The organism is Janthinobacterium sp. C22 (assembly GCF_057919405.1).
Genome location: NZ_CP193659.1, coordinates 2,583,931 through 2,639,686 on the forward strand (window position 1 = coordinate 2,583,931; position 55,756 = coordinate 2,639,686).

The following is a 55,756-nucleotide window of genomic DNA, read 5'->3' on the forward strand; positions in this document are numbered from 1 at the left end:
AGTAATTCTTTCTCGCTTTCCAGTTGGCTCACGACAGGATTGGACGCGAAATAGGCATGCAGCAGTTCCGGATGATGCTTGACGATATAAAAGCCCAGGACGTTGCCCCAGGAACTGCCCAGCAAGTATATTTTTTCCTGCTTGAGCTCTTTTTGTAGAAACGTGATGACCTGGTACGTGTCCTGTTCCATCTGCGCGACGGAAGGCTGGCTTGGCGATGGATTCAGTTTCAGGGTTTTTCCCGCATCGCGCTGGTCCCATTGCACAATCGTAAATCTCTTTTTCAGGATGGCGGTAAACGCATCCGCATTCTTCATCATCGAACTTCCCGGCCCGCCCGATAAAAAGAGAAGAGCAGGCTTGTTGGAGTCATCTGTTTTGATTTCCACAAACTGCTTTATCCCGCCAATATCGGGAGTCAGCAGCGCGTCGATGGCAAGCGGAACGGGTTGTGCTTTACATGCATAAAATGGGATCAAGGCGATGAATAACACGGCCAGTATGCTGTTTTTTGTCATGGGCTGGTATGGATGGTTGCTTGCAGGTATGGGGTGTCCATGTAGGATATTATCCGAATAAAATGTTGCAAATGAAAAATATCTGCAGCGCGTCCGCAGTGGCGCCATGGCGGGCCGCGGCCTGTGTCTTTTCCCGTTTTGCGCTATCCTGAATGCAACCCCATAGGAGAGTTGCCACCATGACCTGTTCCATTCCCCTGCGCCATATCGTCCTGTGTGATTTTCTTGAGGACATCACACCGGCCAAGCATGCCGAGCTGGTCTATGAATTTTCCCAGCTTAAAAACCGCATTCCCGGCGTGCTGCAATTCGAATGGGGGCCGAACGTCAGCCCGGAAGGCCTCGATGACGGCTTTACCGATTGCTTCAGCTTGAGTTTTGCCGATACGGGCGCGCGCGATGCGTATCTGACCCATGCCGCGCACCAGGCTTTTGTCGAGCTGCTTAAGCCATGGCTGGGCCGCGTACTCGTGTTCGACTATCATCCGCAGGAAAATCCGGGCTGAGAGGCGCCGCGCATAAATTTTTTCGCGTAAATCTGGACAACTGAAAATTTGCGCTATAGAATGCGGCCTCTTTTCCCTGATAGCTCAGTTGGTAGAGCGACGGACTGTTAATCCGCAGGTCCCTGGTTCGAGTCCAGGTCGGGGAGCCAGAACATGTAGTAGCAAAAAGCCCAGCCTTCACCGGTTGGGCTTTTTGCGTTTCAGGGTCTGCTCGGTTGTGCATGGCACATCATTTTGTGGTCATCCCCATCAGTTTCAATTTCCTGCTCGCCAGATCCCCGATGAGAGGGCAGCCTGATCTTGGCTAATTATTTGTTATTAACTTAAGAATATTATTGATTTTTTAATTTTTAGGTCTTAAGCTGATGTCTTCGAGAAAAATAAATTTCTTGAATAAAATAAAAGGGATATTGGATTATGCGTAAGTTGACTGCATTGGCCGGTGTGGCTGCACTGATTCTGGTTGCGCCTATGGCGCACGCTAACTTGTTGAGCAATGGCGGCTTCGAATCGAGCACGTTTAGCGGCCCCTTCACTCAGATAAACAGCGGTGCGCGTCTGGGTGCCTGGAACGTGGACAGTGGCAGCGTCGATATCGTCAATCAATACTGGAAGCATGCGGAGGGAAACTACAGCCTGGATTTGAATGGCAGTTCTGGCGGACGTATTTCCCAGTCCTTCGGCACCGTGGTCGGGCAGCAGTACAACGTCAGTTTCAGCCTTGCCGGCAATGCCGAAGGTGGCGGCAGTCTCAAGCTGGTGGATGTGGGCGTCACCGGCGTGCACAGCTTCACGTTTGACAGTACGGGGCGGTCGCCTGCGAACATGGGATGGGTTACCGAAGGCTTCAGCTTTATTGCTACTGCTGCCAACAGCACCCTGTATTTCCAAGGCAATAACAAAAACAGTGTGTGGGGTGCGGCACTCGATAACGTATCGGTCACGGCCGTGCCGGAACCATCGACCTATGCCATGCTGGCTGCCGGCCTGGGGCTGATGGGTTTGATGGCACGCCGCCGGCGCACGCAACGCGGTTAAGGAGTTTTTCTAGGCTGAGCCACTGCCGCTCAGTGCTGCGCAACAGCCGCCACACAAAAAGCCCGGTCCTTCCGCCGGGCTTTTTGTTTTTCACGGCGCGCGCTGATGGCACGCTGGTATAGCTTCAATTTCCTGTGCGCAGCGCTTCCAGCGCCTGATAGCCGGTTTGTATCTGCTCCGCCATGCCAGACAGGCTGCTTGCCGCATGCGGCGGTGCGTCACCCTGGAATACCGTGCCATATTTCGCATGCACGCCGCCGCGTTCGCGCATCGCTTGCAGCTGTCCTGCGGTGGTGGCGATGCGGAAGCGGGGAGTAGCTCGTCCAATACGATGCCAGGCAATTGACTGTAGTTAATGAGCTGCAGTTGGCCCGCGGCGGCGTACGGCAGCGCGGCATCGAACAGGCTGGCCAGCACCAGGCCCGTATAGCCATCGAGATCGCCCGGCGCCAGCTGGTGCGCGGGCAGCGGCAGCTGGGCCGGGCGCAGCATGCCGGGCACCATTTGCGGGCCGCGCTGGCGCTGGTGCGAGGCCAGCACGGCCAGCGGTTCGCGGTAGACGAACAGGCAGGGCGTGCCGGGAAACGCCTGCCGCAGCAGGTCCAGGCTGTGGATGTGCCAGCAATCGAACTTGATGAAGAAATGCGTCTCGTCGCCGGAGCGGCGCTGGCCCAGGGCCAGGATGGCCTGGCGCAGCAGGGCAAGGCTGGCGGCCGGGTCCGCACCGTCGTGATACAGGCGCAGCAGCGAGTCGACGACGGGCGGCTCGGACATGACTATGCATTGCGGCAAGCACGCCAGCAGCTGGCTCAGCAAGGTTGAGCCGCAGCGCGAGACGTGGAAGATGAAGGCATCGGGCGCCAGGCCATCGCGAAGCGCCGCCAGCGCCGCCAGCGGCGTGCGGCAGACGCGGCGCTCCTCAGGCGGCTGGCGCGCCAGCGTATTGACAAAAAAAGCGTCGCTGAAGACCGTTTCCCCCAAGTCGCGCCAGCATATGGCGGCATCCGCCGGCGCATCGCCGCGTTCCACGTACAGCGGATACCAGCCGCGCAAGTCCATGCCCTCGTGCCATGCCACCGCCTCGCCCCTGGCCAGCAGGCGTTCCTGCTGGGCCAGGCCCGCCACAGCGTTCACGGTGCGCTCCCGTCGGCCAGCGCGGCCAATTCCCTGGCCAGCGCCAGGCTGGCAGGCGAGGGCGACAATCGCAGCTGGGCGATGATGGCCCGCACATTGCCGTCGTGGATGCCGGGGTCGCCATATTTATGGATCGCCTTCGGCACGAAGCCGGCGGCGGCAAACAGCGCTTCCAGCCAGGCATTGGTGACGCAGTCGAGCACGAGGTGGATGCGCGGCGCGCTTCCTGGTTGTGCACGGCGTGCAGGCAGCTGGCATCCATGTACCAGGCGTGTCCGGCAGTAAAATGCACGGTCTCGCCATCGATGGTGAACAGCACTTGCGGTGAGGTGTGGATGGGGATGTGGATGCGGATCAAGCCATCGGCCAGCGACGTGCCGGCGTCGCGGTGCGCGCGGATGAGGGCGCCCGGCGCCAGCGCCAGCAGGCGCGCGGAGTTGATCTCGCAGGCAAAGCTGGCGAGCACCTCGCGCAGGCCGGGGCAGCGCGCCAGTTGCGGCGTGCCGGCATAGGCGGCACCATCGACGGGCATGATGTGGTCCGTTGCCCCGCCGGGCGAGCGCAGCGGCACGCAGCTCCAGCCGGTGTCGTAGGCGCCCGTATTGAAATGGCTGATCCACTCGCCGGCGGCGAACTGGTCGCTGTCGCGCCGCAGGCGCGCCACGTCGAAGTGCAGCGGCAGTTGCAGCCAGGTGCTGGGCGGCGTCGGCGCCGGCACTATGGCGCGCTCCATTCCAGTTGTTCCTGGACGTCGTTTTCCCCCGCAGGAGAAAGCCCAGCCGCTGGTACAGCGCGCGCGCAGCGGTATTGCTCTTGTTGACGGCAAGGTGGATCCGGCAGTGCTCCGCGCCCGCTTGCGCCTGCAGGCCGCGCAGCACGGCGCTGCCGGCGCCCTGGCCTTGCGCGGCGGGCAGGATGGCGATGTCGACCAGGTGCAGCACGTCGCCCTGGCGGTCCAGGATCAGGCGGCCGATGGGGGTGTCGCCGTGCTGCAGCACCAGATACGCTGCGCGCGGATACGCCTGGCGATAGCCGTGGCTTTGCATGCGCTGCTGCATGGCGATCAGCTGTTCGATGACGGCGGGCTCGGCCGGCATACGGCGCAAGTCGTCGCGCGTGGAACTGTACAGGGCGGCGGCAAAGCCATCGTCGTCATCGCGCTGGACGCGCAACTGGTAGGGCGGGGAAAGCGGCAAGGCGTGCATCGGTGCTCCGGTAGATCGTTGCGGATGGCGGAAAATGCGCAGGCGTGTATTTGTTTGCTATGCTGCCAATTTTTCCCCGTACTTGCAATCATTTCAAGGAAGCCGCCATGCATTTTGTCCGTCTCCTGCCTTGCCCGTGGCGTCGCGCGTGAATCCCGCGCGCGCGGAACTGGCCGCCATCGCGGCCGCCCTGTGCGATCCGCGGCGCTCGCTGGCCAGCCTGGTCGGCGACACGGTGCGGCTGCGCCAGCTGGTGGAACGCCACTCGCGCCTGTCCATGGACGGGCCGGACGGCTTGCGCGATGGCGAAAGTTTCCTGCCCAGCGGCTGGGCCATCTCGCCCGTGCAGGCGGGGCTGTGCGCGCGCGAGCCGTACCGCAGCGCCGCCTTCATCCAGGGCCTGGCGCTGGCCGTGCGCGAGCGCCTGGACGCGAGCGGCGGACGGCCCGTGCGCGTGCTGTATGCGGGCTGCGGCCCGTTTGCCTTGCTGGCCCTGCCCGTGATGGCCGTGCTGGATGCGGACTTGGTGCGGTTTGCCATCCTCGACGTGCATGCCGAGACCCTGGCGTATGCGCGCGAGCTGATTGCGGCCCTGGGTCTGGACGGCCATGTGACGGACTACCTTTGCGCCGACGCGGCCGCCTGGCGCATTCCTGCCGGCGCAATGCCGGACGTGATCGTCAGCGAAACCATGAATACGGCGCTGGGCAAGGAGCCGCAGGTGGCCATTCTGCGCAATCTGCACGCGCAGGCGCCCGCGGCGGCGCTGCTGCCGGCAGCCGTCACCGTGCACCTGGGCCTGGACCGGTGCGCGCCGGATGCGCCGTGCACGGACTGGGGCCGCATATTTGCCCTCGATGGTGACGCCTTGCGCGCCTGGCAGGGGGAACTGGGCGACAGCTTGCCGGCCGCCAGCATCCGCCTGCCCGAGGTGCTGGAGCAGGCACCGCGCTTGCTGACGCGCATCCGCGTGCATGGCGACATCGTCCTGGGCGACCATGATTGCAGCCTGAACCTCCCGCTGCCTTTGCCGGGCAAGCCGGCCCTGGCCGGCGGCAGCGTGCTCGATTTCCATTACCGGCTGGGGAGCCAGCCGGGACTGACATTTTGCCTGCGCGAAACGCCAGCATTGCACAAGGAAAATCCTCAGTAGTAATACTACATTGGCAGACAATTTACTTCTGTAGGATAATATGGAACCGGTTCCATGTGCGCAAATGCAATGTAACGCAATCATCGAAGTCAACAAAACAACAAGTCTTGCGGGAGTCTCATGAACTATCCAGGCAGCGAACCATCTGCAACATCCGTTTCATCCCTTCCCCGCATCAGCCGCCGCCACGCCCTGATCGGCCTGGCCGCCTTGCTGGCGCAGGCCGGTTTCTGGAGCAATCCCCTGTCGGCCGCCATGCAGGCGCCGGCCAGCGCTCCGGCGACCGGGCTGGCGCCCGCCACCATGCTGTTCTACAGCTTGTCGCAAACCATCACGGGCCACCGCGACCTGTCCGCCGCGACGGCGGCGCGCATCGAGCAAGCCATGCGCACGAACGTGCCCGGTTTCGCCGAGCGCTTGCCGCAGCTGGGCGCGCTGCTCGTCACGGGCCAGGAAGCCAAGGCGCTGCTGGCGGCCGCCAGCGCCGCCGATGCGGCTTTGCGCGAGCTGGCGCTGGCCATCGTCGCCGCCTGGTACACGGGCACCGTCGCCGGCCATGCTGAGCAGGGCACGAAGTCCATCGTCGTCGCGTATGCGGAAGCCTTGATGTACCGCACGGTGGCCGATGGCCAGGTCGTGCCGACCTATTGCAATTACGGCCCTCTCTGGTGGCTGAAGGCGCCGCCGGCCGTGCGCGTCTCCGCGCCCGTGGCGCCCAAACCCGTACCGGCCCCGGCCACCACCGGCACTCCCGAACCGAAAGGCAAGCAAGCAAAATGAAATCCCCCAATTCAAGAGTAATGGCGACGTCGTCGCCGATGTCGTCATCGTCGGCACGGGTGTCGTCGGTGCCATGATGGCCGACCAGCTGGCCGCGCAAGGCCATTCCGTGATCATGCTGGAAGCGGGCCTGCGCATCGAGCGGGGGCAAGCCGTGGAAAACTGGCGCAACATGCCGTTCGAGAACCGCGTCGGCTCCGACTTCCAGGGCCTGTATCCGCAGGCGGACAATGCGCCCGCGCCCCTGTATTTCCCGAAGAATAACTATGTGGAATTGTCCGGCCCCAGCGGCAGCAGTTTCCAGCAAGGCTATCTGCGCACGGTGGGCGGCACGACCTGGCACTGGGCTGCGTCGTGCTGGCGCCATTTGCCGTCCGACATGCGCATGAAAAGCGATTACGGCGTCGGGCGCGACTGGGCTATTTCCTACGAGGAACTGGAACCCTACTATTGCCGCGCCGAGCAGGAAATGGGCGTGGCCGGCCCCAACGATCCCGCCTTGCAGTCGCCCAGCGAGCGCAGCGCGCCGTACCCGATGGACATGGTGCCCTGGGGCTATGGCGACAAGCGCTTCGCCGAAGTGGTCAACCCGCACGGCTACCGCTCCGTGCCGATCCCGCAAGGGCGCTCGACGCGCCCGTGGCAGGGCCGTCCCACCTGCTGCGGCAACAATAATTGCCAGCCGATCTGCCCCATCGGCGCCATGTACAACGGCATCCACCACGTGGAGCGGGCCGAGCTGAAAGGCGCGGGCGTACTGGCCGAGGCCGTCGTCTACCGCATCGACACGGACCAGAACAACCGCGTGACGGCCGTGCACTGGTATGACGCCAAGAAACAGTCGCACATGGCGACGGGCAAGGCCTTCGTCATCGCCTGCAACGGCATCGAAACGCCCCGCTTGCTGCTCCTGGCGGCCAACCGGAACAACCCGAACGGCATCGCCAACAGTTCGGATCAAGTCGGCCGCAACATGATGGACCACTCCGGCTTCCACTGTACCTTCCTGGCCAATGAGCCGATCTGGACGGGCCGTGGCCCCGCGCAAAGCAGCTGCCTGGTGGGCCCGCGCGACGGCGCCTTCCGCGCGCAGTATTCGGCCAATAAGATGATCTTGAACAATATCACCCGGGTCGGACCTGCTACGCAGCAATCGCTGAAGCTGGGCCTGGTGGGCAAGGACCTCGACGACGAGATCCGCCGCCGCGCCGCGTTCGGCGTGGACCTGTCGATCAGCCTGGAACCCTTGCCCGAAGCGCACAACCGCTTGACCTTGAGCAAGACGCGCAAGGACCCGCTGGGCCTGGCCTGTCCCGACATCTACTATGACGTGGGCGATTACGTGCGCGATGGCGCGAAGGCCGCGCATGCGCAGCTCGAACACATCGGCAAGCTGTTCGGCGCCGTGGAATTCCATATCACCGAGAGCCTGAACGCGAACAACCACATCATGGGCGGCGTCATCATGGGCAGTAACCGTCTTGACTCCGTGGTCGACGGCAATTGCCGCGCGCACGACCACGCCAATTTGTGGCTGCCGGGCGGCGGCGCCATGCCGTCGGCCAGTGTCGTCAACACCACCCTCAGCATGGCAGCGCTCGGCTTGCGCGCGGCCGACGACATCGCCCGCACCCTGGCAAGGGAGGCGGCATGATGCGCCGTTTCTTGCTGGGTCTGACGTTGGCGGCCGGCTTGCCGCTGGCCGCACACGCCGTGCCGCCGGCGCCGCCCGTCACCCTGACGCCGGACCGTCCGGCCGCGCCGGCCGCAAGCACAGCCGCCAAGCCCGATGCCCGCCTGGAGCGGGGCCGCTACCTGGCCATCGCGGCCGATTGCATGGCCTGCCATACGGCAGCGGGCGGCAAGCCGTATGCGGGCGGCTACGCCATCGATTCGCCCTGGGCACGATTTATGCGACGAATATCACGCCATCGAAAAAGGGCGGCATCGGCCATTACACGGAGGCCGACTTTGCCCGCGCCCTGCGCGAAGGCGTGCGCGCCGACGGCAGCCATCTGTACCCGGCCATGCCCTATACCAGCTATGCGCAGCTGACGGACGCGGACGCGGGCGACCTGTATTACTACTTCATGCAGGCCGTCCAGCCCGTCGATGAAGCGGCGCGCCAGACGGCCCTGCCATTCCCGTTCAATGTGCGCCTGTCCATGCTGGGCTGGAATACCTTGTTCCTCGACAATAAACGCTTCGTGCCCGATCCGGCGAAGAGCGCGCAGATCAACCGCGGCGCCTACCTGGCCGAAGGCCTGGCGCACTGCAGCGCCTGCCATACGCCGCGCAACGCGCTGATGGCGGAAATCGGCAGCCAGACCCTGGCGGGCGCCTCGCTCGGTTCCTGGCATGCGCCCAACATCACGTCCGACAAGGTCAGCGGCATCGGCGCGTGGACGGATGCGGAACTCACGGCTTACCTGAAGACGGGGCACGTGGAAGGCAAGGGGCAGGCGGCGGGCGGCATGGCCGAAGCCATCCAGAACAGCCTGCAATTCTTGCGCGACGACGACGTGGCCGCCATCGTCGCGTGGCTGCGCACGGTGCCGCCCGTGCGTGCGCCGGGGCAGGCCAGGGCGGCCTTCAGCCACGGCAGCGCCGCCAGCGAGGAAGCGGTATTGCGCGGCATGGCCGCTGCCACCGAGCGCCATTCCTTGAATAGCGGCGCCGTGCTGTTTTCCGGCTATTGCGCCAGTTGCCATTCGGCCAGCGGCGCCGGCAGCACGGGGCAAAGTTATCCGGCCCTGTTCAACAACACGGCGACGGGCGGCAACACGCCGGCCAACCTGGTCTCGGCCATCCTGTTTGGCGTCGAGCGCAAGATCGAAGGGGAAGAGCACGAAGCGTTCATGCCCCGTTTCGACCAGCGCTCGTACGTGCAGCCGTTGACGGACGAGCAGATCGCCTCGATCGCCAATTACGTGCTGAAACAGTATGGCAACCCGGACGTGTCGGTGACGCCCGCGTATGTGGCGCAGGCGCGCAGCGGCGGCGAAAAACCGCTGCTGGCGCGCGTGCAGCCGTTCATGCTGCCGGGCGGCATCGTGGGTATATTGCTGCTGATCGCGCTGTTTGTATGGCTGCGCCGGCGCCGTCAAGGCAAGGAATAAGTGTCGAAACGGCGGCGAATATGAACGTTGGGCGCAACTTGCAGTAAAATGCAGGCTGAAAAATGGTTACGAGCAATCGTAGCCATTTTTTATTCTGGCCCGATCCTGGCGATTGTTTTCGCTTCATTTGAAAATTGACAATGTCCCATTCCCTGCATCACCAATTCTTGCGTTTCGCCGCCGTCGGCGCTTCCGGCACGGCCGTGCAATACAGCGTGCTGTGGGGCGGCGTGGAATGGGCCGGCATCAGCGCCGCCGCCGCGTCCGGCATCGGCTACATCCTCGGTTCCGTCGTCAACTACCTCCTCAATTACTTTTTCACGTTTAAGAGCGACAAGGGGCACGGCGAGGCGGCCAGCAAGTATTTCACCCTGCTGGGCATCGGCTGGTGCATCAATACGGGGCTGATGTGGCTGCTGGTGCACCAGCTGGGCTGGTATTACTGGCTGGCGCAGGTGCTGGCGACGGGCATCGGGCTGGTCTGGAATTTCGCGGGCAGCCGCTGGTGGGCCTTCAAGCCGACCGGTGCAGCGACCAAATAAATAGTTGCAAGAAAAGAGATGCGCATAGTCCAAGACCAGGCGCGCGGTTTTACCAAAACAAGGGATTAATCATGCAGTTCCTGGAACGCTATTTCAAACTGAAGGACAACGGGACCAATGTGCGCACGGAGCTGCTGGCCGGCCTGACCACGTTCCTGACGATGGCCTACATCATCTTCGTCAACCCGTCCATCCTTGGCGACGCGGGCATGCCGAAAGACTCCGTGTTTGTCGCCACCTGCCTGGCGGCCGCCATCGGCACCCTGATCATGGGCCTGTACGCGAACTACCCGATCGCGCTGGCGCCGGGCATGGGCCTGAATGCGTACTTCTCGTACACGGTGGTCAAGGGCATGGGCATGAGCTGGGAAGTGGCGCTGGGCGCCGTCTTCATTTCCGGCTGCCTGTTCATTCTGGTCAGCCTGTTCAAGGTGCGCGAAATGATCATCAACAGCATCCCGCCCGCGCTGCGCACGGCGATCACGGTGGGTATCGGCCTGTTCCTGGCCATCATTTCCCTGAAAAGCGCCGGCGTGGTGGTGTCGAACCCCGCCACCATCATCGCGCTGGGGGACTTGCACCAGGCGGCGCCCATTTTGGCCATCCTCGGTTTCTTCATCATCGTCGCGCTGGACCGCCTGAAAGTGCCGGGCGCCATCCTGATCGGCATCCTCACCATCACCGTCGCCAGCTTCTTCTTCGGCGGCAACCAGTTCAACGGCATCGTCTCGGCGCCGCCCGCCATCGAGCCGACCCTGTTCAAGCTCGACATCATGGGCGCGCTGTCGATCGGCATCGTCAACGTGGTGCTGGTATTTTTCCTGGTGGAATTGTTCGATGCGACGGGCACCCTGATGGGCGTGGCCAACCGTGCCGGCTTGTTGAAAGACGGCAAGATGGAGCGCATGAACAAGGCCTTGCTGGCCGACAGTACGGCGATCGCCGCCGGCGCCTGCCTGGGCACGTCCAGCACCACGGCCTTCGTGGAAAGCGCGGCCGGCGTGCAAGCGGGCGGTCGCACGGGCTTGACGGCCGTGGCCGTCGCGCTGCTGTTCCTGGGCAGCCTGTTCTTCGCCCCGCTGGCGCACACGGTGCCGCCGTACGCGACGGCGCCCGCGCTGCTGTACGTGGCCTGCCTGATGCTGCGCGAACTGACCTTCATCGACTGGGATGACAGCACGGAAAGCATCCCGGCCGCCATCACGGCGCTGATGATGCCGTTTACGTATTCGGTGGCCAGCGGCGTGGCCTTCGGTTTCATCACCTATGCGGTATTGAAACTGTTGACGGGCAAGGGCAAGCAGGTATCGGTGGTGGCCTACATCATCGCCGCCATCTTCCTCTTCAAGTTCATCTACCTGGGCGAATAGCGGGTTTGCCGGCAAGCAGTTGCCGTTGCAAAGACAAGGCCGCCCGCGCACCAGCAGGGCGGCCTTGTCTTTGGGCGCTGCCGTCGAAGCGCACGCCGCCGCCATCTGCCCGGCAATGTCCCACGAGCTGACGCCGCTGCCGGGCTGGTCCGCCGGGGATGCGCTTGATCCTGTCATGCCGGGCGAGCGCAGCCAGCCAGGGGCAAGGCGAGTCTTGCAAGCGCATGTCCGCGCGGCGGCGCACCCGTTGCCCCTATGCTTGCTGGCGTAAGGGCCTGTTTTGGCCGGTCATGCAGCAACAACTGGACATGGGAAATTTTGACGTATATAATGCGGCCTCCTTTCCCTGATAGCTCAGTTGGTAGAGCGACGGACTGTTAATCCGCAGGTCCCTGGTTCGAGTCCAGGTCGGGGAGCCAGAACAAGCAGTAGCAAAGGGCCGCGTGGCAACACGCGGCCCTTTTGTCATGCGCGCACGGTTTCCCATTCACGCTTTCCTTCCCGTCAGTGCATCAACGGCCTGCGCGATGCCGGCCCGCGGGTGGCGGGGGCAGGCGCGGCGAGCCCCTGATCAGGGATCGACAAACACGTCGAAACGCACCTTGAGCGGGCTGCCCCAGGAGATTTCCACCCAGGCCCGGAAGCCGCCGTTATATGGTGCGATGTTGTACACGGCCATGCGGGCGGCGCCAATGAAACGGTCCTGGGGATTCGCGCTATATTCGCTGATGTTGAGAAATACGCGCGAATTGGCGTGCACATTGGCGTTGACGAAGTTGACCGAAGGATGCACGCCATTGGCCGTCCACGTGTAGTAGGTGGTGAAGGCGGCGGGGCTCAGGTTCAAGTCCTGTGCGGCCGCGCCTTGGGCGCTTTGGCCTTCCTGTTCCATCGGCGCATCGGTTTCATCCAGTGCCAGGTTGCTGCCGGTGCGATGTTCTACTTTCATTTCCATGATGTACTCCTGATCGATAGTTTGGACGCCGCGCCTGTCGTCGTGCGGCAAGACGCCCTATCTGTTGCCGTGACGGCCAGTGTCACGTCCTGGCTGATAAGGTAGCCGCCTGCTCCATGCTGTTGGAGTAAGCCATTCTAGGCATACACGGGGGCGGAAAGTGCGCGGCGCCGGCGGAAAAACGGTGCGAACTTGTGCTGGCGCAAACACCTTGCAGGCAGGGGGCTAGATCTTTTCCGGCAGGCTATTTTTACGGGGGCGCCACGCATGGCGCGCAGGACAATGGCACAATAGGCCCAGCCGACCTGCCGATACGCAACCCCTTGCGAACCTAGCCCATGCCGATACTGAACCTGAGCGCCGAAACCGATATCTATTACGAGCTGATCGAGGGCGACCCCGCCAAGCCCTGCCTGGTATTCCTGCACGAGGGGCTCGGTTGCTGTGCAATGTGGAAAGATTTTCCCGCGCAGCTATGCCAGGCGACGGGCTGCCGCGGCTTGCTGTATGACCGTCACGGCTATGGGTTGTCGTCGCCGCTGGCGGCGCGCCGCCAGCTCCATTATTTGCACGATTACGCGCTGTGCGAGCTGCCGCAAGTGCTCGCGGCGCTGCTGCCGGGGCAGGACCATTTTCTCGTCGGCCACTCGGATGGCGGCAGCATCGCCCTGATCTATGCGGCGCAGCAGCCGCCGCGCTTGCGCGGCATCATCACCGAAGCGGCGCACGTGTTTGTCGAAGGCATCACGCTCGACGGCATCCGCGGGGCGGACGCGGCGTTTGGCGCGGGCAAGCTGCGCGCGCTGGCGAAATACCATGGCGACAAGACGGCAACCATCTTCAAGGCCTGGTCGGACACCTGGCTCAGCTATGGCTTCCAGTTCTGGAACATCGAGTATCTGCTGCCCTCCGTCGAATGCCCGGCGCTGGTGGTGCAGGGCAGCGAGGACCAGTACGGCAGCGCGGCCCAGGTCGATACGATCGTGGCGCAGGCGCTCAACGCCGTGCCCGCCATGGTCGAGCAGTGCGGGCATACGCCGCACCAGGAGCAGCCGCAGGCATTGCTGGCGCTGATGGAAGGCTTCTTGCAAGGCCGCATGGACGCGGCCGCTCACCCGAAAACTATATGATAGACCACCTGGATCACCTGGTATTGACCACCCGCGACAAGCCGGCCTGCATCGATTTCTATACGCGCGTGCTGGGCATGCAGCTGGAAACGTTTGGCGCCGGCCGCCATGCCTTCAAGTTTGGCGCGCAAAAGATCAATCTGCATGAAGCCGGCAAGGAATTCCTGCCCAAGGCGGACCTGCCCACGCCCGGCGCGCTGGACCTGTGCTTCATCGCCGCCGTGCCGCTGGACGTGTTCATCGCCCATCTGGCGGCGCTGGGCATTGCCATCGAGGAAGGACCAGTGTCCCGCACGGGCGCCAATTGGCCCATCCGCTCCGTGTATCTGCGCGACCCGGACCGCAACCTGATCGAAGTGTCCGAGCGCGCCTGAGGTTGCATACGGCGCCCAGGCGTTCAATGGCAGGCGGGATCGCTGTCCCAGCGGCCCGAGCAGATGCGTGAGCGGCACAGCATGCCTTCGATCAGGCCCAGCTGCTGACAGCGCCGCAACAGTTCCGCCGTTTCGTGTTCCTGTCCCTGCTCCTGCCTGCGCAGCACCACGTCGCGCACGGGCGGCGCCGTGCCTTCCTGCCGGTGCGCATGGGCCACCATCGCCGTCAGCAAGGCGACGTCGCTGTCGCCGGGCGCGGCAACCGGCCTCGTCCCCTGTGGGCGGGCGGCCGCCTGGCGCGCGGGCGGCGGCGTCTTGTGCGGCGCGCTGGCGTTCGCGGCGGCCGCAGCGGGCAAGGGCGGTCCCGCCGTATTGACGATGGTGGCCGCCTGCTCCGCGTGCGGCAGCGCCGTTGCTGCTGGCACGGGCGGAATCTCGGTCATGGCTGTGGCGGGCGCCGGCGGCAGGGGCGGCACCTCCGTGTCGTAGGCGAGCACGGCCGTTACCAGCAACGCCAGGCACAGCGCGCCGGCGGCGCCGTGCCGCCAGCCGGGGCGCCAGCGCAGGGCCGGCATGGCCGCGGGTGCGGCGACGCCGTGCTCGAGCTGCGACAGGATGCCCTTGCCTTCGATGCGCGCGCCAGCCGCGCCGGCCTTGCTCAGCAGGTCAGGACCGCGTGCCTGGCCATCCCCGGTTTTCAGTAAAGACAAAATATCACCTCCGCAGTGGATCAAATTCGACTGACCTTGATGTAAACCGCGCTCATGCGGGCCGCGGACGCCTACGATCTAGCGATACCGCCGAGCAATGACTTGCCCGGTCCCGCCGATTCCCTCACGGAGCGTCCCATGTTCGTCGCCCTGATCCTGATGTATTTCCTGCTCGCCTGTTTTGCCTGCTGGCTGCTGCTGTTTCCCGGCGGCCGCGCCATCGTGCTGCACACGCTCGTCAACCTGGGCTGGCGCATGCAGCGGCGCGCGCAGGGGCTGCAGCGGGGCGGCGGCGCGCAATGGCAGCGCGTGCAGCGGCACACGGGCTCGGGCATGTCGCGCGCATGGCGGCTGCTGTGGCGGCATCGCTGGCTGAGTTTGGCGGGGGGCGTGCTGGTCATCGTGCCGCCCCTGCTGGCCTGGCTGTCCAGCGACCGCATCGCCCTGCGCGGCTATGCCGATCAGCAACACGTGATCAATGACCAGGTCAGCGACTTGCTGAAAGGCGAGCAGCTGGTGCCGCCGCCAGCCTTGCCGCCGCTGCTGTTTTCCACGGCGGAGGTGACGCAGCTGCGTCCGCTGCTGGGCGGCGCCAGCCGCAACTGGCAATTGCTCGACCACGATTTCGCGCAGCGCCTGCTGCTGGTCTTCAAGATCATGAAGGACGTGCATGGCTACGACATGGTCTTGCTGGAAGGCTACCGCAGCCCGGCGCGCCAGGACCAGCTGGCGGCGGCCGGGCCGAACGTGACGAACGCCAGGGCGTTTCAAAGCTATCACCAGTACGGCCTGGCCGCCGATTGCGCATTCATGCATGAAGGAAAGCTCATCATTTCTGAAAAAGATGCCTGGGCCATGCGCGGCTACCGTTTATATGGCGTGACGGCCGAATCGGTGGGGCTGCGCTGGGGCGGGCGCTGGACCATGATGGATTTTGGCCACACGGAATTGCCGCAACCGCGCGTGCTGGGCAAGTAAGCCGCGCCAGCCATTCTAGCGCCGCGTACCGGCCCGCATTTCACCGCTGCAAGCTTGCTTGCGCAGCGTCAATGGCATGCCGGCGCCTGCCGCGCGCTGGCACCTGGAACTTGTCATATGTCAACAAAGGCGCGCCGCATTGCTGTCAGCATGGGCCGAATCCGCCTCGCTGCGCGGCGGCGTTCCTCCTGCTTTGCGACCTCACCCTGGGCTCATCATGCTGCGACGACTCTGGCATTTCCTCACCGATAGCCGCAATCTGACCATCTTCGGCTTCGTGGCGCTGGCCGTGTCCCTGTACCTGGGCGCCGAGGTGCTGGAAGTGGCGCTGGTCTGGGCGCTGGCCTTGCTGCTGCTGGCTTTTCTCACCTGGCTGGGCCTGTGGCTGTGGCGCAGGCGACGCGCGCGGCGCGATGCGCAGGCGCTGGGCCAGGCCATCCTCAACGAGGCCGAGATCGCCGCGGCGCAAGCGGCCTCGGCATCGACGGCCAACAACACCCAGCATGGCGAACTCGACGCGGTGCGCACGGGCATGCTGGCCGCCATCGATACCATCAAGACGTCCAAGCTGGGCCTCAAGTCGGGCGCCGCCGCCCTGTACGAATTGCCGTGGTATATGATCATCGGCAATCCGGCCGCCGGCAAGAGCAGCGCCATCCTGCATTCGGGCCTGCAATTTCCTTTCGCCGACGGCAAGATCGTGCAAGGCGTGGGGGGCACGCGCAACTGCGACTGGTTTTTCACCACGGACGGCATCGTGCTCGACACGGCAGGGCGCTACTCCGTCGTCGACGAGCACCGGGGCGAGTGGTTCGGCTTTCTCGACCTGCTGAAAAAATACCGGCGCAAGGCGCCCATCAACGGCATCCTCATCGCCGTCAGCATCGCCGAATTGAAGGGCGACCCCGACGTCGGCATGCAACTGGCGCGCAGCCTGCGCAAGCGCGTGCAGGACGTCATCGAGCGCCTGGAAGTGTTCGCGCCCCTGTACATCGTATTTACCAAGGCGGACCTGATTGCCGGCTTCACGGAGTTTTTCGCGGACGCCGAACGCAGCGAGCGCGAGCGCGTCTGGGGCGCCACCATGCCGTACCAGCGCCAGCTGCCCACGGCCGACTTGCTGAGTTTTTTCGACCAGAGTTTCGATGAATTGCACGATGGCTTGACGGAGCTGAGCCTGGCCAACATGGCGCACCGGCAACGCAACACGATGGCGCCGGGCGTGTTTACGTTCCCGCTGGAATTTGCCGCCGTCAAGCCGGCCTTGCGTGCCTTCATCGCCACCCTGTTCGAGGAAAATCCGTTCCAGTTCCAGCCCGTGTTCCGCGGCTTTTATTTCACCAGCGCGCTGCAGGAGGGCGAGCCCGTCAGTGCCTCCTCGCAGCAGGTGGCGCGCCGCTTCGACCTGGCCTTCGCGCCGGCCCCGGCCGCCGTGCCATCGGGCGCGCGCCAGCACGGCTATTTCCTGCTGGAGCTGTTCCGCAAGGTCATTTTTGCCGACAAGCACCTGGTGGCCAACTACGCCAACCGCGCCAGGCTGCGCTTCAAATATGCCGTGTTCTTTGCCGCCACCGTGTCGCTGGGCGCCTGCCTGGGCGGCTGGAGCTGGTCCTACCTGGGCAACCGGCAACTGGTGGCCAACGTCGAGGCTGATTTAAACAAGGTGGTGAAGCTGCAGGAGAAGCGCCTGGACTTGCAGTCGCGCCTGGAAGCGCTCGAGATATTACAGGACCGCATCGAGCAGCTGGAAGCGTACCGGGAGCAAAGGCCGTGGTCCTTGCGCCTGGGCCTGTACCAGGGCGATCTACTGGAGCGCAAACTGCGCGAGGAATATTTCGCCGGCGCGCGCCAGGTCATGCTGACCCCCGTGGCGGGCGCGCTGGAAGCCTTGCTGTTCGAAATGAACGCCAGCGCCGACCAGCTGCAGCCCACGGCGCGCACGCCGCAGACGCCGGCCGCCGCATCGCCCGCTGCAGCACCCGCCGCGCCGCGCAGCGTGCAGTACCAGGCGGCCAGCGCGACGAATGTGGAAGACGCCTACAACGCGCTGAAAACCTATCTGATGCTGGCCGACAAGACGCATGCGGAGAGCAGCCACCTGAACGACCAGATGACGCGTTTCTGGCGCGGCTGGCTGGAGGGCAACCGGGGCGCCATGCCGCGCGAGCAGATGATACGCAGCGCCGAACGGCTGCTGACGTTTTACCTGGCGCAGATCGGCGACCCGTCCTGGCCGCGCATCGAGCAGAAGCTGGCGCTGGTCGACCAGGCGCGCGAAAACCTGCGCCGCGTGGTGCGCGGCATGCCGGCGCGCGAACGCGTGTATGCCGACGTCAAGGCGCGCGCCTCGACGCGCTTTCCCGGCATGACGGTGGCGCGCATCGTCGGCGAACAGGATCAGGCCCTGCTGGCGGGCAGCTACGCCGTCTCCGGCGCCTTTACGCGCCAGGCCTGGGAAAAGTTCGTCGAAGGGGCATTTCGCGACGCCGCCAACCGCGAGCTGCAAAGCGCCGACTGGGTGCTGAAAAGCGCCTCCACCGACGACCTGACCCTGGAAGGCAGCCCGGAGCAGATCGAGAAAAACCTGGTGGCCATGTACAAGGCCGACTACGCGCGCGAGTGGCAGAAATTCGTGCAGGGCGTGGCCGTCGCCGACCTGAAAGGCTTCGACGGCGCCGTGCAGGCGATGAACCGCCTGGGCGACCCGCAGTCGTCGCCGGTCGCCAAGCTGCTGACGGCCATCTACGAGGAAACCTCGTGGGACAACCCGGCGCTGCAGAATGCCCAACTGCGCAAGGCCGAGCGGGGCATCATCGCGTGGTTCAAGGAAACCGTGCTGCGCCGCGCGCCATCGCAGCTGACGGCCAGTCCCGGCGTCAATGCGCAGCTCGATCCGGCGCGCCTGGACAAACCCATGGGGCCAGTGGGGCGCGAATTTGCCGGCGTGGGCAAGCTGGTGGCGGCCAGGGACAACAATGGCTCGCTGATGCGCGCCTACCTGGAAGCGCTGTCGAAACTGCGCAGCCGCTTGAACCTGCTGAAGAACCAGGGCGACGCTGGGCCGGGCGCGCGCCAGTTCATGCAGCAGACCCTGGAGGGCAGCGGTTCCGAGCTGTCCGACGCCCTGAAACTGGTCGACGAGCAGCTGCTCACGGGGATGAGCGACGCGCAAAAGCAGGCGATACGCCCCATCCTCGTGCGCCCGCTGATGCAGACCTTTGCCGTCATCGTCGCGCCGGCCGAACTCGATATCAACAAGACCTGGGCGGCGCAGGTGTATGAGCCGTTCCAGAAATCGCTGGCCAACAAATATCCGTTTGCGCCCACGGCGCGCATCGAGGCGAGCAACCTGGAGATCGGCCAGTTCTTCGGCCCGGAAGGCCTGGTGGCGAAATTCGTCACCACCTCCATGGGCCCGCTGGTGGTGCGGCGCGGCGACGTGCTGGCGCCGCGCACCTGGGCCGACATGGGCATCAGCCTGTCGCCGCAGGTGGTGGCGCGCTTTCCCGGCTGGATCGCGCCGCTGGGCGCGGGCGGCGTGGCGGCCACCTCGACGGCGGCGCAAACCGTGTTCCAGATCCAGCCGTCGCCCGCGCCCGGTACCCTGGAATACACGGTGGAGATCGACGGCCAGCAGCTGCGCTACCGCAACACGCCGGCGCAGTGGACGAACATGGTGCATCCGGGCCCGCAGGGCGCGTCGGGCATGCAGGGGCGCGCATCACGGCCGTCACCTTCGACGGACGCACGGTGGAGCTGTTCAACGAGCCGGGGCAGTTCGGCCTGAAGCGCATGATCGATGCGGCGGCCAAGAAGCGCAAGGACGGCGGTGTGTTCGAGTTGCGCTGGACGCGCGGCGAGGTGGCCGTGGCGGTCGACCTGAAAATCACCAGCAGTGCGGAAACGACGGGCGCCGGTGCCGCCACTGCGGTGCAGGAACAGGGCTTTCGCGGCATGCAGCTGCCCGAGACCATCGTGGGTGCTGCGCCTCCTGTGCCGGTCATCGCCGCGGCTGCGGGAGTGTCGCCATGATGCGCGCGCAACAGCAGGTGCGTCTCGGCTACTTCGGCAAGATCCCCGCGCGCGGCGATTTCATCAAGGCTTGCGACAACCACGCGCTGGTGCAGCTGCTCGACGACTGGCTGGCGCAGGTCATGACTGCGCTGACGGCGGAGCCGCGCTGGAAGCTCAATTACGACGCCTTGCCGCCGCTGCGCTTTGCCTTCGTCGGCACGCGCAGCCGGCGCGCCATCGCCGGGCGCCTGGAAGCGAGCAATGACCAGTCGCTGCGGCGCTTTCCCTTCATGGCCATGGGCGCGCTGGAAGTTGACGACGCCGAGGCCTTCGTCGGCTGCAGCCCGCTGGCGCTGGCACCGCTTTGGCAGCGCGTGGAGCAGCTGTCGCAGGGCATCGTGGCCAGCGCCGAGCCGGGACCGGCGCTGCTGGCGCTGGCCGGCAACGTGGTGGAAATCGAACCGGCCGCACCGTGCCATGCGGCGCGGCTGGCCGCCTTCCTGCAGGCGCAGACCGTGCATGGCTTGCAAACGATGCTCGCTTCGCCCGCGTTCCCCGTGACGGTGCGCGAACTGCTGCTGGGCCTGGGCCTGCTGCTGCAGCCGGTGCGCCGGAGCGGCTTGCCGCGCCTGGAGAAAAGCCTGGTGCTGCCGCTGCCGCAAGAGGCGCAGCTGCGCGAGCTGGTGGCCAGCTTCTGGCTGCACCTGATCGCGCCTTTCCTGCGCCAGGCCGATTTCGAACTGGCGCTGTTCTTTTCCCACCTCGACGAGGCGCCCGTACTGGTGATCGGCTTTTGCGGCGCCGACCCGCACGGCTTGCGCGCGCTGATCGATCCGCAGGCCGGCAGCGAAAGGCTGATCGTCTTCGACCGGCTCGACTGGGTCGAGGAGCAGCTGGGACGCGCTGCGGCGCTGCGCCGGTTTTCCGCCTGCCTGCAGCAGGAGCAGCTGTCGCTGCGCTCGGCCTGCGCCATGTTCACGGATACCTTTGCCTGAAGGATTGCGATGAAACCAACCGTTTTCTTCCTGCTGCTGGCCGCCGCCGTTCCCTGCACCGCCCAGGCGCAGGCGCAAGCGCCGCAGACCCCGATGCCGGGGCAGATCCTCGTCACGGGCACCCTGGCCGATGAGGCGGGCAAGGCGGCCGTGCTGGCCCGCCTGCGCGAACTGTACGGCGCCGAGCGCGTGGTCGACCAGATCGCCATCGGCAACGTGGCCGTGCCGGCCAACTGGAACGGCTACGTGCAAAAGCTGATCGCGCCGAACCTGAAGCTCATTTCACGGGGGCAGATCAGCATCGACGGCAACAACGTCAGCGTGCGCGGCGAAGTGGCGAACGAGGCGCAGCGCCAGCAGATCGCCAGCGACATCGCCACCAGTCTCAATCCCACCTACATCGTCAACAACGGCTTGCGGATCAAGGCGGCCGAGGCCGAGCAGGGCTTGCTCGATGCGGCGCTGGACAAGCGCATCATCGAATTCGACAGCGGCAAGGCTTCCATCACGCCGGCCGGCCTGGCCATCCTCGACGAGATGGCGGCCGCCATGCTCAGGCTGCGGGGCCGCAAGGTGGAGGTGATCGGCCACACGGACGACACGGGCCTGCGCGCCAGCAACGTGGCCCTGAGCCAGGCGCGCGCCGAAGCCGTGCGCGCCTACCTGGCCAGCAAGGGTATCGCGGCCGATACCGTGCTGGTGTCGGGTCAGGGGCCGGACCGCCCCGTGGCCAGCAACACGACGGCCGATGGCCGGGCGCGGAACCGGCGCATCGAGTTCCGCATCGCGCAATGATCCGCGCGCAATGATCAGGGCAGGGTGATCGTCAGGTGCGCAGGGCGCGGGGCCAGTTTGACCAGGTCCGCATACGCGGCCAGCGTCGTTTGCGTGCCGCGCGTCAGATGCGTTTTCAGGCCCAGGTAGGCGCTGATGGCCAGCAGGGCGAAAAAGCTCGACAGGGCCCACAGCGGCACGTCGCTGCCGCGTTTGTTGACCACCTGGTCGGGGCGTTCCGCGCGCGGCGCGAAACCGCGGCTCTTGCCCTTGATGTGGGCGATCTCGTCGCCCAGACGCGCCGTCAGGTAGCTGAGTTTATCGCCGCCGTCGATCGCATACTTGCCCTGGAATCCCAGCAATAAACACATGTGGAACACCTGCAGCGCCTGCACGCGCATGGCGCCCTTGCCGCGCAAGGCGTCGAGGCGGTCGAAGAAATGCTCGCCGGCCAGCTGGTCGCCGAAGATCAGCAGCTGCAGCGGGCGCCGTTCCCACTGCTTGCGCAGGGCGAACGGCGAGGCGAGGATGATTTCATCGACGGCCGCGCAGAACGCATACTTGGCCGCCTCGATATCGTCGCCATCGGCGCGGATCTTTTCGCTTCGCGTTCGAAGTCGCCGAGGAAGGCCGTGATGCGGTCCATGAAGCTTTGCTCGTCGCCGGGCGCCGAACCGTGCTTGAGCATGAACAGCATGTAAAAGCCTTCGTGCATCAGGTCCAGCAGGGCGCTGCCCGCATGCCGGCTGCCGCCTGCCGGGGCGGCGCCGCGTGATCCCAGCAGGGAGGGCGCCGCGCGCCGTTCTATGAGCTGGCTCATGCCGTCACCGCGATCAGTTCCAGCTGCAGGTCGCGTATGCCGGCCGGCACGTACACGGAAATCGACTGCGCCTTGAGCATTTGTTCATACAGGGCGCCGCGGTTTTCAATCGCAAAGTAATAGGTGTCGGGCCGCACGGGGATGGCCGCCGGCACTTGCGGCGCATGCGACAATTTGAGGCCGGGCATGGCCGTGAGCACGCATTTTTCCACGTCGTCGGGCGCGCCCACTTTCACGCGCACGGGCACCACCTCCACCAGTTCGATGGCGGGCATGGCGGCGCGTATCGCCAGGTACAGGGTGGTGTGCTGGTCGATCTTGCCCGAGTCGAGCTTGCCCAGATGATATGAGGGCTTGTCTTCCAGCAGGGCGATGGAAAAATACTTCGACGAGATGACGGTGTCGAGCAGTTCGCGGATGATCGCGTCGATGGCGTCGAAGCAGGCGCCCGGCTGTGCGTGGTCGTAGGCCGGCAGGCTGGCCAGGGTGTAATGCTTGGAGTAGCTGAGCAAGCCGCCCGCCAGGCCCAGCAGCGCCTCGTACAGGCGCTCCGGATGCAGGGCCGGATGGCGCACATAGTGCATCAGCGCGGCGGCGGCCGTGCTGACCGTGTGCAGCAGCCAGAACGAGGACACGTCGCCCGAGCGGAATTCGATCACGTTGCGGCTCGGTTCGCGGTGGTGGCCGTGCAGCGCGCTCACCTTCGCCTGCAAGGCGTCGAGCAGGTGTTCCAGCACGCCCTGCAGGCGCGGCGCGCCGGCGATCGCCAGGCTGGGCGCCATGAACGAGGGCACGGGCTCGAAGCCGCCCGATACCGTGCGCCGCAAGGCGATCAGCGGCAGGCAGTCGTAGGAGCCGCGCGCCTCGCTGTCGGGAATCAGGCGCACGGTTTTCTTCAGGTAGGCCACGTCGGCCACGGCGGACTCGGTAAACAGGTCGGGCGTGGCGCGCATGGCGTGCGCAAAGCGCGTGGCCGCCGGCGTGCCCGCCGCCTGCGCCGTGTAATTCATGCCCTCGCGGTTGAGGATGGGCAGCGCCGCGTAGTACGTCACTTCCTGCACCGCCGGCGGCAGCGTTTCCAGGTCGACCGGAGGGGGCAGGGTGTCGCTGCCGGGCGCGCCGTCGCCCAGCGCCTCGAACACTTCGCCGTCGCGGAAGATGGCCGACAGGGCGTGCAGGCGCAGGGTGCCCGTCTTCAGCGCGGCCAGGTCCCACTGCATCTGCGCCACGCCCCACAGGTAGGGATGCAGCGCGCTGGCCGTGTGATGCAGGCGCGCTTCGTGATACTGGTCCTGGCGCTGGAAATGCTGCGGCCGCAGGAACAGGCCTTCTCCCCACAAGACTTTCGCTGCCATGCCCATCTCGTTTCTCCTTGTATGTGTGGTGCGCCGCTGCGTTGTACTGGTTTGCTTTACTGGCAGCGCGCGGCCGGCGGCGTGGACGCGCCGCTGATGCTGAGCGCGCAGGCATGCAGGCCGATGGTGATGCCGCCGCGTGCCGCGTCGGCGGCCGCAAAGGTGGCGCGCCAGCGCTGTGCCGCAGGCGCGCGGAACAGGGCCACGACGCCGATGAAATACGCTTCCTTGCTGACTTTTTCCTGCACTTCGTAGCGCTGGCCCGGCACCAGCAGCACCTCTTTGACTTCCATCAGGTCGGCGCCCAGCGCCGCCTTTTCGCGCTGTGCGTCGAGGAAGCTGTCGTAGGGCGCCTGCTCGAAGGCGGCGTTCTGGCGTAGCTTGTAGATGCGCGCCACCAGCGCCAGCGGCCGGCCGTCGGCATCCGTGTTGAGGCGCTGCGCCGCGTGCAGGCGGATGCTGACGTTGCGCGGCGGCTGCTGCGCGTCGGGCAGTTCCGGCGGCGGCTTGGCCACGCCCGCCATCTGCAGCGCCGCGTTGGCCAGGGTGCCGATGGCGCCGCCCGCACAGCCGGCCAGCAGCAAGGCCAGCAGCGACACGTGCAGCAATAGTGCGGTGGCGCGGAGCGGGCGGCGGAACGGGGCGTCAGATGGCATAGGCTGGGCTAGCTTTGCAAGGTGAATGGAGGAAATAAAAGTGCTGCAGTCATTTAAACGCATGCAGTGGCGACCTGCTTGCGTTGGCGCAAGATCCGCCTGCGATCAACGCAGTTCCTGCGCCAGATCAGGATTCATGTCGCTGTACACGGCTGTGATGTGGAACTTCTTCTTTGCTGATTAATCTCAATCTGGCCAAAAAATTGGCGATCAATAATGGCCTCCACCAAGGCGCCGCCCATCTTTCCCAGCGGTAGCGTCCTCCACGTGAAGGAGTGCCCCCGATGAAGCCAGCCACCACGTTGCCCCGTATTGCCTGCCTCGCCAGCGCCTTGCTGCTGGCCGCCTGCGCCACGCCAGAGCAGGCGGCGCCCCTCAACCTGCCGCGCCGACGCTGGCGCAAGTCATGAGCGACGCCGATGCGGCCGCGCGCGCCGGCCAGTACGAGCGCGCCATGACCCTGCTTCAGCGCGGCGGCACGAGCTACCCGGCCGACAAGGCGCCGTGGCTGCAGATGGCGCAGATGAAGTTCGACCGCGGCCAGTACGGCGACGCCATCGGCCATGCGCTCGAAGCGCTGGAGCGCGACCCGGACGACAAGGTCGCCAACAGCATCGTCGCCGTGAGCGGCTTGCGCCTGTCCGGCAAGGCGCTGGCCGACCTGTCGCGGCAAAACAATCTGAATGGCTCGCTGCGCTCGGAGGCGCAGGAGCTGGCCAAGCTGCTGCGCGCGAGCATCGGCGAGGACGTGCTGCTGCCGCCGGCCAGGCGCCCGGCGGCCGGCAAGCGCGCCGCCGGTGCCGGCACGCCGGCGGCGAAGGGCGCGGCGGCGCCAGGCAGTGCGGCCGACCCGTTCAGCGGCCTGAAATAAGCTAGCATCCCCACCATCTCCTTGCAAAGGAAGCGATATGCCCAAGTCCGACAGCGTGCAAAAACGCCTGCAAAAGATACGCGCGCCGCGCGTGCAAATGACCTATGACGTCGAGATCGGCGACGCGATTGAAAACAAGGAGCTGCCCTTCGTGGTCGGCGTGCTGGGCGACTTTGGCGGCAATCCGGACAGCGAGAAAAACGCCTGAAGGAGCGCAAGTTCGTCGCCATCGACCGCGACAACTTCGACGAAGTGCTGGCCGGCGTGGAGCCGGTGGCGCGTTTCGCCGTGCCGAACCGCCTCAGCGAGGCGGGCGGCACGTTCGCCGTCGACCTGCATTTCCGCTCGATGGACGACTTCCGTCCGGAATCGGTGGTGCGCCAGGTCGAACCCTTGCGCAAGCTGCTCGAGGCACGCACCAAGCTGGCCGACTTGCGCAACAAGCTGGCCGGCAACGACAAGCTGGAAGACTTGCTGACGGAAGTGCTGAACAACACGGACAGCCTGGCCACCCTGAAACCGCAGTTCCCAGCGCAGGAGGATTGAGATGAACGCCCAGGCAGAAGCCCCAGAATCCCTCTCTGTATCCGCATCCGATGCGCCGGCCGCCACCGATTTGCTGGACCAGATCGTCGAGCAGAGCCGCGTCGCCAAGTCCGGCGCCGAACATGCGCGCGCGCGCGATTTGATCTCGGAACTGGTGGCGCAGGTGCTCGATGGCACGGTGCTGATGTCCAGCAGCCTGTCGGCCACCTTGGACGGGCGCGTGGCGGAAATCGACCGCCTGATCTCCGCCCAGCTCAGCGAAATCATGCACGCGGCGCCGTTCCAGCAGCTCGAGCAAAGCTGGACGGGGCTGCGCTACCTGGTCGGCAATTCCGACACGGGCACGCGGCTGCAGATCCGCATGTTCAACGCCACCAAGCGCGAACTGGTGAAGGATTTCCAGGCCGCGCTGGAGTTCGACCAGAGCAGCATGTTCAAGAAGGTGTATGAGGAGGAATTCGGCACCTTCGGCGGCGCGCCGTTCGCCGCGCTGCTGGGCGACTTCGCCATCTCGCGTCAGCCGGAAGACATGTATTTCGTCGAGCAGATGTCGCACATCGCCGCCGCCGCGCATGCGCCGTTCATCGCCTCGGCCGCGCCGGAACTGTTTGGTCTGGAAAGCTACGGCGACCTGGGCAAGCCGCGCGACCTGGCCAAGGTGTTCGACACCATCGAATACGCGAAATGGAAAGCCTTCCGCGAATCCGAGGATGCGCGTTACGTCGGCCTGACCTTGCCCCGCTTCCTGGGCCGGCTGCCGTTCAATCCCGTCGACGGCACCACCGTCGAGGGCTTCAATTTTGTCGAGGAAGTCGACGGCAGCGACCATCACAAATACCTGTGGTGTAACGCCGCGTATGCGTTCGGCTGCAAGCTGACAAGCGCCTTTGCCGACTACGGCTGGTGCGCCGCCATCCGCGGCGTGGAAGGCGGCGGTCTGGTGGACGACCTGCCGACCCACACCTTCAAGACGGACGAGGGCGACGTGGCCCTGAAATGCCCGGCCGAAGTGGCGATCACGGACCGCCGCGAAAAGGAATTGTCGGACCTGGGCTTCATCTCGCTGGTGCACTGCAAGAACACGGCGTATGCGGCGTTTTTCGGCGCGCAGTCGGCGCAGAAAAGCCGCAAGTACAACAGCGACGCGGCCAACGCCAACGCGGTGCTGTCGTCGCAGCTGCAGTACATCTTCGCCGTTTCGCGCATCGCCCACTACATGAAGGCCATGATGCGCGACAAGATCGGCAGCTTTGCCGCCGCCTCCAACGTGGAAGATTTTTGAACCGCTGGCTGATGCAGTACGTGCTGCTCGACGATAACGCCAGCCAGGAACAGAAGGCGCAGTTCCCGCTGCGCGAGGCGTCCGTGCAGGTGCATGAAGTGCCGGGCCGGCCCGGCGTGTACCGCGCCGTGTCCTTCCTGCGGCCGCACTTCCAGCTCGATGAATTATCCGTTTCGCTCCGACTGGTCGCGGAGTTGCCGAAGTCGACCAATTCCTGATTCACCCATCTTTCAACCAGAGGAGCACACCATGGCAATCGATGTATATCTGCAGATAGACGGCATCAAGGGCGAGTCCACCGATGACAAGCACAAGGACTGGATCGAGTGCAAATCGGTCAGCTGGAGCGTTGAGCAGCCGAAGTCCGCCACCGCCTCGACGGGCGGCGGCCACACGGCCGAACGCTGCGAGCACAAGGACATCGTCATCTCCAAGCTGGCCGACCTGGCCTCGCCGGTGCTGCTGCAGACCTGCTCGGCCGGCAAGACCATCCCCAAGGCGCGCTTCGAATTCATGCGCGCCGACGGCCAGGGCGAACGCGTTAAGTATTTTGAGATCGAAATCGAGAATGTGCTGATCGGCGCCGTCACGCCGAACGTGGAAGAGGGCGACATCCTCGGTGAACACGTCGGCTTCAAGTTCTCGAAAGTGAAGTGGAAATACACGCAGCAAAAGGTGACGGGCGGCGCCGGCGGCAATACCTCGGGCGGCTGGGACCTGGCCGCGAACCGCGTGGCTTGATCCATGGCGCGCGGCGCGCGGCGGCCACCTTCGCCCGCGCCGCGCCGACTTTTCAGGAGAGCGCATGGACAGTTATGTACCTGGCCTGTTCGACCGCCTGATGGGCGACGGCGGTGCGGCGGGCGGCGTGGCGGCGCGCCTGTCGCTCGATCAATTGAAGGATGCGGTGGCGCGCGACCTGGAGGAACTGCTCAACACGCGCGTGGCCCTGCCGCCCGGCGCGCTCGACGCCTATCCGGAATGCGCGGCGTCCATCGTCAACTATGGCCTGATCGATTTCGCCGGCATGTGCCTGTCCAGCAGCGATGACCGCGCCCGCATCTGCGCCGCGCTGAAGGGGGCCATCGAACGCCACGAGCCGCGCCTGCGCAACGTGCGCGCCCGCCTGGAGCGTGAAGCGGGCGCCATCAACCGCGTCGGCTTCGTCATCAGCGGCACCCTGGCCGTGATGGCCGGCGGCGAGACGGTCAATTTCGACGCCGTGCTGCAGCCATCGTCGCTGCGCTATTCGATCAACCGCAAGGGAGCCGCCGCATGAGCAATAACCTCAAAACCCTGATCGCCAAACTGAATGACACGTCACGCACGGCCGCCACCCGCGCCGCCGCCATCTGCGTGGGACTGGGCCAGTATGAAGTCGATATCGAACACCTGTTCCTGGCGCTGCTGGAACAGGAGCGCAGCGATTTCGTCACCATCGCGCGGCGCAGCGAAATCAGCCTGACGGCGCTGGAGGCGGACCTGCGCCGCGAAATCGGCGGCTTCCGCACGGGCAGCGCGCGCACGCCCGTGTTTTCACCGCACTTGCCGCTGCTGTTCGAACATGCCTGGCTGGTCGCCTCGCTCGATACGGCGCAGCCGGGGCCCATCCGCAGCCGCCATCTGCTGCTGGCGCTGCTGACGGAGCCGGAACTGTCGCAGCTCGCGTACCGCGGCTCGAAGCTGTTCGCCCGCTTCAGCGTCGAGCAATTGAAGCATCATCCGGATAAACTGACGGCCGGCTCCGGCGAGGAGGAAAGCGCGGCAGTGCCGCGGCTTTCCGACACCGGTGATGATCCTGTTGCTAGCCTGGCCAGCAAAACCCCGGCGCTGGACCAGTTCACCACCGACCTGACGCAGCTGGCGCGCGACGGCAAGCTCGATCCCGTGATCGGCCGCGAGGCGGAGATACGCCAGGCCGTCGACATCCTGCTGCGCCGCCGGCAGAACAATCCGATACTCACGGGCGAGGCGGGCGTGGGCAAGACGGCCGTGGTGGAAGGCCTGGCCCTGCGCATCGCCGCCGGCGACGTGCCCGAGGTGCTGCAGGGCGCGCACATCCACGCGCTCGACATGGGCTTGCTGCAGGCCGGCGCCAGCGTGAAGGGAGAATTCGAAAGCCGCCTGAAAAATGTCATCGACGAGGTGGCGAAAAGCCCGCACCCGGTCATCCTCTTCATCGACGAGGCGCACACGATGATCGGCGCCGGCGGCCAGGCGGGGCAGAACGATGCGGCCAATCTGCTGAAACCGGCGCTGGCGCGCGGCGCCCTGCGCACGATCGCCGCCACCACCTGGAGCGAGTACAAAAATATTTTGAAAAGGATGCGGCGCTGGCGCGGCGCTTCCAGGTGGTCAAGGTGGAAGAACCGGGCGAAGACATCGCCTGCGCCATGCTGCGCGCCATGGCGCCGCTGATGGAACGCCATTTCGGCATCCGCGTTCGCGACGCCGCCATCGTCGAGGCGGTGCGCCTGTCGCACCGCTACATCAGCGGGCGCCAGTTGCCGGACAAAGCCATCGGCGTGCTCGATACGGCGTGCGCCAAGGTGGCGCTGGGCCAGCGCGCCACGCCGGCACAGCTGGAAAACGCACACCGGCGGCAGGAGCGCATCGGCGCGGAAATCGCCGCCTTGAGCCGCGAGGCGGCCGATGGCGAAGCGCCCGGCAAGGCCGGCGCCGCGCGCCTGGCGCAGCTGCGGCGCGAACATGACGAAGGCCAGGCGGCGGTCGCGGCGCTGGCGCAGCGCTGGGAGCGTGAAAAAACGCTGGTGGCGCAGATCGGCGACTTGCGCGCGCAGCTGCGCGGCGAGCGGCCTGGCGAAGTGGGCGCGGCGCGCCTGCTGGCGCTGAAGGAAGAACTGGCGGCCCTGCAGGAGAAGCACCGTTGTCGCCGCTGGAAGTCGACGCCCAGGTGGTGGCCGGCATCGTCGCCGCCTGGACCGGCATCCCGCTGGGCAAAATGCTCAAGGACGAGATCCGCACGGTGCTGGCCCTGGATGGCGCGCTGCGCGAACGGGTGCTGGGACAGGACCACGTCATCGACGCGGTGGCGCAGCGCGTGCGCACGGCGCGCGCCAGCCTGGACGACCCGAACAAGCCGCAAGCCGTGTTTTTGTTTACGGGGCCGTCCGGCACGGGCAAGACGGAGACGGCGCTGGCGCTGGCCGATCTGCTGTATGGCGGCGAGCGCAAGCTCATTACCATCAACATGAGCGAATACCAGGAGGCGCACAGCGTGGCCGGCCTGAAAGGCTCGCCGCCCGGCTATGTCGGCTATGGCGAGGGCGGCGTGCTGACGGAAGCCGTAAGGCGCCAGCCCTACAGCGTGGTGCTGCTCGACGAGGCGGAAAAAGCCCATCCCGACGTGCTCGAACTGTTCTTCCAGGTCTTCGACAAGGGCGTGCTCGATGACGCGGAAGGACGCGAAGTCGATTTTCGCAACACCATCATCATCGCCACCTCGAACCTGGGGTCGGGCGCCATGATGGCCGCCTGCCTGAACCGCACAGCGCAAGATTTGCCCACGCCGGCCGCGCTGGAAGAACTGGTGCGCCCGCAGCTGGTGGCGCACTTCAAGCCGGCCCTGCTGGGCCGCCTGAAGGTGCTGCCGTTCTATCCCCTGAACGACGCCGTGCTGGCCGAGATCATCGCCCTGAAGCTGGCGAGGATAGGCGCGCGCATCGCGCGCAACCACCAGGCGCAATTCAGCCATGACGCGGGCCTGGTCGACGCCGTGCTTGCGCGCTGCACCGAGGTCGATTCGGGCGCGCGCAATGTCGATCAAATTCTGAACGGCAGCCTGCTGCCGGCCATCGCCGAAGCGGTGCTGGCGCGTATGGCCGCAGGCGAGCCGGTCGCGTCGATACGCGTCACTGCCAGCAAGCAGGGGCAATTCAAGTACACGATCCGATAATCCACCTTCCGGAGAGCGCCATGTTCAACCTGGAGCAGTTGCTGCACCCCGTCAGCGCCGTCAGCCCCTGCGGCGAAGACATCACCTTCAGCCAGGAGCTCGACGCCATCGCGCGCGCGCGCCAGTACGACGACCCGAGCCTGGACCAGGGCGAGTGGGTGACGGCGCTGAAGGAAGCCGACTGGCCTTTCGTGGCGACGCGCTGCGAACAGCTGATCGCCACGCACAGCAAGGATTTGCGCGTGGCCGTGTGGCTGGCCGAGGCGCACGCGAAAACGCGCCATTTCCGCGGCTTGGGCGACGGCTACGCGCTGCTGGCCGGCCTGTGCGAGCGCTATTGGGATGGCTTGTATCCGCCGGCGGAAGAGGGCGACCAGGAACAGCGCATCGGCAACGTCTTCTGGCTGCTCTCGCGCACGCCGCAGCTGCTGCGCGAGATCCCGCTGACCGAAGGCAGCGATGGCCTGTTCTCGCTGCAGGATTTCGATGCGGCGCGCCAGCGCGCGGCCGCCAGCCTGGCGCAGGGCGCAGCCGATCAGGGCTGGGGCGATGCGCGCCACGACGAAGGGGGACCCTGGCGCAGATGGAGGCGGCGCGGCAAAGGAACACGCGCGCCTTTTCCGACGCCTTGCTGGCCGATGCCCAATACTGCATGCAGTCGCTGCTGGCCTTCGAGCGCAGCGTCGATGCGCGCTTCGGCGTCGATGGCCCGAGTTTTCGCGCCGCGCGCGAAGCGCTGGAAAACGCCATTCATTTCATCGCGCCGCTGTCGCCTGGCGCGGACCTTGCCGGCGCGCCGGCCGCCGGTCAGGGCGCTGACGCAGGTGCAGGCGGGGGCGCCATCGTGCAGCGCCAGCAGGCGCTGGCCCAGCTGCGCCAGGTGGCCGATTTCTTCCGCCGCACGGAGCCGCACAGCCCCGTCGCCTACCTGGCCGACAAGGCCGCCAGCTGGGGCGAGCTGCCGCTGCACCTGTGGCTGCGCGCCGTCGTGAAGGATTCAAGCACCCTGGCGCAGCTCGACGAGATGTTGGGCACGAACGGCGCGAACGGATGATCGGTTTGCGCGCTTCCATGCTAATCTTCCGGCATGTCCAGAATGCTCATCCTGCCTGCCGCGCTATGCCTGTTCATCGCCGCCGGCGCGCGGGCCGAGGGTGCGACGCCGCTGGTGATCTATGGCGACGACGATTATCCGCCGTACTCCTACGTCGAGAACGGCCGGCTGAAGGGCATCTACACGGAGATCGTGCGCGAAGCCGTGCAATCGATGCCGCAATACGCGGTGCAGCTGCGCCCCGTGCCCTGGAAACGGGGCGTGCTGATGCTGCAGACGGGCGAGGCGTTTGCCCTGTATCCGCCGTATTCGTGGCGCAGTGAGCGGCCGTACGTGCGCTATTCCGTGCCGCTGCTGATGGAGCAGCTGGTGGTGCTGTGCAACCAGGACGTGCTGGCGAAACGCGCGCTGCGGCAGTGGCCCGCCGATTACGGCGGCCTGCACATCGGCGTGAACGCGGGTTTTTTGCTGGGCGATGCGAAGCAGACGGCAGCCCTGCAAGCGGCCAACATCGTGTTCGATACGGCCAAGGGCACGCGCACGAATCTGCTCAAGCTGATACGCGGGCGTATCGATTGCTATGTCAGCGACCGCCTGTCGGCGCAGTGGGAATTGCAGCGCATCCGGCGCGAGGGTGCGCCGGGCACGCCGGTGCAGGCGATCCAGGCGATACAGGAAACCGCGCAGCTGGCCAGCCAGCAGGGGCACCTGGGTGTGACGGAGCGCCGGCCCGCCGCCTACCCGTACCGCGATGATTTTATCGAACAATTCAATGCCGCCATTGTGCGCATGCAAGCCAGTGGCGCGATCCGCCGCATCGTCGACCGCGCGTTGCTGCCCTGACCTTGCTGCCCAGAGGCTGCTACCTTGATTTCATTCGTTGGAGAAGACCATGAAAAAACTGTTGTTCCTGTGTGTGCTCGTGCTGGCCGGCTGCGTGGGCCGGCCCGAGAATATTGTACCTGTCAGCAACTTCGACACGACCCGCTATCTGGGCAAATGGTACGAGATCGCGCGCCTCGACCATTCGTTCGAACGGGGCCTGAGCCATGTGACGGCCGACTACAGCCTGCGCCAGGATGGCGGCCTGAAAGTGCTCAACCGGGGCTACCAGGATGCGGACGCGAAGTGGAAGGAAGCGGAAGGCAAGGCGTATTTCGTCGACAAGAAAGACGTGGGTTACCTGAAGGTGTCGTTTTTCGGCCCCTTCTATGGTGCCTATATCGTGTTTGATTTGGACCAGCAAGAATACAGCTATTCCATGATCAGCGGCCCCGACAAGTCCTACTTCTGGTTGCTGTCGCGCACGCCCAGCATGGATCCTGCCTTGCAGCAGCGCCTGATCGAGAAAGCACGGGGGCTGGGTTTCGATACGTCAAAATTGATCTACGTGAAGCAAAACTGACCTTGCTTGCCTGCCGCCCGTTCGTGGCGGCAAAGCACCTTCTGGTTGTTGCTTTTCTGCATGTTATTTCTTGCAATACCATCCTGATTCACTCACAATCTGCTCCAAAGTGGTGCGCTGCGGCGTGCTGCCATTCTGGTGACGCGCCTACCGTTGCGTCGCCGCTCGTGATTGCCGCACGGCGGATGCCTGCTATAGTGATTTGTAGCAGTAAGTCGGTTTCGTGGCGTCTGTGCATTGTTTTCTTCAGATAGGAATCACGCAATGAAAAACCTCAAAATCGGCGTACGACTCGGTGGCGGTTTCGCTGCCGTCCTGCTCCTGTTGACGACCCTGACCGTGGTGGGCATCGTGCAGATGCAAAGCGCCAGCAAGGAAACCGATGCGCTCGTCAACGTCAAGGTGCGCAACGAGCGCCTGATCGGTGAATGGACCAAGGTCATCGAGGTGAACGCGGCGCGCACGGCGGCCGCCTGGAAAGTCAGCGATCCCGAACACCAGAAGCAGTTTGAAAAGGAAATGGCGGTCTCGTCATCGCGTGCCACGGAAATCCAGGACGCGATCGGCAAGAGCGAGCTGAACGCTGAAGAGCAATCGCTGTACCAGGAGGTGCTGAGCACGCGCAAGGCCTACACGGAAGTGCGCAAGAATGTGTTCAAGGCCAAGAATGCGGGCGACCTGGAACTGGGCAAGCGCCTGTACGAAGGCGACATGGCCGCCAAGCGCGACGTCTACCTGGCGGCGCTGAAGAAGCTGGAATTGCTGGAAGCCAAATTGCTCGATGAAACGGCCGCGCAAATCCGTTCGCGCTACGAAAACGGCCGCTTGCTGCTGATCTCGCTGGGCGTGGTTGCCATCTTGCTGGGCATCGCCTGCGCGTACTGGATCACGCGCTCGATCACGCGTCCCATCACGCGCGCCGTCGAGGTGGCGCAAGCCGTTTCCGCTGGCGACCTGACCAGCCATATCGTGGTGGAAAGCCGCGATGAGACGGGGCAGCTGATGCACGCGCTGAAAAATATGAACGATAAACTGGTCAGTATTGTCGGCCAGGTGCGCGCCGGCACTGAATCCATCAGCACGGCGTCGAGCGAAATTGCGGCCGGCAACCTGGATTTGTCGTCCCGCACGGAAGAGCAGGCCAGTTCGCTGGAAGAGACGGCGTCATCCATGGAAGAGCTCACTTCCACCGTGAAACTCAATGCCGACAATGCGCGCAGCGCCAACCAGCTGGCCATCGACGCCTCGCAGATCGCCAGCAAGGGCGGGGTGGTGGTATCGGAAGTAGTCAGTACCATGGGCTCGATCAACGATTCCTCGCGCAAGATCGTCGACATCATCAGCGTCATCGACGCCATCGCCTTCCAGACGAATATCCTGGCCCTGAACGCGGCCGTGGAAGCGGCCCGGGCCGGCGAGCAGGGCCGTGGTTTTGCAGTCGTGGCCTCCGAGGTGCGCAACCTGGCGCAGCGCTCGAGCGCCGCGGCCAAGGAGATCAAGGGCTTGATCGACGATTCCGTGCAAAAGGTCGAGGCCGGTTCGCAACTGGTGGACAAGGCGGGCCGCACCATGGATGAAATCGTGCAGAGCATCAGCCATGTGACGCAGATCATGAACCAGATCACCGACGCCAGCGATGAACAGCGCGCCGGCATCGAGCAAGTCAACCAGGCCATCGGCCAGATGGACCAGGTGACGCAGCAAAACGCGGCCCTGGTGGAAGAAGCGGCCGCCGCAGCCGAATCCATGCAGGAACAGGCGGCCAAGCTGGCCGACGTGGTGGGCGTGTTCAAGCTCGATGCCACGCAGCGCTATGTTTCCGCCAGTGCTGCTCCGTTTGTGACGGCGTCTGCGCCAATCACCGCCGCGACGCGGCCCGCCACGCGGCGGGCGCCGGCACCAGCCGTGGCCGCGCCCACGCCGGGCAAGGCCGTGCCAGCGGACGCTGTGCGCGCACGCACGCCGAAGGCGCCAGTGGCGTCCGGCGCCGACGAATGGGAAGAGTTTTAAGCGCAGAGTCCCCGTGGCATGGCGTGGGCGCTACAATCGCGGCTTGAAGACAGCCGCGAACGCGCTCCGCCATGACCACCCGCCGTACCTCCAGCCATACCTTTAGCCACCCCTCTGCATCGTCCACCCTGGCTGAACCGGCCAAACGCGCCCGCTGCCCGGTCTGCCAGCGCGCCGCAGCCAGCTGCATCTGCCGCTGGATCGCTCCCGTTGCCCACGCCGTGGAAGTGCTGATCCTCCAGCATCCGCTGGAAGTCCACAACGCCAAGGGCAGCGCCCGCTTGCTGCACCTGAGCTTGCCCAACAGCCGCCTGCTGACGGGCGAACAGTTTGACCCGGTAGACCTCGCTGAACTGCTGGCCGGCAAGCACAATGTGCTGCTGTATCCGGATACGCCCGGCGACCGTTCGCTGGGCATCGCGCCGCCGCCAGCGCTCGACCCCGCCATCTTGCTCGATCCCGCCCGGTTGGCGACCCAATTGCGGCTGGTGGTGCTCGATGCCACCTGGCGCAAGAGCCGCAAGATGCTGTACCTGAATCCTTCGTTGCAACAGCTGCCGCGCCTGCCGCTGCGCGATACGCCCGCCTCCCATTATCTGATCCGCAAGGCGCACGCGCCAGACCAGTTATCGACCCTGGAAGCGACGTGTTATGCCCTGATGCAGTTGGAGCAGGATGTCCCCCGCTTCGTTCCCCTGATCGCGGCATTCGACGGCTTTGTCGCGCAGCAGTTGAGTTATGTCATGCTGCATGGCGAAAAAGCTTGAAACGACAGCACGGCAGCCCTTGATCTTGGCCGCACAGCGGCATAGTATACTGTACGTATATACAGTTGATGGGGCCGTTCATGAAAGCAATCATTCCAGAGCACGATGACAGCTTCGCCGGGCAAGCCATGTTGCCGCCGCAATCGCTGAAAGCGCACAAGGGGCGCGGGGCCGTCTCGAACCTGCAGGGGCGCCACGAGACGCATGCGCGCGCCGGTTTCGACGATGGCTGGAGCGTGGGCGGCCTGGATGAGCCAGGCGGGGAGGAGAGCACGCCGACCTGGAAGACGCAGGTCAGCGACGAGCAGGCGCGCACCATCCTCACGCGCAACGCTTCGCCCGATTTGCCGTTCAACGTGTCGCTGAACCCGTACCGGGGTTGCGAACATGGCTGTATATATTGCTTTGCGCGTCCCACGCACAGCTACCTGGGCCTGTCGCCGGGCCTGGACTTCGAAAGCCGCATCTACGCCAAGGTGAACGCCCCCGAACTGTTGCGGCGTGAACTGGCCAAGCCGTCGTATGTGCCCGAACCGATCGCCCTGGGCGTCAATACGGATGCGTATCAGCCCTGCGAACGGGAACGGCAGTTGACGCGGCGCGTGCTGGAAGTGCTGCACGAGTGCGATCATCCCGTGGCGCTGATCACGAAATCGTCGCTGATCGAGCGCGATATCGACATCCTGGCGCCCATGGCGGCCAGGCGCCTGGCGGCCGTGGCCGTCACTGTCACGACGCTCGACCCGGCTATCGCGCGCACCCTGGAACCGCGCGCGGCCGCACCGGCGCGGCGATTGCGCACCATCCGCACCCTGACGGAGGCGGGCATTCCCGTGGGCGTGAGCATCGCGCCCATCATTCCTTTCGTGACGGAGCCGGAAATCGAGCAGCTGCTCGAAGCCGTGCGCGACGCGGGCGCCATCCACGCCCATTACGTGGTGCTGCGCCTGCCGTGGGAAGTGAGTCCATTGTTCCAGCAATGGCTGGAGGCGCACTTCCCGGAGCGGGCTCAGCGGGTGATGAACCGCGTGCGCGAAATGCGTGGCGGCAAGGACTACGACAGCGCGTTCGGCGCGCGCATGCGGGGCGAAGGCGTGTGGGCCGATCTCATCCGTCAGCGCTTTGAAAAGGCCGTGCATCGGCTGGGGCTGCATGGCAAGGGCGGGCGCTTCAAGCAGCTCGATTGCACGCAGTTCCGCCGCCCGCTGGTGGTGCCGCCGCTGGGCGCAAACGTAAAAAGGCAATGCGGGGCAGCTGGATCTGTTTTAAGTTAAACCAGCGTCAGTGCTGATGCCGCAGGGGTGTGCCGCGGCGCTGTCCTGGCTATGTGCCTGGAGCTGCGCCAGATGTTGCTCGATGGCAAAGACATGCGGATCGCTCTTGCCCAGTTCGCGCAGGGCGCTGGCCAGGTGCAGCAGGTATTCGCTGTTCGGACCGCTGGGACCGTTTGATCGGGCGATCTGGCGCGCGATATCCAGTTCCGATGCGGCACCGAGGAAGGCGGCGTTTTCCTCGTTGGCGATGTACACCAGGCCTTCGGCCTTGCTGCCATCGTCGAAGGTGATCTCGGTGGCCAGGCGCAGGTAGCCGTTCTTTTCGCGGTGGTCGAGGTGGGCGAAGACTTCGGGCGTGATCAGATACGCCATGCCGTCGCACACGGCGCCCGCCTGCGGCACGATGGTGGCGACCCGGCCCGGCGCCATCGGCGTGCCCCGGTGGTCGTGCGAACCTTGCCAGAAGCGCCGCGTCCAGCCTGCGATGCTGGCGGGACGCCGTTCGATATAGGGGAAATCGGCCTTGTAGATCAGCGAGCCATAGCCGAACAGCCAGACCTGCGCATGGCCGTCGAATTTGTTCATGCGCTGGTTGATGGCGATGGTGGCGGCGTCGGTGGGCGACAGGTCGTGCTGGTCAGGCTGGGTCATGGCGTTAGCGGCAAGGGGCGATGCGCCATTATAAAGGGGCGCCGGCCGGGCCGCCGGCCGGCAGCGTGTCGCGGGCTGCGGGCCCGCCCGCGCCCACATTCCACTCGTGCGTCTCGACGAAGCGGAACAGGAAGGCCATGAAGCTTTCGGCCGCCGGCGACAGCGAACGGCCCGTCTTCGTGTAGACGAAAAAGCGCCGCGTCAGTTCCGGCTCGTGCAGGGTGCGCATCTGCAATTTGTAGAGTTTGACCATCGGCTCCGCGTAGGGCAGGCAGACCGTGATGCCCAGATTGGCGCTGACCATGGCCAGCGCCGTCGTCATGAAGGTCACTTCATTGTAGGGGTTGAGCGACAGCTCGCGAAACGCGCCGTGCATGTCGCGCAGCAAACGCTCCGTGAACTGCCCCTGCAGCGAAATGAACGGGTAGTCGCCCACGTCGGCCCAGGTCACGCGCTCTTTCTGTTGCAGCGGATGCTGCTCGGGGAAGACCAGCACGAAGGGCATTTCGAACAGCACTTGCGCTGCGATTTCCGCCGTCGGATCGCGCTCGGGGCCGATGCCGAAATCGACTTCGCCGCTGAAGACGCGCGCCGACACGTTTTCCACGGGACAGTCGACCAGGCGCAATTGTACGTCCGGGTGCGCCTGGCGGTAGGCGGCGATCACTTCCGGCAGCAGGGTGCAGGCCATCATCTGCGGCGCGGCGATGCGCACCAGGCCGGTCTTCAGGGCCTTGCGCTGGGCGATGCCGGCCATGGCGCCGTCGAGGTCCTCGATCATCTTTTCAAACAGCGGATACAGTTCGCGGCCGATTTCCGACAGCTGCGTCTTGCGCGTGCTGCGCTCGACCACGCGCACGCCCAGCACGCTTTCCAGTTCCTTGATCAAGCCGCTCAAGGCCGATTGCGTCACGTGCAGGTATTCGGCGGCCAGGGTAAAACTGCCGGTCTTGGCCAGCGCCACGAAGGCGCGCATTTGCCGCAGGCTGGGACTCATAAGATAATCCGATAAATCAATGGTTAAAAATTGTTTGTATGATAGCTGTAACTCGATTCTAATGGTGAAAAGCTGAAAAACAGGCCAGCCATCGCGCCCCGGGCGCCATCCATTGGAGACAAGCACATGAAGATCAAGCAAATCCACCACGTTGCCTACCGCTGCATCGACGCGAAGAAAACCGTCGAGTGGTACGTCAAGCATTTGAACATGAATTTCGTCCTCGCCATCGCCGAGGATCTGGTGCCGTCGACCAAGGCGCCGGACCCGTACATGCACGTCTTCCTCGACGCGGGCCAGGGCAATGTGCTGGCCTTCTTCGAGCTGCCGACGCAGCCGCCGATGGACCGCGACCGCAATACCCCGGCCTGGGTGCAGCACCTGGCGCTGGAAGTGGGCAGCATGGAAGAACTGCTGGCCGCCAAGGAGCGCCTGGTGGCCGGCGGCATCGAGGTGCTGGGCCCCGTCAATCACGCCATCTTCCAGTCGATCTATTTCTTCGACCCGAACGGCCACCGCCTGGAACTGGCGGCCAACGTGGGCACGCCCGAGATGATGGCCAAACTGGACGCCGTCAAATGGGAAATGCTGGAAGAATGGTCGCAGACGCGCCGCGCACCGAAGCACGCCGCCTGGATGCATGCGCCAGCCGACGCCTGAGCGCCGCACACGGCATCCATCTGAACCCTACGCCTAACAAGGAATACCATGAAACTCGCAACCCTGAAAAACGGCAGCCGCGACGGCGCCCTGATCCTCGTCAGCCGCGACCTGCGCCAGTACCAGCGCGTGGCCGCCATCGCTCCCACCCTGCAGGCGGCGCTCGACAACTGGGACGCCGTGGCGCCGAAGCTGGAACAAGCCTACGCCGACCTGAACGCGGGCCGGGCGCCGGACGCGCAGCCGTTTGACGCCAATCTGTGCCACTCGCCGCTGCCGCGCGCCTACCAGTGGGCCGACGGTTCCGCCTACATCAACCACGTGGAACTGGTGCGCAAGGCGCGCAACGCGGAAGTGCCGGCCTCGTTCTACACGGACCCGCTGATGTACCAGGGCGGCTCCGACAGCTTCATCGGCCCGCGCGATCCCATCTTCGCCCTGTCGGAAGAGTGGGGCATCGACCTGGAAGCGGAAGTGGCCGTCATCACGGGCGACGTGGCCATGGGCGCCGGCGTGGACGACGCGGCGCGAGCGATCCGCCTGGTGATGCTGGTCAACGATGTCTCCTTGCGCAACCTGATCCCGGGCGAACTGGCCAAGGGCTTCGGTTTCTTCCAGTCGAAGGCGGCCAGCGCGTTTTCGCCCGTCGCCGTCACGCCCGATGAACTGGGGGCCGACTGGGCGGACAGCAAGCTGCACCTGCCGCTGCTGGTGGACCTGAACGACAAGCCGTTCGGTAAACCAAATGCGGGCGAAGACATGACCTTCAATTTTGCGCAGCTCGTCGCCCATGCGGCGAAGACGCGCGAACTGGGCGCCGGCAGTATCGTCGGCTCCGGCACCGTGTCGAACAAGCAGGGCAACCTGTTCGGTTCCAGCATCGAGAACGGCGGCGTGGGTTACTGCTGCCTGGCCGAAGTGCGCATGTATGAAACCATCGAACACGGCGCGCCAAAAACGGCGTACCTGAAGTTCGGCGACACGGTGCGCATCGAGATGCGCGACGCGGCCGGCGCCAGCATCTTCGGCAGCATCGAGCAGACGGTCGCGCTGTATGTTGGCAACAGCGCCGGCCGCGCCTGAGGGGGAGGCCGCGCCATGAAGCTGTACACCTATTTCCGCAGTTCGGCCGCCTACCGCGTGCGCATCGCCTTGAATTTGAAGGGCATCGATTACGACAGCATCCCGGTGCACCTGCTGCAGGACGGCGGCCAGCAGCTGCTGCCGGCCTACCGCGCCGTCAATCCGTCGGCGCTGGTGCCGGCGCTCGACGTCGAGGGCGCCATCCTGACGCAGTCGCTGGCCATGCTCGAATACCTCGATGAGACGCGGCCAGCCGTGCCGCTGCTGCCCGCGGACGCGCTGGGACGCGCCCGCGTGCGCGCGCTGGCGCTGGCGATCGCCTGCGACGCCCATCCGCTGACGAATCTGCGCGTGCTGAAATACCTGAAAAACACCCTGGGGCTGTCGGACGAGGCCAAGCAGGAATGGTACCGCCACTGGATGGCCGAGGGACTGGCGGCCGTGGAAGCGCTGCTGGCGCAGGGCGACCCGGCCGGAACGGGCCTGTTCTGCCATGGCGACAGCCCGACGATGGCCGACTGCTGCCTGGTGCCGCAGGTATTCAATGCGCAGCGCTTCGCCATCGACCTGGCGCCGTACCCGCGCGTGGCGCGCATCCATGCGCACTGCGTCGCCTTGCCGGCGTTTGCCGCCGCGCATCCCTCGCAGCAGCCTGACGCCGAATAGCTTTTATAAGGCGCGAGCCAGAACACCCCGCCGGGCAACAGGCGGGGTTTTTTTATGTGTGCTTGATTTGGGCAGTCAATACCCGCTTGCCGTTAGGCTACAATTTGCGTTTGCCCAAATATTTTACTGAGGCGCCATGACCGCAACAACCGTTCCTGCCAGCATCACCGATGCCCTGTCCCTGGCGCATGCTTCCTGGCGTCCCATCCTGCTGCGCGGCTTGCACGCCGTGATGGCGGCCGATCCCGCCTACCTGCCGGCGCTGGCCGCCGACGATTACCTGCCCACGCAGGGCCGGCTGTTCGCCGCCTTTGCCCTGCCGCTGGCGCAGGTGCGCTACGTGCTGGTGGGCGAGGGACCGTATCCGCGCGCCGACAGCGCCACGGGCGTGTGCTTCATGGATGGCGCCGTCGGCAGCCTGTGGTCGGCGACGGGCCTGTCGAAGCCCGTCAACCGCGCCACCTCCCTGCGCAACTTCATGAAGATGCTGCTGGTGGCCGATGGCCAACTGCTGGGCGGAGATACTTCCGGCGTGGCCATGGCGCCCGTGGCGGCGGCCGCGCAGCTGCCGGGCAGCGGCGTGATCCAGACCCTGCCCGACTTGCAGCGCAAGATGACGGAGCAGGGTTTCTTGTTGCTCAACGCGGCGCTGGTATTCCGTGCCCACGTGCCGCCCGTGCAGGATGCGCGCGGCTGGCTGCCCTTCCTGCAGGTGGTGCTGGAAGCGCTGGCGCAGCAGGGCGGGGCGGCCTTGCCGCAACTGGTCTTGTGGGGCAAGATTGCCGAGCTCATCAAACGCTTGCCGGTGGCCGCAGCCTTGCCGCAGGTGACGGCGGAACATCCGTATAATCTGTCCTTTATCGGCAACAGCGACATGCAGGCCCTGTTTGGCCCGATGCAGCTGTTGCGTGCTTGAGCTTGAATCATCGCCTGTCTGGCGGAAGTGCGGGGAATATGCAAATCAGTAACGTGGAAGAATTGAAGGCGTGGATCGCGGCGGGCGGCGAGCCCGACTATCTGTATTTCTGGGGCCACACGCCGGCGCAGCCGCAGGTGCCCGACAAAAGCTGCTTCAGCCAGTGGTTTCCGTCGCCGTTCAGCCTCGCTGGCGTGACGTACGCCACGGCCGAGCACTACATGATGGCGCAAAAGGCGGCCCTGTTTGGCGATACCGCCGTGCAGGCGCGCATCGTGGCGGCCGGGCGGCCGTCGGAAGTCAAGAAGCTGGGGCGCGAAGTGGCCAATTTTGACGCCAGGGTGTGGGAAGCGGCGCGCGCGGGCATCGTCTTCGATGGCAACTTCGCCAAGTTCTCGCAAAAAGCCGCGCTGCGCAAGTTCTTGCTGGGCACGGGCGAGCGCGTCATCGTCGAAGCCAGTCCCGTCGACCGCATCTGGGGCGTGGGCCTGGCGTCGGACAATCCGCGCATCGGCGATCCGGCCCGCTGGGACGGCTTGAACCTGCTGGGGTTTGAGTTAATGAAAGTACGTAGCGCTCTGCGTGCCTGAGCAGTATTGTTGTTTTCCTGATGCCGCCGCGCCTGGCGCGGCCGGCCATGCCCCTTCCAGCCCTGTGGTCATCGAGGGGCGCTCTGACAAACCCCGCCGAATTTGTTATACTTGACTAAATCATTCAACTACTCGGGGTTTGAGAAGTTGAAAACCCGCAATATTTTAAACCAGTTGACCAGAGGATGTATGCGTCTGACTACAAAAGGCCGTTTTGCCGTGACAGCGATGATCGATCTTGCCCTGCGCCAGGGCAAGGGACCGGTCACCTTGTCCGGCATCAGCCAGCGCCAGTCGATTTCCCTGTCCTACCTGGAGCAGCTGTTCGGCAAGCTGCGCCGCCATGAGATCGTCGAATCGATCCGCGGTCCCGGCGGCGGCTACAGCCTGGCGCGCCGTGCCGACAAGGTGACGGTGGCCGACATCATCATTGCCGTCGACGAGCCGCTCGATGCCACGCAGTGCGGCGGCAAGGAACATTGCCACGGCGCCGACGCGGCCACGGGGGCGCGCTGCATGACGCATGAATTGTGGTCCACGCTCAACGAAAAAATGGTCGATTATCTGGATTCTGTGTCCTTGCAGGACCTGGTCGACCAGCAGAGACAAAAGATTGCCGAACAAAGCGTGATGGTGATGCACCGTAACCACGCCGCCCTCGGTTGAACATAACAAAATACCAAGTTGCTGATTGCAGGAGTTATTGATGAACGCCCCAGAAAAAAACGTAGGCCAAGTGCACTTTGAAACCGCACCGCATTTCCCGATCTACATGGATTACTCGGCCACCACGCCGATCGATCCACGCGTCGCCGACAAGATGATTCCCTACCTGCGCGAGCAGTTCGGCAATCCGGCCTCGCGCAGCCACATGTACGGCTGGACGGCGGAAAAAGCCGTGGAAGAGGCACGCGGCCACGTGGCGGCCCTGGTGAACGCCGATCCGCGCGAAATCATCTGGACCTCCGGCGCGACGGAAAGCAACAACCTGGCCATCAAGGGCGCTGCGCAGTTCTACAAGACCAAGGGCAAGCACATCATCACCGTCAAGACCGAGCATAAATCGGTGCTCGATACGGTGCGCGAACTGGAACGCATCGGCTTCGAAGCGACGTACCTGGAACCGCAGGACAACGGCCTGATCACCGTCGAGCAGCTGGCCGCGGCCGTGCGCCCGGACACCATCCTCGTGTCTGTGATGCTGGTGAACAACGAAATCGGCGTGATCCAGCCGATCGACGAGATCGGCGTGTTCTGCCGCTCGAAAGGCATCATCTTCCATTGCGACGCCGCGCAAGCGACGGGCAAGGTCGTCATCGACCTGCAAAAGACCAAGGTCGATCTGATGACCTTCACGGCGCACAAAACCTACGGCCCGAAAGGCGTGGGCGCCCTGTACGTCTGCCGCAAGCCGCGCGTGCGCCTGGAAGCGCAGATGCACGGTGGCGGCCATGAGCGCGGCCTGCGCTCGGGCACCCTGCCGACGCACCAGATCGTGGGCATGGGCGAGAGCTTCCGCATCGCCAAGGAAGAAATGGACAGCGAAATCGGCCGCATCAAGGCTTTGCGCGACCGCCTGGCCAAGGGCCTGCAGGAGATCGAAGAAGTCTACATCAACGGCGACATGGATCACCGCGTGCCGCACAACCTGAACGTGAGCTTCAACTACGTCGAAGGCGAGTCGCTGATCATGGCGATCAAGGATATCGCCGTGTCGTCCGGTTCGGCCTGCACCTCGGCCAGCCTGGAACCATCGTACGTGCTGCGCGCCCTGGGCCGCAGCGACGAACTGGCGCACAGCTCGATCCGCTTCACCATCGGCCGCTTCTCGACCGAGGAAGACATCGACTTCGCCGTGAACCTGCTGAAATCGAAAGTACACAAGCTGCGCGAACTGTCGCCGCTGTGGGACATGTTCAAAGAGGGAATCGATATTAACTCCATCCAATGGGCAGCCCACTAACCAACACCGTGGCCCCTGTTGACGGGGCCGGCAAGAATATTAAAGGAGCATCAAAATGGCTTACTCGGACAAAGTACTCGATCACTACGAAAACCCGCGCAACGTGGGCGCTTTCGACAAGGGTGATGAAACCATCGGCACCGGCATGGTGGGCGCGCCTGCCTGCGGCGACGTGATGAAACTGCAGATCAAGGTCGGCGCCGACGGCCTGATCGAAGATGCGAAATTCAAGACCTACGGCTGCGGTTCGGCCATCGCATCGAGCTCGCTGGTGACCGAATGGGTCAAGGGCAAGACCCTGGACCAGGCGCTGGCCATCAAGAATACGCAGATCGCCGAAGAACTGGCCCTGCCGCCAGTGAAGATCCACTGCTCCATCCTGGCGGAAGACGCCATCAAGGCGGCAGTATTGGACTACCAGACCCGCCATCCGGCTGCGGCCTAAGTTTGCATCCTGCCCGGCGCCGCAAGGCGCGGGGCGGGCGCGGAGAAATACATGATCACACTGACCGAAAAAGCGGCGAAACACATCAACCGTTATATCGAACGGCGCGGCAAGGGCATGGGCCTGCGCTTCGGCGTGCGCACCACGGGCTGCTCGGGCCTGGCCTACAAGCTCGAATATGTCGATGAAGCGGCGGCCGAAGACAGCGTCTTCGAATCGCACGGCGTGAAAGTCTTCGTCGATCCGAAAAGCCTGCCTTACATCGACGGCACGGAACTCGATTTCGCGCGCGAAGGCTTGAACGAAGGCTTCAAGTTCCACAATCCGAACGAAAAAGACGCCTGCGGCTGCGGCGAGTCCTTCAGGATTTAAACAGCTGGCAAGACCCCGGTCGGTGCGCTGTACCCATCGATTGCGGTACAGCGACCACTGACAATTATGCAAAACCACTTCGAATTATTCCAGTTGCCGGCGCAGTTCGGGCTCGACATGAGCGCGCTCGACGCGGCCTACCGCGACGTGCAGGGCAAGGTCCACCCGGACCGTTTCATCAACGCCAGCAGCGCCGAGAAGCGCGTGGCGATGCAATGGGCCACGCGCGCCAATGAAGCCTATCAAACCCTGAAAAGCCCGCAAAAGCGCGCGCAATACCTGTGCGAACTGAATGGCGTCGATCTACAGACGGAATCGAACACGGCCATGCCCGTCAGCTTCCTGATGCAGCAGATGGAATGGCGCGAGGAACTGGGCGATGCGCGCGCGGGCAAGGATGCCGAGGCGCTCGACGCCCTGGACCGCCAGCTGCGCGGCGAACGCAAGGCCCTGCTGGCCCAGGTGGCGACCCAGCTCGATGGCGGCGACTATGTGAATGCCGCGCAAAGCGTGCGCGCCCTGATGTTCCTCGACAAATTCGGCGAGGAAGTCCGTTTTGCCTATGAGGCGATCGAGGTTTGATCGCCGGATAGCTTGACCGGCGTGCCAAGCGCCAGTCTGGCGCGCGTCTTATAATGCGCACCAGGCATCAGCTGCATCACGCAAAAAATTAATCGAGGCACGAATACAATGGCACTTCTGCAAATTTCCGAACCAGGCATGTCGACCGCGCCGCACCAGCACCGTCTGGCCGTCGGCATCGACCTTGGCACCACCAATTCCCTGGTCGCGACCGTGCGCAACAGCATTCCCGAGGTGCTCAACGACGAAGAAGGGCACTCCCTGCTGCCGTCCGTCGTGCGCTACCTGCCGAACGGCCACGCCAACATCGGCTACAAGGCCCTGGCCGCACAGACCACCGACCCGAAGAACACCATCGTCTCCGTCAAACGCTTCATGGGCCGCGGCCTGGCCGACATCGCCTACGCGGAAAACCTGCCCTACGACTTCCAGGATACGCCTGGCATGGTGCAGCTGAAAACCGTGGCCGGCGTGAAAAGCCCCGTCGAAGTGTCGGCGCAAATCCTCGCCACCCTGCGCCAGCGCGCGGAAGACTCGCTGGGCGACGACCTGGTGGGCGCCGTGATTACCGTCCCAGCGTATTTCGACGATGCGCAGCGCCAGGCGACGAAAGATGCGGCCCAGCTGGCCGGCATCAATGTCTTGCGCCTGCTGAGCGAGCCGACGGCCGCCGCCATCGCGTATGGCCTCGATAACGCGTCCGAAGGCGTGTACGCCGTGTATGACCTGGGCGGCGGCACCTTCGATATCTCGATCCTGAAGCTGAGCAAGGGCGTCTTCGAAGTGCTGTCCACGGGCGGCGACTCGGCCCTGGGCGGCGACGATTTCGACCGCCGCCTGTTCTGCTGGATCAGCGAACACGCCAAGCTGGCGCCGCTGTCGGACGAAGACACGGCCATCCTGATGGTAAAGGCGCGCGAGATCAAGGAATTGCTGTCGACCAAGCCGGAAACGACGATCGACGCCAAGCTGAACTCGGGCGAAGAAATCCACCTGCGCATCACGGCGGCCGACTTTGCCGCCATGACGCAGCATCTGGTGGCCAAGACCATGAACGCCATCAAGAAAGCCCTGCGCGACGCGAACGTGGATGCGGACGACGTCGACGGCGTGGTGATGGTGGGCGGCGCCACGCGCATGCCGCACGTGCAGCGCGCCGTGAGCGAATTCTTCCACACGACGCCGCACGCGAATATCGACCCCGATAAGGTGGTGGCGCTGGGCGCGGCCATCCAGGCGAACTTGCTGGCCGGCAACCGCGCCGCCGGCGACGACTGGCTGCTGCTGGACGTGATCCCGCTGTCGCTCGGCATCGAAACCATGGGCGGCCTGGTGGAAAAGATCATCCCCCGCAATTCGACGATACCGTGCGCGCGCGCCCAGGAATTTACGACTTTTAAAGATGGCCAGACGGCCCTGGCCGTGCACGTGCTGCAGGGCGAGCGCGAACTGGTGAGCGATTGCCGCTCGCTGGCGCGTTTTGAATTGCGCGGCATTCCGCCGATGGTGGCGGGCGCCGCGCGCATCCGCATCACCTACCAGGTCGATGCGGACGGCTTGCTGTCCGTCTCGGCGCGCGAACTGCGCTCGGGCGTGGAAGCGTCGATCAGCGTCAAGCCCGCCTACGGCCTGGGCGACGACGACATCGCCCGCATGCTGCAGGATTCGTACACCTCCGCCGACACCGACATGGTGGCGCGCGCGCTGCGCGAAGAGCAGGTGGAAGCGGAACGCATCCTGCTGGCCACGCAGTCGGCGCTGGACGAAGACGGCGGCTTGCTCGACGACGCCGAACGCGCAGCCGTGGATGGCCTGATGCAGAAGGTGCGCGACGCCATTGCGCAATCGCAAAGCGGCGCCATCGACCACCAGGCATTAAAACTGGCGATCGAGGCGCTGGCCGACGGCACCGAGGATTTCGCCTCGCGCCGCATGGACCGCAGCGTGCGCACGGCGCTGACCGGCAAAACGCTGGACCAGGTGGTTTAAAGATAATTGACATGCGCGCCGCAGGCACTCGCCGCGGCCGCGCCCCGAATGACAGACTGAAAGAAGAAACCATGCCACAAATCGTTATCCTGCCGCACGCCAAGCTTTGCCCGGACGGCGCCGTCATCGAAGCACCAAGCGGCAAGTCCATCTGCGACATCCTGCTGGAAAACGACATCGACATCGAGCACGCCTGCGAAAAATCGTGCGCCTGCACCACCTGCCACGTGCTGGTGCGCGAAGGCATCGAATCCCTGAACGAAGCGACGGAACTGGAAGAAGACATGCTGGACAAGGCCTGGGGCCTGGAAGCCGTGTCGCGCCTGTCGTGCCAGTCCATCGTGGCCGAGGCCGACCTCGTCGTCGAAATCCCGAAATACACGATCAACCAGGTCAGCGAAGGCAGTCACTAAGATGAAATGGTCCGACATACACGCGATCGCCGAGGCGTTGTTCGACGCGCATCCGGACATCGACCCGCTGACCGTGCGATTCACCGACCTGCACAACTGGGTGGTGGAACTGGACGGCTTCGACGATGACCACACGCGCGGCGGCGAAAAAGTGCTCGAAGCGATACAGATGGCGTGGATCGATGAAGCGCGCTAAGGGCGCGGCACCCGCCGCCACCGCAGCCGCTGCGCCGAAAGACGTTATCACGGCCGCCAGCAACATGCCCGAGATCAAGGATGGCCAGTCGGTCGCCTTGCTGCAGGAATTGCACATCCTGACGCGCGACGGCAAGATGAACCAGGACAGCCGCCGCAAGCTCAAGCAGGTCTACCACCTGACGCAATTCATCGAGCCGCTGCTGCGCGAGGTGCAACTCGACCATCCCGGCGTATCCTTGGTCGACCACGGCGCCGGCAAGTCCTACCTGGGCTTCATCCTGTACGACCTGTTCTTCAAGAACGGCAACGACGGTTCGCACATCTACGGCATCGAGACGCGCGAAGAGCTGGTGCAGCGTTCGCAAGAGCTGGCGAAGAAGTTCAAGTTCCCCGGCATGTCGTTTTTACCCCTGTCCGTGGCCGAATCGACGGAATCGAACTTGCTGCCGCAGCAGATCGACATCGTCACGGCCTTGCATGCGTGCAACACGGCGACGGACGACGCCATCCACTTCGCCCTGAAGAAAAAGGCGAAATTCATGGTGCTGGTGCCATGTTGCCAGGCGGAAGTCGCTTCCATCCTGAAGAAGAACAAGGGCAAGAGCCTGGGCAAGAACGTCTTGACGGAATTGTGGCGCCACCCGCTGCACACGCGCGAGTTCGGCAGCCAGATCACCAACGTGCTGCGCTGTCTGCAGCTGGAAGCGCACGGCTACCAGGTCAGCGTGACGGAGCTGGTGGGCTGGGAGCATTCGATGAAGAATGAACTGATCATCGCCAGCTACAAAAACCTGCCGCGCCAGCGTCCGACGGAACGCCTGCAGGAAGTGCTGCAGACCCTGGGCCTGGAAGAGATGGGCCACCGTTTCTTTGCCGAGGAATTGGCCAAGGCGCAAGCCTGATTGTTGGCTTACGCGGCTAGCCGCTAAGCCAACCTACAAAACCGCACATGGTCGGATAGGTCGGGTAGGTCGGATTAGCGCAGCGTAATCCGACAATCAGCAGCGCGCACCGCAAAAGAGGAGGAGCGGGTCGGTTACAATACCGGCTTTCTCCTCCTCTTGCTTTTGCGCCTCCCCATGACCACACCACACGAAATGCCCACCGTCCGCCTGGCCAAGCGCCTGTCCGAAGACGTGCCCTGCTCGCGCCGCGAGGCCGAGCTGTATATCGAGGGCGGCTGGGTCACGGTCGATGGCGTGCTGGTGGAGGAATCGGGCGCGCGCGTGGCGGATAATCAGGAAGTGGTGCTGTTGCCGAACGCCACCCTCGATGAAATGCCGCCCGTGACGATTCTGCTGCACAAGCCGGCCGGCATCCATGGCGGTATCGGCAGCGAGGGCAAACCCGCATTGAGCTGTTTGCGTCCCGAAGAGATTTTCACGCCGGAGAACGTGGCGCCCAGCTCCGTCACGCGCTTCCTCAAGCGCCATTTGATCGGCCTGACCATCACCAATCCGCTGGAAACCATGGCTTCCGGCTTGCTCGTGTTCACGCAGGATTTCCGCGTGGCCCGCAAGCTCGTCGATGAAGCGAAGACGGTGGAGCAGGAATTCATCGTGGAAGTGTCGGGTGATATCATGGAAAACGGCTTGGCGCTGCTGAATCACGGCCTGCCCTTCAATGGCAAGCCTTTGCCGCCGATCAAGGTGAGCTGGCAGAACGAGACGCGCCTGCGTTTCGCCCTGAAAAACGTGCAGCCGGGCCAGATCGCCCATATGTGCAAGATGGTGGGACTGGACGTCGTCGCCATGAAGCGCCTGCGCATCGGCCGCATCCCGATGGGCGCCATGCCCGTGGGACAATGGCGTTACTTGCAGGGTTACGAGCGATTCTAGGAACGCCTGAGCAAACCTACTGCGCGTCGCTATTTGCGGCCTGCGATGCTCACTGTACTAGAGTACAGTTGCGCTTCTTAGCCACAACTAGCTTCCGCTCGCTACGGTTTTCTCAGGCGTCGTGAGGCTGGCTGTTTGCTGCGGGCTGCATTTGTTCGCGTGGTTTTCCGCAAAGCTTTTCCATAGCCGTTCGGCAATATTCAAGGCGATGGTGTCGGCCTTTTCTTGCAAGGCTGCATTGCCCATGCTTTCGGTGGTGGCGAAGAACAGGGTCAGCCAGCGGCGGAACATGCATGGCGTCAGGTTTTCCATGTTCGCGTGCTGGGCCAGCGGCTTGCCGTGGTAGCGCATGGTGCCGCGCAGCAAGCCAGACCAGAAATCGACCAATGTTGCCAGATGGGCGTCCCAATCCTTGACCTCGGCGGCAAAGATGGGACCCAGCATGGCGTCTTCGCGCGCGGCCGCATAAAAGGTATGGACGAGGTGCTTGACTTCGTCTTCGCTGCAGACTTCCTCGCGGTAGGGAGCGAAACGTGTGTGGGGGAGGGGGCGGTATTATTCATGGCACGCCATGATCGCAGAGCCCCCGTGGCGCTTCAATGACGCAGGTCAAGCCGCATAAAAACTCAGGCGGCGACTTTCTTCGACTTTTTCGCGGGGGCCGGCAATTGCACGATCTGCGTGCCCGCCAGCTTGTCGTGCAGGAATTGTCCATTGCCCGTGAACAGGGCCGTGGCCGACCAGGCCAGGATGCCCGCGCCGATGGCGCCCAGCGCTGTCCAGTGCTGCAGGCCGAATGCATACGACACCAGCAGGGCCGGCAGCAGCCACATCCATGACAGCATGTAGCGGTAGGCGGCCACCCGCAGCGGCACGTGGGCGTGGCCCGGCAGCACGACTTTCAGGCGCCACGTCTTCATGGCCAGGGTTTGCCCTTCGCGGCTCCATTGATGGATGAAATACGCGCCCATGACGAGGAAGGCCAGGCATTGGCGCATGTGTTCCGTCATGGGCGTATGCGCGCCCTGCACGGCCAGTTCAAACAGCAGGAAGGGTAAAAAGAGCACGGCCAGGGCCAGCAGCGACTCGTACACCATGGAAATCAGGCGGCGCTTGATCGTGGGATGGGAGGTGATGCTGGCGGCAGGCGTGCTATTTGACATTGGTTGGTAGTGGGGCTGGCGTAACAGGTGGCGTGACGGGCACGGTGGCGGGGACCGCGGCAGGATCCGTGAGCGGCACGGCCGCCGCTGGCGTGGCGGCTGGCGGCAGGACGGGCGCGGCGGCGGCAGGCGCTGGCGGCGTGGCGGGGAGCAGGATGGGGGCCGGCTTGCTCGTATTCGAATTGATCGCCGGCACCTTGCCCAGCGGTTTTTTCGGCACGAGTTCCGTCGCCAGCTTTTTCTTTTGATCTTCCGGCAATTGCTGGTACTGCTCCCATTGCGCGGTTTTTTGACCCGGATCGATCTTCTTCGTGCGCGTATAGTTTTCGCGCACGAGGCGGCGCTGTTCCGGCGTCAGCTTGATCCATTCGCGCATGCGTTCGTGCACGCGGATTTGCTCGTCGGGCGACATGGAGGCGAAGCGGCTGGCGATATCGAGCCATTTCTGCTTGCGCAAGGCTTCCAGCTTGTTCCACTCGCCCGCCAGCGGCTGCAGGGCTTCCTGCTGCGCGCGCGACAACTTGTTCCACGAGGGATTCTCGCCAGCCTTCGGTGGCGTGCCGCCCTTGCCGGCCGTGCGGGGTGAGCCGGGCTTGGCGGCTGAGGCCGGGGCCGGCGCCACCACGGCGCGGCTGCTGCGGGAGGGGCGGCGGGAGCGGGATGTTGCTGCGCGCCTACCCAGGCGGCGCCGGCCAGGGCGCAGGCGCCCAGGCCGATGCCGCCGGCCAGCCAGCCTTTGCGTACGCTCGTGCGTGCCATTATTGCTCGCGTTTCGTCAGGTAGGCGTTGAAGCCATGGTCCATGTACGCGGAGAGCGGCAATTCGTCGGACAGCACGGCGGCGTCGATTTCTGCCAGTTCGGCAATATGTTGTTCCTGCTCAAACTGATAGATGCCCACCAGGCCGCCGACCAGCAGCAGCAGGGGGATGATGACGCTCATGCGGCCCAGCCACGACAGCGGCTCGACGAACAGGCTGCTGGCCACGCCGGCGAACACATTCTGGCGCACGGTGACGGCGGCGGGCGCGTCCGCCTTCTTGCGCGACAGGGCCAGCTTGCGTGCCGCTGCCAGGCGATCGGTGGCCGATGCGGGCAGCTCGTCGAGTTTTTCGTTCAGTGCATGGCGCACTTTGTAAGCGAAATTGAGATCGTCGGTGTTCATAATTTAATTCCCTTGGCTTTCAGCGATTCGGCGAGCGTGTGGGTAGCTCTAGAGCAATGTGTTTTCACGCTACCTTCGGAGCAACCCATCGCTTCCGCTGTTTCAGCCACATCCATGTCCTGCCAATAACGCATGAGGAAGGCTTCGCGTTGACGTGAGGGCAGTTTTTGTACCTCTGCATCAATCAAATCAAGGATTTGCGCGCGTTCGACCTGGTCGGCCGACGATTCGGCGGCGCTGGAGCCCTGTTCCGATTCATAGGTGTCAAGTATATCAAAATCCTCATGTTCGTCGCCCGAGGGCTTCATGCCGGAAAACAGGCTGACCCAGGTGTTGCGAACTTTTTCGCGGCGAAAATAATCAAGGATGGTGTTCTGCAAGATGCGCTGGAACAGCATCGGCAGCTCGGCGGCCGGCTTGTCGCCGTATTTCTCGGCCAGCTTGATCATGGCATCCTGCACGATGTCGAGTGCCGATTCTTCCTTGCGGACCGCGTAGGCGGCCTGCTTGAAAGCGCGCCGCTCGACATTTTCTAGAAAGTCGGATAATTCTTTGTCTGTTGCCATGCGGTATGGGGATCTTAGCGGCTGCGGGGTGCGGTGGGCGAATGGGGGCGGGTATGCTTTTTGCAACCCCGTGCATGCTAGCAAAAAATGTGCGTTTCCGCAGGGTTTTTGCACGTTGTGCGGGCAAAAATGCAGCGAGGCCGACATTTTCCTTGACCATCATGGTGCAACGCGATAACGTATGGGACGCTTTGAACACCCCAAAGCCCTATGGTCAGGTCGCGACCGGCACACAAGGCCATCCGCGACAAGACGCGCTTTCATTTGTAGGCAGTTTGTTCTAACCCGCGCCACAAGCGCGAGCGGTTCGTACAGGCGCCACAGAAACTCCAGCCAAACGAGTTGCGTTAAGCGTTGTTTTGTAAGGTATCTATGGGTGCCCAAAGAAATTGCGTGACCGCATGAAAAGGGAAGCAGGAGCACTGTTGCGTTAGGCGTACCTCGTCAGGAAAGAACATCCGATCAATCTCCAATGGACCTTGAAAGGAATGTTTCATGAATACCGAAGCAGCAGCAGGACCCATTACCGGCGCAGAAATAGTCGTGCGCTGTCTGGCTGAAGAGGGCGTCGAGCACGTCTTTGGATACCCGGGCGGAGCCGTACTCTACATCTACGACGCCATCTTCCAGCAAAACAAATTCCAGCATATCCTGGTACGCCACGAGCAGGCCGCGATCCACGCCGCCGATGCCTATTCGCGCAGCTCGAACAAGGTCGGTGTCGCCATCGTCACGTCCGGTCCGGGCGTCACGAATGCCGTCACGGGCCTGTCGACCGCCTACATGGACTCGATTCCCATGGTCGTGATCTCCGGCCAGGTGCCGAGCCACGCCATCGGGCAGGATGCGTTCCAGGAATGCGACACGGTCGGCATCACGCGCCCCGTCGTCAAACACAACTTCCTCGTCAAGGACGTCAAGGACCTGGCAGCGACGATCAAGAAAGCCTTCTTCATCGCCCGTACCGGCCGTCCGGGACCCGTGCTGGTCGATATCCCCAAGGATATCAGCATGCACAAATGCAACTTTGACTATCCGAAGGAAGTCGAGATGCGTTCCTACCGTCCCGTCGACAAGGGCCATTCGGGCCAGATCCGCAAGGCCGTGCAGCTGCTGCTGCAAGCCGAACGCCCGATGATCTACACGGGCGGCGGCGTCATCCTGGCAAATGCCTCGGCCGAGCTGAACAAGCTGGTCGACCGCCTGGGTTTCCCGTGCACCAACACCTTGATGGGTCTGGGCGGCTACCGCGCCTCGAGCGAGCAGTATGTCGGCATGCCCGGCATGCACGGCACCTATGAAGCGAACATGGCGATGCAGAACTGCGACGTCCTGATCGCCATCGGCGCCCGTTTCGATGACCGCGTGATCGGCAACCCGAAACATTTCGCCTCGCATCCGCGCAAGATCATCCACGTGGACATCGATCCATCGTCGATTTCCAAGCGCGTCAAGGTCGATATCCCCATTGTCGGCAACGTCAAGGATGTGCTGATCGAGTTCCTCGCGCAACTCGACGCGGCCGAAGCCAAGCCGAACGTCAATGCCTTGAGCAACTGGTGGAAGCAGATCGCCGAATGGCGTGGCCGCGAATGCCTGAAATATCCAACGTCCGACCTGGTCATCAAGCCGCAAGCGGTGGTCGAGAAAGTGTTCCAGATCACCAAGGGCGACGCTTTCATCACGTCCGACGTGGGTCAGCACCAGATGTGGGCCGCGCAATATTATGGTTTCGACAAGCCGCGCCGCTGGATCAATTCCGGCGGCCTGGGCACCATGGGTGTCGGCTTGCCGTACGCCATGGGCGTGCAGATGGCCAATCCGGACGCCACCGTCGCTTGTATTACCGGCGAAGGCTCGATCCAGATGTGCATCCAGGAGCTCGCCACGTGCAAGCAATACCACCTGACGCCAAAGATCATCATGCTCAACAACCGTTTCCTCGGCATGGTGCGCCAGTGGCAGGAAATCGATTACGGTTCGCGCTACTCCGAGTCGTACATGGATTCGCTGCCCGACTTCGAGAAGCTGGCGGAAGCATACGGCCACGTGGGCATGAAAATTGAAAAACCGGGCGACGTCGACGGCGCCCTGAAAGAGGCGTTTGGCATGAAAGACAGGCTGGTATTCATGAACTTCATTACCGACCAGTCTGAAAACGTGTGGCCAATGGTGAAAGCCGGCAAGGGCCTGTCCGAAATGATGCTCGGTTCGGAGGATCTCTAATATGCGCCATATTATTTCTGTCTT

At 64.2% G+C, this 55,756-nt stretch carries 52 protein-coding genes, 2 tRNA genes and 8 pseudogenes (2 of these 62 running past the window's edge); 46 read left to right on the forward strand and 16 right to left on the reverse strand.

The features are described from left to right. Positions 1–518: the 5' portion of an alpha/beta fold hydrolase gene (locus tag ACRHIG_RS11920; protein WP_489630272.1), read on the reverse strand. 445 nt of this gene lie to the left of the window's left edge; the window shows 518 of its 963 coding nt (coding positions 1–518); the start codon lies at positions 516–518; its stop codon lies beyond the left edge, outside the window. Positions 519–697: 179 nt separating this feature from the next. On the opposite strand from ACRHIG_RS11920, the gene ACRHIG_RS11925 reads away from it, so the two are divergent. The 3 genes from ACRHIG_RS11925 (at position 698) to ACRHIG_RS11935 (ending at position 2,062) form a co-directional block, all read left to right on the forward strand. Continuing rightward, on the forward strand, positions 698–1,024 hold the full coding sequence (locus tag ACRHIG_RS11925; RefSeq protein WP_475415444.1) for a Dabb family protein: 327 nt from the start codon (positions 698–700) through the stop codon (positions 1,022–1,024). Between the two features lie 73 nt (positions 1,025–1,097). After that, positions 1,098–1,173, forward strand: a tRNA-Asn gene (locus tag ACRHIG_RS11930). A 268-nt stretch (positions 1,174–1,441) separates the two neighbouring features. Continuing rightward, a complete protein-coding gene (locus ACRHIG_RS11935; protein ID WP_475415443.1) occupies positions 1,442–2,062 on the forward strand; it encodes a choice-of-anchor C family protein in 621 nt (206 codons plus the stop codon). A gap of 90 nt (positions 2,063–2,152) precedes the next feature. On the opposite strand, the gene ACRHIG_RS11940 is transcribed toward ACRHIG_RS11935, so the two are convergent. The 3 genes and pseudogenes from ACRHIG_RS11940 to ACRHIG_RS11950 all read right to left on the reverse strand — a co-directional run. Then, positions 2,153–3,196: a sulfotransferase gene (locus ACRHIG_RS11940; protein WP_489630273.1), complete on the reverse strand. Its 1,044-nt coding sequence runs from the start codon at positions 3,194–3,196 to the stop codon at positions 2,153–2,155. Between the two features lie 280 nt (positions 3,197–3,476). Continuing rightward, a pseudogene (locus ACRHIG_RS11945) lies at positions 3,477–3,929 on the reverse strand (aspartyl/asparaginyl beta-hydroxylase domain-containing protein); the annotation flags it as partial. A gap of 19 nt (positions 3,930–3,948) precedes the next feature. After that, a pseudogene (locus ACRHIG_RS11950) lies at positions 3,949–4,401 on the reverse strand (GNAT family N-acetyltransferase); the annotation flags it as partial. Positions 4,402–4,549: 148 nt separating this feature from the next. On the opposite strand from ACRHIG_RS11950, the gene ACRHIG_RS11955 reads away from it, so the two are divergent. From ACRHIG_RS11955 to ACRHIG_RS11985, 7 genes are all read left to right on the forward strand, one after another. Then, complete coding sequence (locus tag ACRHIG_RS11955) at positions 4,550–5,554, forward strand: SAM-dependent methyltransferase (RefSeq protein ID WP_489630274.1); 1,005 nt, start codon at positions 4,550–4,552, stop codon at positions 5,552–5,554. Between the two features lie 120 nt (positions 5,555–5,674). Next, entirely contained in the window at positions 5,675–6,334 is a 660-nt protein-coding gene (locus ACRHIG_RS11960; protein ID WP_489630275.1) for a sugar dehydrogenase complex small subunit, read from the forward strand. A gap of 73 nt (positions 6,335–6,407) precedes the next feature. Next, a complete protein-coding gene (locus ACRHIG_RS11965; protein WP_489630276.1) occupies positions 6,408–7,988 on the forward strand; it encodes a GMC family oxidoreductase in 1,581 nt (526 codons plus the stop codon). 178 nt (positions 7,989–8,166) lie between these two features. Next, a complete protein-coding gene (locus ACRHIG_RS11970) occupies positions 8,167–9,453 on the forward strand; it encodes a c-type cytochrome (protein ID WP_489630277.1) in 1,287 nt (428 codons plus the stop codon). Between the two features lie 140 nt (positions 9,454–9,593). Further along, positions 9,594–9,995: a GtrA family protein gene (locus ACRHIG_RS11975; protein WP_475415435.1), complete on the forward strand. Its 402-nt coding sequence runs from the start codon at positions 9,594–9,596 to the stop codon at positions 9,993–9,995. 71 nt (positions 9,996–10,066) lie between these two features. Next, positions 10,067–11,365, forward strand: a complete 1,299-nt coding sequence (locus tag ACRHIG_RS11980; protein WP_070282116.1) for an NCS2 family permease — start codon at positions 10,067–10,069, stop codon at positions 11,363–11,365. A gap of 343 nt (positions 11,366–11,708) precedes the next feature. Further along, a tRNA-Asn gene (locus tag ACRHIG_RS11985) sits at positions 11,709–11,784 on the forward strand. 152 nt (positions 11,785–11,936) lie between these two features. On the opposite strand, the gene ACRHIG_RS11990 is transcribed toward ACRHIG_RS11985, so the two are convergent. After that, positions 11,937–12,320 (reverse strand): hypothetical protein, encoded by a 384-nt coding sequence (locus ACRHIG_RS11990; RefSeq protein ID WP_475415434.1) that lies wholly within the window; start codon positions 12,318–12,320, stop codon positions 11,937–11,939. A 338-nt stretch (positions 12,321–12,658) separates the two neighbouring features. On the opposite strand from ACRHIG_RS11990, the gene ACRHIG_RS11995 reads away from it, so the two are divergent. Together ACRHIG_RS11995 and ACRHIG_RS12000 are read left to right on the forward strand one after the other, a co-directional pair. Then, the gene (locus ACRHIG_RS11995; RefSeq protein WP_489630278.1) at positions 12,659–13,450 is read left to right on the forward strand and encodes an alpha/beta fold hydrolase; all 792 of its coding nucleotides are present in this window, start codon (positions 12,659–12,661) and stop codon (positions 13,448–13,450) included. Continuing rightward, positions 13,447–13,824 (forward strand): VOC family protein, encoded by a 378-nt coding sequence (locus ACRHIG_RS12000; protein WP_099411623.1) that lies wholly within the window; start codon positions 13,447–13,449, stop codon positions 13,822–13,824. Before ACRHIG_RS11995 ends, ACRHIG_RS12000 begins: the two co-directional genes overlap by 4 nt. A gap of 23 nt (positions 13,825–13,847) precedes the next feature. Here the strand turns inward: ACRHIG_RS12000 and ACRHIG_RS12005 are convergent, their stop codons facing one another. Continuing rightward, complete coding sequence (locus ACRHIG_RS12005) at positions 13,848–14,534, reverse strand: hypothetical protein (RefSeq protein WP_489630279.1); 687 nt, start codon at positions 14,532–14,534, stop codon at positions 13,848–13,850. 138 nt (positions 14,535–14,672) lie between these two features. On the opposite strand from ACRHIG_RS12005, the gene ACRHIG_RS12010 reads away from it, so the two are divergent. The 4 genes and pseudogenes from ACRHIG_RS12010 to ACRHIG_RS12025 all read left to right on the forward strand — a co-directional run bounded on the left by ACRHIG_RS12010 (position 14,673) and on the right by ACRHIG_RS12025 (position 21,316). Then, on the forward strand, positions 14,673–15,512 hold the full coding sequence (locus ACRHIG_RS12010) for a M15 family metallopeptidase (RefSeq protein WP_489630280.1): 840 nt from the start codon (positions 14,673–14,675) through the stop codon (positions 15,510–15,512). Between the two features lie 217 nt (positions 15,513–15,729). Further along, positions 15,730–19,544 (forward strand): annotated as a pseudogene (tssM, locus tag ACRHIG_RS12015) (type VI secretion system membrane subunit TssM). After that, positions 19,541–20,521 (forward strand): type VI secretion system-associated protein TagF, encoded by a 981-nt coding sequence (gene tagF / locus ACRHIG_RS12020; RefSeq protein WP_475415429.1) that lies wholly within the window; start codon positions 19,541–19,543, stop codon positions 20,519–20,521. The pseudogene tssM and the gene tagF overlap by 4 nt, the downstream one beginning before the upstream one ends. Before the next feature lie 9 nt (positions 20,522–20,530). Then, positions 20,531–21,316 carry an OmpA family protein gene (locus ACRHIG_RS12025; RefSeq protein WP_489630281.1) on the forward strand — a complete coding sequence of 262 codons (786 nt, stop codon included), beginning with the start codon at positions 20,531–20,533 and terminating at the stop codon, positions 21,314–21,316. Positions 21,317–21,330: 14 nt separating this feature from the next. Here the strand turns inward: ACRHIG_RS12025 and icmH are convergent. From icmH to tssJ, 3 genes and pseudogenes are all read right to left on the reverse strand, one after another. After that, positions 21,331–22,115: pseudogene (icmH, locus tag ACRHIG_RS12030) on the reverse strand (type IVB secretion system protein IcmH/DotU). Beyond that, positions 22,112–23,476, reverse strand: a complete 1,365-nt coding sequence (gene tssK, locus ACRHIG_RS12035; RefSeq protein ID WP_489630282.1) for a type VI secretion system baseplate subunit TssK — start codon at positions 23,474–23,476, stop codon at positions 22,112–22,114. The pseudogene icmH and the gene tssK overlap by 4 nt, the downstream one beginning before the upstream one ends. Before the next feature lie 50 nt (positions 23,477–23,526). Next, positions 23,527–24,126, reverse strand: a complete 600-nt coding sequence (gene tssJ, locus ACRHIG_RS12040; protein WP_489630283.1) for a type VI secretion system lipoprotein TssJ — start codon at positions 24,124–24,126, stop codon at positions 23,527–23,529. 284 nt (positions 24,127–24,410) lie between these two features. Here tssJ and ACRHIG_RS12045 point away from each other — a divergent pair, with 284 nt between their 5' ends. The 13 genes and pseudogenes from ACRHIG_RS12045 to ACRHIG_RS12105 all read left to right on the forward strand — a co-directional run bounded on the left by ACRHIG_RS12045 (position 24,411) and on the right by ACRHIG_RS12105 (position 37,251). Continuing rightward, a complete protein-coding gene (locus ACRHIG_RS12045) occupies positions 24,411–24,536 on the forward strand; it encodes a hypothetical protein (RefSeq protein WP_489630284.1) in 126 nt (41 codons plus the stop codon). Beyond that, positions 24,533–24,997 carry a hypothetical protein gene (locus tag ACRHIG_RS12050; protein ID WP_489630285.1) on the forward strand — a complete coding sequence of 155 codons (465 nt, stop codon included), beginning with the start codon at positions 24,533–24,535 and terminating at the stop codon, positions 24,995–24,997. The genes ACRHIG_RS12045 and ACRHIG_RS12050 overlap by 4 nt, the downstream gene beginning before the upstream one ends. Before the next feature lie 37 nt (positions 24,998–25,034). Beyond that, positions 25,035–25,543 (forward strand): annotated as a pseudogene (gene tssB / locus ACRHIG_RS12055) (type VI secretion system contractile sheath small subunit). 1 nt (position 25,544) lies between these two features. Further along, a pseudogene (tssC, locus tag ACRHIG_RS12060) lies at positions 25,545–27,043 on the forward strand (type VI secretion system contractile sheath large subunit). A gap of 31 nt (positions 27,044–27,074) precedes the next feature. Then, positions 27,075–27,566 (forward strand): Hcp family type VI secretion system effector, encoded by a 492-nt coding sequence (locus tag ACRHIG_RS12065; protein ID WP_034750126.1) that lies wholly within the window; start codon positions 27,075–27,077, stop codon positions 27,564–27,566. Between the two features lie 64 nt (positions 27,567–27,630). Next, entirely contained in the window at positions 27,631–28,104 is a 474-nt protein-coding gene (tssE, locus tag ACRHIG_RS12070) for a type VI secretion system baseplate subunit TssE (RefSeq protein ID WP_475415421.1), read from the forward strand. After that, positions 28,101–30,741, forward strand: a pseudogene (tssH, locus tag ACRHIG_RS12075) (type VI secretion system ATPase TssH). The gene tssE and the pseudogene tssH overlap by 4 nt, the downstream one beginning before the upstream one ends. 20 nt (positions 30,742–30,761) lie before the next feature. Further along, entirely contained in the window at positions 30,762–31,733 is a 972-nt protein-coding gene (tssA, locus tag ACRHIG_RS12080) for a type VI secretion system protein TssA (protein WP_489630286.1), read from the forward strand. A gap of 95 nt (positions 31,734–31,828) precedes the next feature. Beyond that, positions 31,829–32,638 (forward strand): substrate-binding periplasmic protein, encoded by an 810-nt coding sequence (locus ACRHIG_RS12085; protein ID WP_475415418.1) that lies wholly within the window; start codon positions 31,829–31,831, stop codon positions 32,636–32,638. 49 nt (positions 32,639–32,687) lie between these two features. Next, positions 32,688–33,200 carry a lipocalin family protein gene (locus ACRHIG_RS12090; RefSeq protein WP_475415417.1) on the forward strand — a complete coding sequence of 171 codons (513 nt, stop codon included), beginning with the start codon at positions 32,688–32,690 and terminating at the stop codon, positions 33,198–33,200. A gap of 264 nt (positions 33,201–33,464) precedes the next feature. Beyond that, positions 33,465–35,210 carry a methyl-accepting chemotaxis protein gene (locus ACRHIG_RS12095; protein WP_489630287.1) on the forward strand — a complete coding sequence of 582 codons (1,746 nt, stop codon included), beginning with the start codon at positions 33,465–33,467 and terminating at the stop codon, positions 35,208–35,210. 71 nt (positions 35,211–35,281) lie between these two features. After that, entirely contained in the window at positions 35,282–35,977 is a 696-nt protein-coding gene (locus ACRHIG_RS12100; RefSeq protein ID WP_489630288.1) for a tRNA-uridine aminocarboxypropyltransferase, read from the forward strand. Between the two features lie 80 nt (positions 35,978–36,057). After that, the gene (locus ACRHIG_RS12105) at positions 36,058–37,251 is read left to right on the forward strand and encodes a PA0069 family radical SAM protein (RefSeq protein WP_489630289.1); all 1,194 of its coding nucleotides are present in this window, start codon (positions 36,058–36,060) and stop codon (positions 37,249–37,251) included. Here the strand turns inward: ACRHIG_RS12105 and ACRHIG_RS12110 are convergent. Further along, a complete protein-coding gene (locus tag ACRHIG_RS12110; RefSeq protein ID WP_489630290.1) occupies positions 37,243–37,902 on the reverse strand; it encodes a gamma-glutamylcyclotransferase in 660 nt (219 codons plus the stop codon). The two genes, ACRHIG_RS12105 and ACRHIG_RS12110, sit on opposite strands and share 9 nt — an antisense overlap. A gap of 28 nt (positions 37,903–37,930) precedes the next feature. Then, the gene (locus tag ACRHIG_RS12115; RefSeq protein ID WP_489630291.1) at positions 37,931–38,899 is read right to left on the reverse strand and encodes a LysR family transcriptional regulator; all 969 of its coding nucleotides are present in this window, start codon (positions 38,897–38,899) and stop codon (positions 37,931–37,933) included. Between the two features lie 126 nt (positions 38,900–39,025). Here ACRHIG_RS12115 and ACRHIG_RS12120 point away from each other — a divergent pair, with 126 nt between their 5' ends. From ACRHIG_RS12120 to ACRHIG_RS12190, 15 genes are all read left to right on the forward strand, one after another. After that, positions 39,026–39,559: a VOC family protein gene (locus tag ACRHIG_RS12120; protein ID WP_092710160.1), complete on the forward strand. Its 534-nt coding sequence runs from the start codon at positions 39,026–39,028 to the stop codon at positions 39,557–39,559. A 48-nt stretch (positions 39,560–39,607) separates the two neighbouring features. Continuing rightward, positions 39,608–40,642 (forward strand): fumarylacetoacetate hydrolase family protein, encoded by a 1,035-nt coding sequence (locus ACRHIG_RS12125; RefSeq protein WP_489630292.1) that lies wholly within the window; start codon positions 39,608–39,610, stop codon positions 40,640–40,642. A 15-nt stretch (positions 40,643–40,657) separates the two neighbouring features. Then, complete coding sequence (maiA, locus tag ACRHIG_RS12130) at positions 40,658–41,308, forward strand: maleylacetoacetate isomerase (protein ID WP_489630293.1); 651 nt, start codon at positions 40,658–40,660, stop codon at positions 41,306–41,308. 136 nt (positions 41,309–41,444) lie between these two features. After that, entirely contained in the window at positions 41,445–42,224 is a 780-nt protein-coding gene (locus ACRHIG_RS12135) for a uracil-DNA glycosylase family protein (protein ID WP_489630294.1), read from the forward strand. A gap of 38 nt (positions 42,225–42,262) precedes the next feature. After that, complete coding sequence (gene ybiA / locus ACRHIG_RS12140) at positions 42,263–42,814, forward strand: riboflavin biosynthesis intermediates N-glycosidase (RefSeq protein ID WP_489630295.1); 552 nt, start codon at positions 42,263–42,265, stop codon at positions 42,812–42,814. 189 nt (positions 42,815–43,003) lie between these two features. Continuing rightward, complete coding sequence (iscR, locus tag ACRHIG_RS12145; RefSeq protein WP_034779566.1) at positions 43,004–43,480, forward strand: Fe-S cluster assembly transcriptional regulator IscR; 477 nt, start codon at positions 43,004–43,006, stop codon at positions 43,478–43,480. A 40-nt stretch (positions 43,481–43,520) separates the two neighbouring features. Further along, positions 43,521–44,777, forward strand: coding sequence for an IscS subfamily cysteine desulfurase (locus ACRHIG_RS12150; protein ID WP_070288779.1), 1,257 nt, complete (start codon positions 43,521–43,523; stop codon positions 44,775–44,777). A gap of 55 nt (positions 44,778–44,832) precedes the next feature. Continuing rightward, on the forward strand, positions 44,833–45,222 hold the full coding sequence (iscU, locus tag ACRHIG_RS12155) for a Fe-S cluster assembly scaffold IscU (RefSeq protein WP_034779562.1): 390 nt from the start codon (positions 44,833–44,835) through the stop codon (positions 45,220–45,222). 51 nt (positions 45,223–45,273) lie between these two features. Continuing rightward, on the forward strand, positions 45,274–45,594 hold the full coding sequence (iscA, locus tag ACRHIG_RS12160) for an iron-sulfur cluster assembly protein IscA (protein WP_034750079.1): 321 nt from the start codon (positions 45,274–45,276) through the stop codon (positions 45,592–45,594). A gap of 66 nt (positions 45,595–45,660) precedes the next feature. Then, positions 45,661–46,176, forward strand: coding sequence for a Fe-S protein assembly co-chaperone HscB (hscB, locus tag ACRHIG_RS12165; protein WP_489630296.1), 516 nt, complete (start codon positions 45,661–45,663; stop codon positions 46,174–46,176). Positions 46,177–46,284: 108 nt separating this feature from the next. After that, positions 46,285–48,165 (forward strand): Fe-S protein assembly chaperone HscA, encoded by a 1,881-nt coding sequence (hscA, locus tag ACRHIG_RS12170; RefSeq protein ID WP_489630297.1) that lies wholly within the window; start codon positions 46,285–46,287, stop codon positions 48,163–48,165. A 71-nt stretch (positions 48,166–48,236) separates the two neighbouring features. Continuing rightward, on the forward strand, positions 48,237–48,578 hold the full coding sequence (fdx, locus tag ACRHIG_RS12175; RefSeq protein WP_070311300.1) for an ISC system 2Fe-2S type ferredoxin: 342 nt from the start codon (positions 48,237–48,239) through the stop codon (positions 48,576–48,578). 1 nt (position 48,579) lies between these two features. Next, entirely contained in the window at positions 48,580–48,774 is a 195-nt protein-coding gene (gene iscX / locus ACRHIG_RS12180; RefSeq protein ID WP_070288776.1) for a Fe-S cluster assembly protein IscX, read from the forward strand. Beyond that, complete coding sequence (locus tag ACRHIG_RS12185) at positions 48,761–49,678, forward strand: class I SAM-dependent methyltransferase (RefSeq protein WP_489630298.1); 918 nt, start codon at positions 48,761–48,763, stop codon at positions 49,676–49,678. Before iscX ends, ACRHIG_RS12185 begins: the two co-directional genes overlap by 14 nt. 177 nt (positions 49,679–49,855) lie before the next feature. Continuing rightward, a complete protein-coding gene (locus ACRHIG_RS12190; protein ID WP_475415405.1) occupies positions 49,856–50,614 on the forward strand; it encodes an rRNA pseudouridine synthase in 759 nt (252 codons plus the stop codon). A gap of 87 nt (positions 50,615–50,701) precedes the next feature. Here the strand turns inward: ACRHIG_RS12190 and ACRHIG_RS12195 are convergent. From ACRHIG_RS12195 to ACRHIG_RS12215, 5 genes and pseudogenes are all read right to left on the reverse strand, one after another. Then, a pseudogene (locus tag ACRHIG_RS12195) lies at positions 50,702–51,115 on the reverse strand (group III truncated hemoglobin); the annotation flags it as partial. 125 nt (positions 51,116–51,240) lie between these two features. Beyond that, positions 51,241–51,777 carry an RDD family protein gene (locus ACRHIG_RS12200; protein ID WP_489630299.1) on the reverse strand — a complete coding sequence of 179 codons (537 nt, stop codon included), beginning with the start codon at positions 51,775–51,777 and terminating at the stop codon, positions 51,241–51,243. Then, a complete protein-coding gene (locus ACRHIG_RS12205) occupies positions 51,767–52,402 on the reverse strand; it encodes a DUF3106 domain-containing protein (RefSeq protein WP_489630300.1) in 636 nt (211 codons plus the stop codon). The genes ACRHIG_RS12200 and ACRHIG_RS12205 overlap by 11 nt, the downstream gene beginning before the upstream one ends. Before the next feature lie 133 nt (positions 52,403–52,535). Next, positions 52,536–52,940 carry a DUF3619 family protein gene (locus ACRHIG_RS12210; protein ID WP_475415401.1) on the reverse strand — a complete coding sequence of 135 codons (405 nt, stop codon included), beginning with the start codon at positions 52,938–52,940 and terminating at the stop codon, positions 52,536–52,538. Then, a complete protein-coding gene (locus ACRHIG_RS12215) occupies positions 52,937–53,506 on the reverse strand; it encodes an RNA polymerase sigma factor (RefSeq protein WP_034779551.1) in 570 nt (189 codons plus the stop codon). The genes ACRHIG_RS12210 and ACRHIG_RS12215 overlap by 4 nt, the downstream gene beginning before the upstream one ends. A 495-nt stretch (positions 53,507–54,001) precedes the next feature. Here ACRHIG_RS12215 and ACRHIG_RS12220 point away from each other — a divergent pair, with 495 nt between their 5' ends. Together ACRHIG_RS12220 and ilvN are read left to right on the forward strand one after the other, a co-directional pair. Next, entirely contained in the window at positions 54,002–55,732 is a 1,731-nt protein-coding gene (locus ACRHIG_RS12220; protein ID WP_489630301.1) for an acetolactate synthase 3 catalytic subunit, read from the forward strand. 1 nt (position 55,733) lies between these two features. Further along, a protein-coding gene (gene ilvN / locus ACRHIG_RS12225; protein WP_010399754.1) for an acetolactate synthase small subunit crosses the window boundary here: on the forward strand, positions 55,734–55,756 show its 5' portion. The gene runs 469 nt beyond the window's last position; 23 of the gene's 492 nt are visible here — the first part of the coding sequence; the start codon lies at positions 55,734–55,736; the stop codon falls past the right edge of the window.

Excerpts from the sequence above, each read along its gene's own strand:
- ACRHIG_RS11925 (WP_475415444.1), top strand. The coding sequence starts at position 698 with ATGACCTGTTCCATTCCCCTGCGCCATATCGTCCTGTGTGATTTTCTT.
- ACRHIG_RS11935 (WP_475415443.1), top strand. The coding sequence starts at position 1,442 with ATGCGTAAGTTGACTGCATTGGCCGGTGTGGCTGCACTGATTCTGGTT.
- ACRHIG_RS11960 (WP_489630275.1), top strand. The coding sequence starts at position 5,675 with ATGAACTATCCAGGCAGCGAACCATCTGCAACATCCGTTTCATCCCTT.
- ACRHIG_RS11965 (WP_489630276.1), top strand. The coding sequence starts at position 6,408 with ATGATGGCCGACCAGCTGGCCGCGCAAGGCCATTCCGTGATCATGCTG.
- ACRHIG_RS11975 (WP_475415435.1), top strand. The coding sequence starts at position 9,594 with ATGTCCCATTCCCTGCATCACCAATTCTTGCGTTTCGCCGCCGTCGGC.
- ACRHIG_RS11980 (WP_070282116.1), top strand. The coding sequence starts at position 10,067 with ATGCAGTTCCTGGAACGCTATTTCAAACTGAAGGACAACGGGACCAAT.
- ACRHIG_RS11990 (WP_475415434.1), bottom strand. The coding sequence starts at position 12,320 with ATGGAAATGAAAGTAGAACATCGCACCGGCAGCAACCTGGCACTGGAT.
- ACRHIG_RS11995 (WP_489630278.1), top strand. The coding sequence starts at position 12,659 with ATGCCGATACTGAACCTGAGCGCCGAAACCGATATCTATTACGAGCTG.
- ACRHIG_RS12000 (WP_099411623.1), top strand. The coding sequence starts at position 13,447 with ATGATAGACCACCTGGATCACCTGGTATTGACCACCCGCGACAAGCCG.
- ACRHIG_RS12010 (WP_489630280.1), top strand. The coding sequence starts at position 14,673 with ATGTTCGTCGCCCTGATCCTGATGTATTTCCTGCTCGCCTGTTTTGCC.
- tagF (WP_475415429.1), top strand. The coding sequence starts at position 19,541 with ATGATGCGCGCGCAACAGCAGGTGCGTCTCGGCTACTTCGGCAAGATC.
- ACRHIG_RS12025 (WP_489630281.1), top strand. The coding sequence starts at position 20,531 with ATGAAACCAACCGTTTTCTTCCTGCTGCTGGCCGCCGCCGTTCCCTGC.
- tssK (WP_489630282.1), bottom strand. The coding sequence starts at position 23,476 with ATGGGCATGGCAGCGAAAGTCTTGTGGGGAGAAGGCCTGTTCCTGCGG.
- tssJ (WP_489630283.1), bottom strand. The coding sequence starts at position 24,126 with ATGCCATCTGACGCCCCGTTCCGCCGCCCGCTCCGCGCCACCGCACTA.
- ACRHIG_RS12045 (WP_489630284.1), top strand. The coding sequence starts at position 24,411 with ATGAAGCCAGCCACCACGTTGCCCCGTATTGCCTGCCTCGCCAGCGCC.
- ACRHIG_RS12050 (WP_489630285.1), top strand. The coding sequence starts at position 24,533 with ATGAGCGACGCCGATGCGGCCGCGCGCGCCGGCCAGTACGAGCGCGCC.
- ACRHIG_RS12065 (WP_034750126.1), top strand. The coding sequence starts at position 27,075 with ATGGCAATCGATGTATATCTGCAGATAGACGGCATCAAGGGCGAGTCC.
- tssE (WP_475415421.1), top strand. The coding sequence starts at position 27,631 with ATGGACAGTTATGTACCTGGCCTGTTCGACCGCCTGATGGGCGACGGC.
- tssA (WP_489630286.1), top strand. The coding sequence starts at position 30,762 with ATGTTCAACCTGGAGCAGTTGCTGCACCCCGTCAGCGCCGTCAGCCCC.
- ACRHIG_RS12085 (WP_475415418.1), top strand. The coding sequence starts at position 31,829 with ATGTCCAGAATGCTCATCCTGCCTGCCGCGCTATGCCTGTTCATCGCC.
- ACRHIG_RS12090 (WP_475415417.1), top strand. The coding sequence starts at position 32,688 with ATGAAAAAACTGTTGTTCCTGTGTGTGCTCGTGCTGGCCGGCTGCGTG.
- ACRHIG_RS12095 (WP_489630287.1), top strand. The coding sequence starts at position 33,465 with ATGAAAAACCTCAAAATCGGCGTACGACTCGGTGGCGGTTTCGCTGCC.
- ACRHIG_RS12100 (WP_489630288.1), top strand. The coding sequence starts at position 35,282 with ATGACCACCCGCCGTACCTCCAGCCATACCTTTAGCCACCCCTCTGCA.
- ACRHIG_RS12105 (WP_489630289.1), top strand. The coding sequence starts at position 36,058 with ATGAAAGCAATCATTCCAGAGCACGATGACAGCTTCGCCGGGCAAGCC.
- ACRHIG_RS12110 (WP_489630290.1), bottom strand. The coding sequence starts at position 37,902 with ATGACCCAGCCTGACCAGCACGACCTGTCGCCCACCGACGCCGCCACC.
- ACRHIG_RS12115 (WP_489630291.1), bottom strand. The coding sequence starts at position 38,899 with ATGAGTCCCAGCCTGCGGCAAATGCGCGCCTTCGTGGCGCTGGCCAAG.
- ACRHIG_RS12120 (WP_092710160.1), top strand. The coding sequence starts at position 39,026 with ATGAAGATCAAGCAAATCCACCACGTTGCCTACCGCTGCATCGACGCG.
- ACRHIG_RS12125 (WP_489630292.1), top strand. The coding sequence starts at position 39,608 with ATGAAACTCGCAACCCTGAAAAACGGCAGCCGCGACGGCGCCCTGATC.
- maiA (WP_489630293.1), top strand. The coding sequence starts at position 40,658 with ATGAAGCTGTACACCTATTTCCGCAGTTCGGCCGCCTACCGCGTGCGC.
- ACRHIG_RS12135 (WP_489630294.1), top strand. The coding sequence starts at position 41,445 with ATGACCGCAACAACCGTTCCTGCCAGCATCACCGATGCCCTGTCCCTG.
- ybiA (WP_489630295.1), top strand. The coding sequence starts at position 42,263 with ATGCAAATCAGTAACGTGGAAGAATTGAAGGCGTGGATCGCGGCGGGC.
- iscR (WP_034779566.1), top strand. The coding sequence starts at position 43,004 with ATGCGTCTGACTACAAAAGGCCGTTTTGCCGTGACAGCGATGATCGAT.
- ACRHIG_RS12150 (WP_070288779.1), top strand. The coding sequence starts at position 43,521 with ATGAACGCCCCAGAAAAAAACGTAGGCCAAGTGCACTTTGAAACCGCA.
- iscU (WP_034779562.1), top strand. The coding sequence starts at position 44,833 with ATGGCTTACTCGGACAAAGTACTCGATCACTACGAAAACCCGCGCAAC.
- iscA (WP_034750079.1), top strand. The coding sequence starts at position 45,274 with ATGATCACACTGACCGAAAAAGCGGCGAAACACATCAACCGTTATATC.
- hscB (WP_489630296.1), top strand. The coding sequence starts at position 45,661 with ATGCAAAACCACTTCGAATTATTCCAGTTGCCGGCGCAGTTCGGGCTC.
- hscA (WP_489630297.1), top strand. The coding sequence starts at position 46,285 with ATGGCACTTCTGCAAATTTCCGAACCAGGCATGTCGACCGCGCCGCAC.
- fdx (WP_070311300.1), top strand. The coding sequence starts at position 48,237 with ATGCCACAAATCGTTATCCTGCCGCACGCCAAGCTTTGCCCGGACGGC.
- iscX (WP_070288776.1), top strand. The coding sequence starts at position 48,580 with ATGAAATGGTCCGACATACACGCGATCGCCGAGGCGTTGTTCGACGCG.
- ACRHIG_RS12185 (WP_489630298.1), top strand. The coding sequence starts at position 48,761 with ATGAAGCGCGCTAAGGGCGCGGCACCCGCCGCCACCGCAGCCGCTGCG.
- ACRHIG_RS12190 (WP_475415405.1), top strand. The coding sequence starts at position 49,856 with ATGACCACACCACACGAAATGCCCACCGTCCGCCTGGCCAAGCGCCTG.
- ACRHIG_RS12200 (WP_489630299.1), bottom strand. The coding sequence starts at position 51,777 with ATGTCAAATAGCACGCCTGCCGCCAGCATCACCTCCCATCCCACGATC.
- ACRHIG_RS12210 (WP_475415401.1), bottom strand. The coding sequence starts at position 52,940 with ATGAACACCGACGATCTCAATTTCGCTTACAAAGTGCGCCATGCACTG.
- ACRHIG_RS12215 (WP_034779551.1), bottom strand. The coding sequence starts at position 53,506 with ATGGCAACAGACAAAGAATTATCCGACTTTCTAGAAAATGTCGAGCGG.
- ACRHIG_RS12220 (WP_489630301.1), top strand. The coding sequence starts at position 54,002 with ATGAATACCGAAGCAGCAGCAGGACCCATTACCGGCGCAGAAATAGTC.